This window comes from Verrucomicrobiia bacterium (genome assembly GCA_026414565.1).
Taxonomy (GTDB): Bacteria; Verrucomicrobiota; Verrucomicrobiia; order Limisphaerales; family Fontisphaeraceae; genus Fontisphaera.
The window spans coordinates 1-56,380 of the sequence record JAOAIT010000028.1; the positions used below are offsets into that span (position 1 = coordinate 1).

At 63.4% G+C, this 56,380-nt stretch carries 54 protein-coding genes (1 of these 54 cut by a window edge); 28 read left to right on the plus strand and 26 right to left on the minus strand.

Features of this window, described 5'->3' with window-relative positions; all coding sequences use genetic code 11:
• Positions 1-68 precede the first annotated feature (68 nt).
• The 14 genes from N3J91_06920 to N3J91_06985 form a co-directional block, all read right to left on the minus strand.
• A complete protein-coding gene (locus N3J91_06920) occupies positions 69-683 on the minus strand; it encodes a hypothetical protein (GenBank protein MCX8156160.1) in 615 nt (204 codons plus the stop codon).
• A gap of 103 nt (positions 684-786) precedes the next feature.
• Entirely contained in the window at positions 787-2,067 is a 1,281-nt protein-coding gene (locus N3J91_06925) for a phage major capsid protein (GenBank protein ID MCX8156161.1), read from the minus strand.
• Between the two features lie 42 nt (positions 2,068-2,109).
• Complete coding sequence (locus tag N3J91_06930; protein ID MCX8156162.1) at positions 2,110-2,826, minus strand: hypothetical protein; 717 nt, start codon at positions 2,824-2,826, stop codon at positions 2,110-2,112.
• Positions 2,823-5,051: a phage portal protein gene (locus N3J91_06935; GenBank protein ID MCX8156163.1), complete on the minus strand. Its 2,229-nt coding sequence runs from the start codon at positions 5,049-5,051 to the stop codon at positions 2,823-2,825. Before N3J91_06935 ends, N3J91_06930 begins: the two co-directional genes overlap by 4 nt.
• Before the next feature lie 137 nt (positions 5,052-5,188).
• On the minus strand, positions 5,189-6,550 hold the full coding sequence (locus tag N3J91_06940) for a terminase family protein (protein ID MCX8156164.1): 1,362 nt from the start codon (positions 6,548-6,550) through the stop codon (positions 5,189-5,191).
• An 11-nt stretch (positions 6,551-6,561) separates the two neighbouring features.
• Complete coding sequence (locus N3J91_06945) at positions 6,562-7,134, minus strand: DUF3486 family protein (protein ID MCX8156165.1); 573 nt, start codon at positions 7,132-7,134, stop codon at positions 6,562-6,564.
• Positions 7,131-7,364 carry a hypothetical protein gene (locus tag N3J91_06950; protein ID MCX8156166.1) on the minus strand — a complete coding sequence of 78 codons (234 nt, stop codon included), beginning with the start codon at positions 7,362-7,364 and terminating at the stop codon, positions 7,131-7,133. Before N3J91_06950 ends, N3J91_06945 begins: the two co-directional genes overlap by 4 nt.
• Before the next feature lie 11 nt (positions 7,365-7,375).
• Positions 7,376-7,726: a hypothetical protein gene (locus tag N3J91_06955; GenBank protein MCX8156167.1), complete on the minus strand. Its 351-nt coding sequence runs from the start codon at positions 7,724-7,726 to the stop codon at positions 7,376-7,378.
• 11 nt (positions 7,727-7,737) lie between these two features.
• Complete coding sequence (locus N3J91_06960) at positions 7,738-7,935, minus strand: hypothetical protein (GenBank protein ID MCX8156168.1); 198 nt, start codon at positions 7,933-7,935, stop codon at positions 7,738-7,740.
• A gap of 1 nt (position 7,936) precedes the next feature.
• A complete protein-coding gene (locus N3J91_06965; GenBank protein ID MCX8156169.1) occupies positions 7,937-8,098 on the minus strand; it encodes a hypothetical protein in 162 nt (53 codons plus the stop codon).
• A gap of 197 nt (positions 8,099-8,295) precedes the next feature.
• Positions 8,296-8,601 (minus strand): hypothetical protein, encoded by a 306-nt coding sequence (locus N3J91_06970; GenBank protein ID MCX8156170.1) that lies wholly within the window; start codon positions 8,599-8,601, stop codon positions 8,296-8,298.
• A gap of 106 nt (positions 8,602-8,707) precedes the next feature.
• The gene (locus N3J91_06975) at positions 8,708-9,220 is read right to left on the minus strand and encodes a hypothetical protein (GenBank protein ID MCX8156171.1); all 513 of its coding nucleotides are present in this window, start codon (positions 9,218-9,220) and stop codon (positions 8,708-8,710) included.
• Between the two features lie 78 nt (positions 9,221-9,298).
• Complete coding sequence (locus tag N3J91_06980) at positions 9,299-9,745, minus strand: hypothetical protein (protein ID MCX8156172.1); 447 nt, start codon at positions 9,743-9,745, stop codon at positions 9,299-9,301.
• 421 nt (positions 9,746-10,166) lie between these two features.
• A complete protein-coding gene (locus tag N3J91_06985; GenBank protein MCX8156173.1) occupies positions 10,167-10,376 on the minus strand; it encodes a hypothetical protein in 210 nt (69 codons plus the stop codon).
• A gap of 714 nt (positions 10,377-11,090) precedes the next feature.
• Between N3J91_06985 and N3J91_06990 the strand changes: the two genes are divergently transcribed.
• From N3J91_06990 to N3J91_07010, 5 genes are read left to right on the plus strand one after another with little or no spacing between them, the layout of a single operon-like run.
• The gene (locus N3J91_06990; protein ID MCX8156174.1) at positions 11,091-11,513 is read left to right on the plus strand and encodes a hypothetical protein; all 423 of its coding nucleotides are present in this window, start codon (positions 11,091-11,093) and stop codon (positions 11,511-11,513) included.
• Positions 11,510-12,220, plus strand: a complete 711-nt coding sequence (locus tag N3J91_06995; GenBank protein MCX8156175.1) for a hypothetical protein — start codon at positions 11,510-11,512, stop codon at positions 12,218-12,220. Before N3J91_06990 ends, N3J91_06995 begins: the two co-directional genes overlap by 4 nt.
• Positions 12,217-14,094 (plus strand): hypothetical protein, encoded by a 1,878-nt coding sequence (locus N3J91_07000; protein MCX8156176.1) that lies wholly within the window; start codon positions 12,217-12,219, stop codon positions 14,092-14,094. Before N3J91_06995 ends, N3J91_07000 begins: the two co-directional genes overlap by 4 nt.
• Before the next feature lies 1 nt (position 14,095).
• A complete protein-coding gene (locus tag N3J91_07005; GenBank protein MCX8156177.1) occupies positions 14,096-15,154 on the plus strand; it encodes an ATP-binding protein in 1,059 nt (352 codons plus the stop codon).
• Between the two features lie 6 nt (positions 15,155-15,160).
• Positions 15,161-15,334, plus strand: coding sequence for a hypothetical protein (locus N3J91_07010; GenBank protein MCX8156178.1), 174 nt, complete (start codon positions 15,161-15,163; stop codon positions 15,332-15,334).
• A 66-nt stretch (positions 15,335-15,400) separates the two neighbouring features.
• Here the strand turns inward: N3J91_07010 and N3J91_07015 are convergent, their stop codons facing one another.
• On the minus strand, positions 15,401-15,568 hold the full coding sequence (locus N3J91_07015; protein MCX8156179.1) for a hypothetical protein: 168 nt from the start codon (positions 15,566-15,568) through the stop codon (positions 15,401-15,403).
• Between N3J91_07015 and N3J91_07020 the strand changes: the two genes are divergently transcribed.
• The 9 genes from N3J91_07020 to N3J91_07060 all read left to right on the plus strand — a co-directional run bounded on the left by N3J91_07020 (position 15,567) and on the right by N3J91_07060 (position 23,089).
• Positions 15,567-16,070 carry a host-nuclease inhibitor Gam family protein gene (locus tag N3J91_07020; protein ID MCX8156180.1) on the plus strand — a complete coding sequence of 168 codons (504 nt, stop codon included), beginning with the start codon at positions 15,567-15,569 and terminating at the stop codon, positions 16,068-16,070. The two genes, N3J91_07015 and N3J91_07020, sit on opposite strands and share 2 nt — an antisense overlap.
• 23 nt (positions 16,071-16,093) lie before the next feature.
• Complete coding sequence (locus N3J91_07025; GenBank protein MCX8156181.1) at positions 16,094-16,513, plus strand: hypothetical protein; 420 nt, start codon at positions 16,094-16,096, stop codon at positions 16,511-16,513.
• 2 nt (positions 16,514-16,515) lie between these two features.
• The gene (locus tag N3J91_07030; GenBank protein ID MCX8156182.1) at positions 16,516-16,998 is read left to right on the plus strand and encodes a hypothetical protein; all 483 of its coding nucleotides are present in this window, start codon (positions 16,516-16,518) and stop codon (positions 16,996-16,998) included.
• A 2-nt stretch (positions 16,999-17,000) separates the two neighbouring features.
• Entirely contained in the window at positions 17,001-17,351 is a 351-nt protein-coding gene (locus tag N3J91_07035) for a hypothetical protein (protein MCX8156183.1), read from the plus strand.
• Between the two features lie 462 nt (positions 17,352-17,813).
• A complete protein-coding gene (locus N3J91_07040) occupies positions 17,814-18,314 on the plus strand; it encodes a hypothetical protein (GenBank protein MCX8156184.1) in 501 nt (166 codons plus the stop codon).
• Positions 18,311-19,810 (plus strand): tetratricopeptide repeat protein, encoded by a 1,500-nt coding sequence (locus tag N3J91_07045; protein ID MCX8156185.1) that lies wholly within the window; start codon positions 18,311-18,313, stop codon positions 19,808-19,810. Before N3J91_07040 ends, N3J91_07045 begins: the two co-directional genes overlap by 4 nt.
• The gene (locus tag N3J91_07050) at positions 19,810-20,223 is read left to right on the plus strand and encodes a hypothetical protein (GenBank protein ID MCX8156186.1); all 414 of its coding nucleotides are present in this window, start codon (positions 19,810-19,812) and stop codon (positions 20,221-20,223) included. The genes N3J91_07045 and N3J91_07050 overlap by 1 nt, the downstream gene beginning before the upstream one ends.
• A gap of 12 nt (positions 20,224-20,235) precedes the next feature.
• The gene (locus N3J91_07055; protein MCX8156187.1) at positions 20,236-21,690 is read left to right on the plus strand and encodes a sigma-54 dependent transcriptional regulator; all 1,455 of its coding nucleotides are present in this window, start codon (positions 20,236-20,238) and stop codon (positions 21,688-21,690) included.
• A gap of 142 nt (positions 21,691-21,832) precedes the next feature.
• Complete coding sequence (locus N3J91_07060; protein ID MCX8156188.1) at positions 21,833-23,089, plus strand: beta-lactamase family protein; 1,257 nt, start codon at positions 21,833-21,835, stop codon at positions 23,087-23,089.
• Between the two features lie 9 nt (positions 23,090-23,098).
• Here N3J91_07060 and N3J91_07065 read toward each other — a convergent pair whose 3' ends face one another.
• Positions 23,099-23,620, minus strand: coding sequence for an NUDIX domain-containing protein (locus N3J91_07065; GenBank protein MCX8156189.1), 522 nt, complete (start codon positions 23,618-23,620; stop codon positions 23,099-23,101).
• Between the two features lie 153 nt (positions 23,621-23,773).
• Here N3J91_07065 and N3J91_07070 point away from each other — a divergent pair, with 153 nt between their 5' ends.
• From N3J91_07070 to N3J91_07080, 3 genes are all read left to right on the plus strand, one after another.
• Complete coding sequence (locus N3J91_07070; GenBank protein MCX8156190.1) at positions 23,774-24,652, plus strand: ThuA domain-containing protein; 879 nt, start codon at positions 23,774-23,776, stop codon at positions 24,650-24,652.
• A 15-nt stretch (positions 24,653-24,667) separates the two neighbouring features.
• Positions 24,668-25,294, plus strand: coding sequence for a response regulator transcription factor (locus tag N3J91_07075; protein MCX8156191.1), 627 nt, complete (start codon positions 24,668-24,670; stop codon positions 25,292-25,294).
• A 280-nt stretch (positions 25,295-25,574) separates the two neighbouring features.
• Positions 25,575-26,378, plus strand: a complete 804-nt coding sequence (locus tag N3J91_07080) for a PIG-L family deacetylase (protein ID MCX8156192.1) — start codon at positions 25,575-25,577, stop codon at positions 26,376-26,378.
• A gap of 223 nt (positions 26,379-26,601) precedes the next feature.
• Here the strand turns inward: N3J91_07080 and N3J91_07085 are convergent, their stop codons facing one another.
• Complete coding sequence (locus N3J91_07085; GenBank protein ID MCX8156193.1) at positions 26,602-27,780, minus strand: hypothetical protein; 1,179 nt, start codon at positions 27,778-27,780, stop codon at positions 26,602-26,604.
• Between the two features lie 148 nt (positions 27,781-27,928).
• Here N3J91_07085 and N3J91_07090 point away from each other — a divergent pair, with 148 nt between their 5' ends.
• The 3 genes from N3J91_07090 (at position 27,929) to N3J91_07100 (ending at position 30,800) form a co-directional block, all read left to right on the plus strand.
• On the plus strand, positions 27,929-28,552 hold the full coding sequence (locus tag N3J91_07090) for a methyltransferase domain-containing protein (GenBank protein ID MCX8156194.1): 624 nt from the start codon (positions 27,929-27,931) through the stop codon (positions 28,550-28,552).
• Positions 28,553-28,761: 209 nt separating this feature from the next.
• Positions 28,762-29,451, plus strand: a complete 690-nt coding sequence (locus tag N3J91_07095) for a DUF1080 domain-containing protein (protein ID MCX8156195.1) — start codon at positions 28,762-28,764, stop codon at positions 29,449-29,451.
• Positions 29,452-29,534: 83 nt separating this feature from the next.
• Positions 29,535-30,800, plus strand: coding sequence for a DUF1343 domain-containing protein (locus tag N3J91_07100; protein ID MCX8156196.1), 1,266 nt, complete (start codon positions 29,535-29,537; stop codon positions 30,798-30,800).
• Between the two features lie 16 nt (positions 30,801-30,816).
• Here N3J91_07100 and N3J91_07105 read toward each other — a convergent pair whose 3' ends face one another.
• Both N3J91_07105 and N3J91_07110 read right to left on the minus strand, forming a co-directional pair.
• Entirely contained in the window at positions 30,817-31,212 is a 396-nt protein-coding gene (locus tag N3J91_07105) for a hypothetical protein (GenBank protein MCX8156197.1), read from the minus strand.
• Complete coding sequence (locus tag N3J91_07110) at positions 31,212-31,766, minus strand: gamma carbonic anhydrase family protein (protein MCX8156198.1); 555 nt, start codon at positions 31,764-31,766, stop codon at positions 31,212-31,214. The genes N3J91_07105 and N3J91_07110 overlap by 1 nt, the downstream gene beginning before the upstream one ends.
• Before the next feature lie 287 nt (positions 31,767-32,053).
• Here N3J91_07110 and N3J91_07115 point away from each other — a divergent pair, with 287 nt between their 5' ends.
• The 4 genes from N3J91_07115 (at position 32,054) to dnaA (ending at position 42,005) form a co-directional block, all read left to right on the plus strand.
• Positions 32,054-36,820: a S8 family serine peptidase gene (locus N3J91_07115; GenBank protein MCX8156199.1), complete on the plus strand. Its 4,767-nt coding sequence runs from the start codon at positions 32,054-32,056 to the stop codon at positions 36,818-36,820.
• A 342-nt stretch (positions 36,821-37,162) separates the two neighbouring features.
• Positions 37,163-38,998, plus strand: a complete 1,836-nt coding sequence (locus N3J91_07120) for a 2-oxoacid:acceptor oxidoreductase subunit alpha (protein ID MCX8156200.1) — start codon at positions 37,163-37,165, stop codon at positions 38,996-38,998.
• A 29-nt stretch (positions 38,999-39,027) separates the two neighbouring features.
• Entirely contained in the window at positions 39,028-39,966 is a 939-nt protein-coding gene (locus N3J91_07125; protein ID MCX8156201.1) for a thiamine pyrophosphate-dependent enzyme, read from the plus strand.
• 650 nt (positions 39,967-40,616) lie between these two features.
• Positions 40,617-42,005, plus strand: a complete 1,389-nt coding sequence (gene dnaA, locus N3J91_07130) for a chromosomal replication initiator protein DnaA (protein MCX8156202.1) — start codon at positions 40,617-40,619, stop codon at positions 42,003-42,005.
• 21 nt (positions 42,006-42,026) lie between these two features.
• On the opposite strand, the gene N3J91_07135 is transcribed toward dnaA, so the two are convergent.
• The 5 genes from N3J91_07135 to N3J91_07155 are packed head-to-tail and all read right to left on the minus strand — an operon-like array spanning position 42,027 to position 48,799.
• On the minus strand, positions 42,027-42,926 hold the full coding sequence (locus N3J91_07135) for a fused MFS/spermidine synthase (protein MCX8156203.1): 900 nt from the start codon (positions 42,924-42,926) through the stop codon (positions 42,027-42,029).
• Positions 42,910-43,536, minus strand: coding sequence for a fused MFS/spermidine synthase (locus N3J91_07140; protein ID MCX8156204.1), 627 nt, complete (start codon positions 43,534-43,536; stop codon positions 42,910-42,912). Before N3J91_07140 ends, N3J91_07135 begins: the two co-directional genes overlap by 17 nt.
• Positions 43,537-43,552: 16 nt before the next feature.
• Positions 43,553-44,491 carry a 1-phosphofructokinase family hexose kinase gene (locus tag N3J91_07145; protein ID MCX8156205.1) on the minus strand — a complete coding sequence of 313 codons (939 nt, stop codon included), beginning with the start codon at positions 44,489-44,491 and terminating at the stop codon, positions 43,553-43,555.
• Between the two features lie 16 nt (positions 44,492-44,507).
• The gene (locus N3J91_07150) at positions 44,508-46,052 is read right to left on the minus strand and encodes a PQQ-binding-like beta-propeller repeat protein (GenBank protein ID MCX8156206.1); all 1,545 of its coding nucleotides are present in this window, start codon (positions 46,050-46,052) and stop codon (positions 44,508-44,510) included.
• Positions 46,049-48,799, minus strand: a complete 2,751-nt coding sequence (locus N3J91_07155; GenBank protein ID MCX8156207.1) for an SUMF1/EgtB/PvdO family nonheme iron enzyme — start codon at positions 48,797-48,799, stop codon at positions 46,049-46,051. The genes N3J91_07150 and N3J91_07155 overlap by 4 nt, the downstream gene beginning before the upstream one ends.
• 269 nt (positions 48,800-49,068) lie before the next feature.
• On the opposite strand from N3J91_07155, the gene N3J91_07160 reads away from it, so the two are divergent.
• The 4 genes from N3J91_07160 (at position 49,069) to gatB (ending at position 54,765) form a co-directional block, all read left to right on the plus strand.
• A complete protein-coding gene (locus tag N3J91_07160; GenBank protein ID MCX8156208.1) occupies positions 49,069-50,061 on the plus strand; it encodes a transporter in 993 nt (330 codons plus the stop codon).
• Between the two features lie 46 nt (positions 50,062-50,107).
• Entirely contained in the window at positions 50,108-51,502 is a 1,395-nt protein-coding gene (locus tag N3J91_07165; GenBank protein ID MCX8156209.1) for a TrpB-like pyridoxal phosphate-dependent enzyme, read from the plus strand.
• Positions 51,503-51,653: 151 nt separating this feature from the next.
• Positions 51,654-53,165 carry an L-arabinose isomerase gene (gene araA / locus N3J91_07170; GenBank protein MCX8156210.1) on the plus strand — a complete coding sequence of 504 codons (1,512 nt, stop codon included), beginning with the start codon at positions 51,654-51,656 and terminating at the stop codon, positions 53,163-53,165.
• Positions 53,166-53,337: 172 nt separating this feature from the next.
• The gene (gene gatB / locus N3J91_07175; protein MCX8156211.1) at positions 53,338-54,765 is read left to right on the plus strand and encodes an Asp-tRNA(Asn)/Glu-tRNA(Gln) amidotransferase subunit GatB; all 1,428 of its coding nucleotides are present in this window, start codon (positions 53,338-53,340) and stop codon (positions 54,763-54,765) included.
• 22 nt (positions 54,766-54,787) lie between these two features.
• Here the strand turns inward: gatB and N3J91_07180 are convergent, their stop codons facing one another.
• The gene (locus tag N3J91_07180; GenBank protein ID MCX8156212.1) at positions 54,788-55,678 is read right to left on the minus strand and encodes a nucleotide excision repair endonuclease; all 891 of its coding nucleotides are present in this window, start codon (positions 55,676-55,678) and stop codon (positions 54,788-54,790) included.
• A 13-nt stretch (positions 55,679-55,691) separates the two neighbouring features.
• On the minus strand, positions 55,692-56,380 hold the 3' portion of the coding sequence (locus N3J91_07185; GenBank protein ID MCX8156213.1) for an ABC-2 family transporter protein. Its footprint extends 115 nt past the window's final position; 689 of the gene's 804 nt are visible here — the last part of the coding sequence; its start codon lies off the right edge, out of view; it ends in the stop codon at positions 55,692-55,694.

Here is a 56,380-nt window from a genome sequence, read left to right on the forward strand (position 1 = left end):
TGTACCGCGCCAGCACCTGCCGCGCCTGCTCCGTCAACTGAATCTTCAATCGCACCATCGTCTCATCCTCACTGCGCCGCCAGCCGCCGATACGGCCGCAGCGCCTCGCGCACCAGCGGCAGCAGCTCCACCTCGCCCAAAGCTTCCGCCTTCCCCGCCTGCTGCACCAGGCCTGTCCCCAGCTTGTCCCGCCGCGACCACACATGCTCGCACTGCATGGCCCACGCCCACACCAAATCCTGCGGCACCACCGCCGCCCCATCCGGCACCACCCCGCTCCCATTCTCCGTCTCGTCAAACCAATATCCTCCCGTGTAGATGATCCGCGCCTGATCCCCATCACTCCCCAGCGGCCTCGCAAACACCACCATCCCATTCATCTCATTCCGCTCCAGGATCACATCCTCCTGGGCCACCCACTCACTCCCGCGCGCCGCCCGCACCTCCACCGCGCTGATCTCCTCCACCGGATACCGCGCCAGCCACACCACCTCCCGCGCCGCCCCAAACTGCTCCACCGCATTCACCACCCGCGCAAATTTCCGCCCGCAATGCGCCTCCATCGCCCCCAACACCCCGCGCCCAATCAACACCAGCACATCATCCCATGTGCTCTGGGATTGCATGCTCTGCGGCAACAGCAGGCTTTTCAATGTCTTCAGGTTGCTCAGTCCGGCGTTCACTTCTTCAATTCAATTTTTTCTTCATTCATTTTTTTTGTGGGCCGGCCCAGCCCCAAGCCCCGTTGTCGAACCAGGCCGGCCCCGCGGCCTTCACCGCAATCCATTACGAAGCCGGCAGCGTCAGCACCGCAAACGGCTTCAACGTGGTCGAGCCCGTGGTCGTCTTGATCCGCGTCCCAGCCCGCATCGTCGCCCGGATGCTCACCTGATTCTCCGCGAACTTCAACGCAGTGGTCTGCTCCAGCTCCATGTCCTGAGCAACGCCCACCGCCAGCCCCTGCGGATCGCCGAACACCGCCACCTTCGCATTGACCGCATCCGTCGTCGGCGCGGCATCGCTCAGCACAACCGGGTAACCCAGGATCCGGCCAATCGCGCCAAAACTCGGCGCCTCGATCGCCGAAATGAAGATCGGCCGCCCCGTGGTGTCCTGCACCGTCATGGCCTTCGCCAGGATCGCAGGATTCATCCACCATTGGCCCCCACGCCGCAGCACCGCCGGGCTCACCGTGCTCAAGCACTTCGCCCAGTCATCCACCTTCGTCTGCGCCACCGTCACCCGGCCCGTCGCCGCCGTCGCCTTCAGGTTGGTGTTCAACGCAGCGGCTTCAAAAATCCCGGTGTACCCGCCATCCGTCTGATTCGTCGCACCGGCCGCCGAGATGCAGGCCCAATCCAGCCCGCCCGCCACCGACTGCGCGATCTGACGCAGCACAAAGCTCACCACGTCCACCCCCGCATCCTGGATCAACTCCCGGCTCACATGCAGCAGTGAACCAATCGTCTGCAGGCTCAGCGTCAGGCTGGCCCCGCTGAAGTCCCCCGCCGTGATCGCCGTGCCCTCCGCCGCGCCCGAGCCGGCCCCGATCCAGTACGCCGCCGGCCGCGCCGTCGCCACCGGAATGCTCACCGTCCGCGACGGCACCCGGATCACACCGAAACCCGCCCACACGCCATACTCCGCCAGAAGATGGTAGATGTCCTCCGCCACCGCCGTCGGGATCGTCGCCGCCCCCACCCCGGAATCACTGCCCGTCAGCGCGCGCTCCACATGCTCCGGCAGTTTCGCGTGCGGGAAGGCAATCTTTTTCAACAGCCCCAGCATGATCTCGCGCTTCTCCTCATTCCCCGTGATGCGATTCAGGATCGCATCCTCCCGGCTCTTGAACACACTCGACCGCTCCCGCTCCAGCGCCGCCAGCGTCCGCTTCAAACTCGCCAACAATTGCGCGTGATCCGCCTGCTGGTTTTTGAGTCGGGTCAACTCCTCAAAGGAGTTCTTCACGCTCTTGTCCAGCGAATCCAGATTTCGCACCAGCTCCGCCTGCTGACCGCGCAAGCTCTCCACACCCTCAATCACCGTATCTTCAAACGTTTTCATCATGTCACTCTTCCTTTCTTTTTTTAAGTTTGTTGCACTGCAATTTCACAGCCCTTTCAAGGCCGCCTCGAATCTCCGCAAAAACATCAGCCGCGCCCGCTCTTTTTCGGCCAGCAGCGCGCGAGCAGGTCCATCTGCGCTGTGCCCCATCACGTTGTGTTTCCGCGAAAGAAATTCAATGTCCTCATCACTCAGCGCGCCCGCCTTGTAGCTCCGCGCCACCGCATTCGGATTCGCCCCAATCACCACCGCGCTCAACTCAATCTGCTCCTGAGCCAGGTAGATCACCTCCACCTCCTGCGCCTCCAGCCCCAGCTCCGCCGCCACCGCCGCAAACTGCCCGGCTTGGCTCGGATTCCACCGGCTCACCCACTCCACAGGCTGAAACCCCACACTCACCGCCCGCAGGTATCCGGCCCGCGTCATCGCCCAGCCGATCTGCGCCAGCCGATTCTCCGGCACATCAATCGCCCACTTCACGATCTCGATCAGCTTCCGCCCACGCACCCCATAATCCACCACGCGCCCCAGCAGTGCATCCACCGTGTCGTAACGATGGCTGTCCACAAACGGCGCATTTTTCTCGAATCGCGAAAACCTCCATCCATCCGCCCGGATCACCTCGCGGTAACTGTCCACCGTCTCATCGCTCGCGATGTATTCCACCAGTCCCTCGCGCTCATCCAGCACCCGCACCGCCGGATGCAGCACCCGCCTCACCATCTCATTCTCCAACTCAATCTTCATCTCTTTCATTCTCATGCTTCCTCCTCTTCTTCTCCGCCCGCGCCCTCTTCGCTCGCCGCCACATGGGTGCAATGGCAGTTAATCACTTCCGCCGCCGGCCCGTCCGGATCTCCCGGAAATCTGCAACCATTCGGGAATACCTCATCCATCCCCACCACCATCCCATCCAGTTCACGATGACTCGGCCTCACATTGGAGGCTCCACTCGTCAGCCACTTTTTCCACTTCACCCCGGCCTGTTTCATCCCCAGCTCGCGCCCCTGGCCAAAGCACACATTCGTCTCCGTAATCGCGATCACCTCCGCCCGCCCGCGCCCCACCTCATTGAAAGCCGCCCGCACCCGATCACTCAGCTCGCTCAATGTCTCTCCAGCCTCCAGCCCCGCCTCCAATTGAGCTTTAATCTGCTCGAAAATGTTCTGCGCCGCCCCTGAAATCCGGTTTTCACGGCCCCGCAAAAACTCCAGCACCGGCTCCGGCGGCAGCGCAAAAGCCCCACCATCTTTCTGCAACTCCTCCCACCCCTCGCGCCCCGCCGTCCCCAGGCACGATTGCCACAGCGGCTTCAGTCCCACAACCAAACCCTCCCTGAAATTCTTCAGATCAAACATCAACTCCGCCGCCACCGCCCGCACCGCGCCCGCGCCTGCGCCCGCGCCCGGCCCGCGGCCCTCGGGCCCCAGCTCACGCTCCAGCTTCGCCAGCACCTCCGCCCGCGCCCGCATCAACTCCCGGCCAATCCTCCCCAGGAACTTTTTCTTCCAGGCCCGGCGCCGCACCATCTGCTCCCGCCATTGCGGGCGCGCCGCGCGCATGGCCTCAAGCGTGCACCCACAATCGCACCGCCGCGCCTCCGCCCGCTCCCGCAGCGCCCGCACCATCAACCCCGCTGCGCCCGCGCTGCCCGCGCCGCCCGCCGCCGCCGGACGATTCTCATCCAGCTCCGGCATCGTCTCCGGCGCCGCCACCTCCGACGCCGGCACCACTCCCATCGGCAGGTAGCCAACCTCCCAGCCCTCAAACTCCGGCAGGCCCAGCTCCAGGTACTCATTGATCAATTGCATCGGCATGCCCGCCGACCACAATTTCATCCCCACCTCAATCCGCTCCCGCCGCACCATCTGCATCGTGCTGTGCTCATCCCAGTCAAACTCCGCCCGCACCTCGGCCCCAACAATCCGCCGGCTCACTTCACTAATTGCCCGCGCCAGTTTCGCCGCCACCGGCTTGCAGGTTTCCTCGATCAGAAGATACCTGTCGCTCGCGCTGCCCACGGAGTAGCTGGCCTGGATGTCCGCCATGCTCGGCGGCACCCCAAACGCCAAAAATATCTCGTGCCGATTGCCCAGCCGCTGCTGCACAAAAGCCGCATCCGGCGCCTTGATCCGCGAATCTTCAATCTGAATCTCCCCCGCCATGAAAATCGGCCGAAAATCTCCCCGCTGATTGGCCAATCGCTTGGCCCGAAATTCCCGCACGATCATCTCCCGCTGCTCCTGCGTGGGCAGCCCGCCCTTCGCAATGATGATCGGCCCCGTGTCCCCATTCGCCGCCGCCAGGTGCCGCGCAAACCTCGACTGCAGCCAGTCTGTCTCCGCCGCCAGCCGCGCCGCCCCCATCTCACTCAGCCCACGAAAGTCACTGTACGGATTCCACTCACGCACATGCACCACCTGCTCCGGCACCAGCCGGTGCGTCCACCCTCTCCCATCCGTGAACACCCAGCCAATCAACGACTCCCCATCCGTCACCTCCCGCATCCTATCCGGCCGCGCCACAATCAGCGGCCCGCGCACCGCCCCCGGCACCAGCCAGGAATCATCCATGATCCAGAAAAATTCCCCAGTGAGTTTCAGCCAGCCCACGCTGGCCTCCACCAGCTCCTCAAACCCCATCCCCCGCGCCGGCGCCCGCCAAAAAGCCCGCAGCTCCTCACTGTCCGGCTCCAGCACCAGCGGCACCGACGCAATCGGCCCCGCCACCCGTTTGATCGCCCGCTGCACCCACACGCTCTCCGCAAAGGGCCGCGCCAGCACCTCCCCCGAAACCATGGGCTCCAACCCCATCAAAAATTCCGCCATCGAACCAGATCCGCCCCCCGACCCGGCCCCGCTCCGCCCCGTCAACCGGCCCCAGGCCCGCTGCACCACCCCCAAAACCCCATTTTTCTCTTTGGCGCTCATTTCACCTTGTGATCCACCCGCCAGACCCTTTTGCAAAACGCCGGAAACCGTTTGCATTTTGATTTTTTTTTGCGGCGAGACATCCGATAGCGGACCGCTCCATCCTGTCGCTTATAAACGATTTTAGCGCGGCCACCCACCCAGCCGCTCCGCCCGACCGCATTTTCCTGGCTTCATTCATCTTTTTTTCGCCCTCACACCAGCTCCGCGTGCAACCGGATCGCCCGCCCCACCTCCCGCGCCGCCCGCGCCGCCAGTGCCAGCGCCGTGCACCGATCCGCATGCCCATCCGCCGTGTGCGGCGCCCGGTACGTGATCCCGCCCCCCTGCAGCCCCACCCGCTGCACCGAATGCAAATCCTCACGCACCGCCCGGCTCACCGGCACCCGCACCCGCCGCTCCTCAAAAGCCATCCGCAACTTCCCAAAAATCTCATTTTTCAAGAGATTGCTGAAATTGCACAATTCCACCTTCCCCCACCTGTGGCCATCGGGCCGGTATTCGCCAAACCCATGCACCAGGTAATCCCCCAGCCCCACCCCCGGCCCGGTATAATCCACGCAGCACAGCTCCACCGCCGCCAAACGCGCCTCCAGCAACCGCACCTGCTCCGGCGTGCTCAGCCCCTGCATCACCAGCACCTCCCGCGTGATCCATTGCTCCCCCAGCAGCTCCAGCGTCCAGGCCACACTTAGATCTCGCTTCCGCGCGAAATCCAGCCCCATCACCAGCCGCCGCCCGCGCGCGCCCAGCTCCCAAAACTCCGCCGGCTGCGCCTCCGCAGCCTCCACGCTTTCGCATCCCGCAATCAATTCATAGCTGAGGAGCACCGCGCTCGAATCCAGAAACTCACACTCAAATTCCTGCGCCCAGCCCTCCGGATCATTCAGCCCGCGCCGCAATTCCTCCACATTCACCGGCAGCCCCGCCGCCGCCGCTTCATAAATATTGCAGCGATGCCGCCGCCAGCCCGATGCCTCCGCATTCTCCCACAAATCCGCGAATTTATTGCCCCGACCATTCGGCGTGCTCACCACTCGAATCTTGAACTCGCCCTTCAACGGATTGGCTATGCTCGGGAAAATCGCCCGCCAAATCGCATCCGGCGACTCGTGAAACGCGAATTCATCCAGCACCAAGTTCGCGCTGTACCCGCGCGCCGTGGCCGGATTCGCCGGGATCGCCACCAACCGGCTCCCATTGCCCCATTTGATCTCCGCCGCCTTCAGCAGCGCCTCCGCCGCGTCCCGAATCTCCGCGTAATCCGCCACCGCCAGCTTGAACGCCTCCGCCCACTCCCGCGCCTTCAGCATCCACTCCAGGGCCTGCCGCTCGCCCGCGCTCAGGCAAACCCAGGTCGTCTTTCGCGCCAGGCAATCCGCCACTGCCTCCGCCGCCGTCGCAAAGCTCTTTCCCGTCTGACGCGCCCAGCAGCCAATCTTGAATCGCGCCCCATCCTCCACCCAGGCGCGCTGGTACGGCAGCAGCAGCTCCAGCGGACTGGCCACCGCGCCACCCGCGCCTTTCTTCGATCGCACTTTTCCGCTGCTGCTCATTTTTTTTTCGCTCACTTCACGCTCAGCCCGAAAATCTCGCGCATCCGCTGCATCTTTTCCTCCGCGCTGAGCCCTGCATCCTGCACCACCCCCTGCGCCGCATCCGCCTGCGCCGCCCGCCGCTCCAGCACCGCCACCCGCCGCTCCTCCAAAATCAGCTCCTGCCGCTTCACCGCCAGCCGCTCCGCCTCCAGCACCTGCCCCATCATCGGCCCCGCCACCCGCAAAAATTCGGGATCCGCCGCGCCCGCGCTGGCCAACTGCATCACCAGCACCCTGAATAGCTTGATCAGCGCCTCCACGCTCGGTGCCGGGTTTTTCCCGTACTCTTTTTCGCACTGGCGCATCATCTCCGCGCCGCTCGCAATGCTCCGCAGGATCCGCTCCTGCAGCTCCCGCGCCCGCCGGCCCTCCAGCCAGTTCGCCAGCGCCGTGCGCGAAATCTTCACCCCCCGCTCCCGCAGCCACACCAAAGTTTCATCCAGCGTGTGCCCCTCGCCAAAACGCGCCAGCTCCACCTGCACCTCCGGCGCCAGCTTGTCCAGCACCGCATCCCCGCGCCGCTTTTTGATGTTCAAGCTCACAACAGCGCCGCCCTCATCTCCCCTTTCCGGGTCAGCCCATAATGGATCATCCCCGTCAGATCATCCGCCACCGCCACCAAATAACCCTCCCGCTCCATCCCCCGCAGCACCTCCCGCACCGTGCTCACCAGGCTCTCCGGGTACACCGCCTGCACCGCCGCCACCAGGGCCGCCTCCGTCAGCGGCTGCCCCTGCGCCTCACGCAGGGCCCGCAACAAAAAAAGTTTCATCTCCGCTTTCATCACATTTTCCTCGCTTCACTAATGAGTCTGACCACCGTCGCCGGCACCGCCCGCACCTCGGCACTGAGCTCATCCACCCGCGCATTCACCGCGCGGATCTCCTGACTCAATTCCATCCGAATCGAATCAATCTTCGCGTACATCGTCTTCCTGGAATCACTCGCCATCTGCTCGCGATGCTCAAATTGCTCTTGAGTTACGAAGTTTTTGGCCGCCTCGAGCCGCACCTCCTCCGTGCTCGGCCTTGGTTTGAACCGATCCACCAGCCCCAGTACCCCGTTCACCATCCAGATCAAAAATGCCGCGCAGGCCAGCCAGCCTGCGATGTTCACACTCGTGATTTCATTCATTCCCATTCAACTCATCCCATCCGTCGGCGCATCCGGCTGCCCTCACCCAGGACCAGCCATGACCCATCCATCTCCCACTCCAATCGCTCCCGCTCCGCACCCCGCCGGCGCTGCTTCAGCCGCTCCCTCTCCATCCGCGCCCGCGCCCGCGCCAGCCGCCGCTCCACCCGATCCTCCGCACCACCACGCTTTTCACCCCACCAGCTCATTTCATTTTTCCTTCAACTCCTCCGGCCCCACATACAAAATCGTGTACCCCGCCGGTATTACCACCTTGTTTGGTGATTTAATCCACTGCCCGCCATCAAACACGAATACCCGCGCCCGCACCGGCTCCGCCAATTTCATCACCTGCTCACTCGGATGCACCATCACCACCCGGCTCGCGCACCCGAGCCCCAGGGCGCAGACGAGCGCGCAACACACGCAGCACCCGCTCCCGCTCACCCGCCGGACCGCGACCCTCCACCATTCCCGTGTCCCGCCGCGCCAGCCGCTCCGCCCAAAAAAGAAGCGCCTGAGCAATCCCGCGTGCAATGGCCGCCAGCCAGCCCACATCACAACCTTCCTCACTCCGCCCTAACCGGCGCCGCCTTCTTCAACTGATCCACGATCTCGCGCAGCCCCACCCCCGCGCTCCCGGCCACAGCACCCCAGATCGTGCCCGCGTCAAAACTCCCCGACGCCACCAGCTCCGCCAGCGCGCCCAAGATCGGCGCCAGGATCGGCAGCCAGGCCTTTGGCAATTTTGGCAGGAAAAACTTGATGATGGCAATCACCACCGGCACCACCACCGGGATCAGAATCATTGTCAGGCTCGGCCCCTGCGCCCCCTCCGCACCTGCCGCACTCGCAAAAAGAAGCATCTCATTCATGCCCGAATTCTCGCACCACCTCCGCATCCTGGAAATGTCATGGAAACAAAAAAAAGAGAGCCGGATCCCTCCGGCTCTTTTCCCTTCCCGGCCAATGGCCCCGCGCTCACACCTTCGCCTTCTCCCGCGCCTTCTCCCACCGCCGGCGCGCCAAGGCCCGCATCATTTCACGACGCATATCAGGCGCCACCTTGGCCCATTTTTTCTTCGCAGCATCAGATTGATGAGAATTCGAATAAATTAAGCGGATAGGAACCAGCATGTGAATCGGATCATAAATGATATATCCCAAATAATGATGAAACCACTCGATGTGCCACTTTAGCTTGGATTTCCTTGCATGAAATCCCAATTTTGCCATATAGATTATGAATTCATCGAAATTAGATTTCGCATAACATGGATAGGCATCGCGATGCACGATCGCCAGGCCATGCGCTCCGGCTTCAAGAATGAATTCGATGGATTTTAATATGAGCAATTGTATTAAATCCTGGTTCGCCTCATATTTTATTTTTAGTCCATAACCATCAATACCATCCAGGGCCAACTTATAAAATTTATCAATCTCATTTTTTGTTGGAGGCGTGAGTCCGACTAAGCTAGCGTAAGTGCTCATCTTTTGTCCCCCCGTCCGCCGCACCGGTTCATCCGGCGCGCCCAGGCTGCCCCAGCTTGGAGGTGGGGGGCCGCAGCCCTACATTTTAGTTAAATTTTCGATTTGCTTTTCGATGGACATGATGTGCTCCTCGATCCGCTTTGCCTTTTCCAAATTCCCCTGCTGCACTCTTTTTTGGAAAGCCTCACGCAATGTTTTAAGGGTCATTTTAAGCCCCTCGATCCTGGCCCGCCGCTCCGCCGCGGCGGCGGCGCCAGAGACCTCATCCTTGGCCCAGTTTAAAAGGGCCCGGACAACCTTTTCTGTTCCGGCCTGTTTGGGGCGAATTCGGACGTCAACAATAGGATCTTCGTGATTTAATTTGGCTCCAAGGCCACGGTCATGATCGCTAACACGGGCGACGACGTGTCGCCCGTTGAACTCAAAATGGTAGTATCTGCTGCACGAGATAGAAGAGTACTCCCACCCCTTAAAAAGGAATCCAGCAGCAGCCAATCTTGCGATCTGTTTTTTATTAAGTTCCATACGCCCATTTTTTAAGCATAATGCGTGCCGGTACGCACAGAAAAATATTTATTTTTCGCAAATATCTTTCTTGCAAGACATTCCAACATTTTCGCCTCTTCTCACTTTTGATTTTGGCACGATTCTTGAATGGATTTTTTCCAAATTATGAGAAAAAAGCAGGCTGGTTTTCTCATAAATGATATATCACCACACCCCTCACCACCCATTTTTGCCCGCCGACAAGGCCCCGCTCCAAACCCCCAACAGCAATCAAGCCCTTATAACAGATAAAATTATTTCATCGTGAAATGATTTTTTTGTAAGTGCCTAATCTCCAAAGCCTTAGAGAAAAACTATTTCACGATGAAATAATTTCCGCCCCACCCGGCGCCGCCTCGGACCCGCCTTCACCATCCCCGGCCCTCACTATACTATATAATCAGAGGAGCCTTGATCCCCGCCGCCAGGCCCACAGCTCACCCCAAATCCCCCACACCCCAGCCAACCCCAAGCACCACGCCATCCCCTCAAACAGCCGATTATTATCGGCCAAAATGGCGCTGACCATAAATGGCACCGAAGACAAGGCAAACACCACGGACGCCCCCATCGCCCAGTTGAAACTCTTTTTCTCGTTTTGCGTTTTCATTTTTCTTTTCCATTCGAAGTTTGATACCTCGGCCCATCCTCCGCCGCCGCCGGCAATTCCTCCCATCGTGTCACCCGCCCATCCGTCTGCTTCAAAATGGCCCTCCAGTCCAGCGGCAGCATCACAAAGCCATCGCGCTCGAAAGCATGCAAAAAAGATTGGACACAGAGCTTAATAATCCCAGCTCTTGTCGTGCCCATCTTTTGTGCTGCGGCGTCCAACCTCGAAATCGTGATGGGATCGAGCCGGACAGGTATTGGCTTACCTTCCACACTAAAACGTATATCAGAAAAAAATTATCTAACAATGAAAAAAAGTGCTTGACATCGTATATTGATGATATACGTTATTGCCGGATGCAGGAAAAAGCACAGAGACCAAAAACAAGGCCAATTCCAATCCGGTTGGACGATGAGCTTTTGTCTCGAATTCTCCAGGCCGCAAAGCGTCTGGGCATCCCACGGTCATGCGTGATCCGCCTGGCCATCTTAAATCAATTGCCCGAAATCGAGTCCGGGAGAATCCAGCTAAGATCATGATCCCGATGTTTCTAACCATTTTGTGGTCCTGTTTCATCCTTCACGGCTGCCGCCAGGCAGCCGCCCGCACTTCAGCCAGCCATGGCGCCGGCTCCACCCTCCTGCGCCGCCATGCTCACGGCTCAAACCCATTCTCCTCTCCAGCGCTAAAGCCGGTGGAGGGGGCCATTTCACCATGTGCCCATTGACCACCAACATCGCCGCCGCCGCGGCCCTGCTCAAAAAGCCCACTCACCGGATCATGGAAATGATCGAGTCCGGTGAAATCTCATGGGCATTAAACGTTGCTGCGCCGGAAATTGGTCGGCGCGAAGTCCGCATTCCGACCTGCAGCATTCTGGCCTGCGCCGAAGGCCGAGAATTCAACCCACAGCCGCGCGACCTGGCCAAGTCCCTGTTTGGCGGCTCCATCGTGGAAAATGGCATTCCGGCTCCCAGATTCTACACTGCCCTGGGCATCACCCACGGGCACTTTTACAATCTCGTCCGGGCGGGCGCGATCGCCCTCTCCCGCGCCCCCCATCGCGGCGCCTCAGGCGCCGCCATCATCCCGTTTTCCGCCGCCGTTCAATTTTTGGAAAAGCGTCGCATCTCATGAACATCCAACCAGCCGAAGTCCAGCTCCCTGAAGTATCCAACTGCTCCGATCCTTGGGGTCAGGTCAGTCGCTACGCGCTGCTCGCTGCCAGATTCATGCATGCCAGCCTCGCCTGCCAGGCCATGGCCGGCTTCATCCTGATTGAACTTCGCAAAAATTTCGCCGTCCGCAAACCCGGCCGGCCTTCATCATCATCAATCTCAGCCGAGCTTGATTGGGAAGATGCCTGCTTCGATGCAGGCATCAGCGCCACCACCGCCTGGCGCTGGATGAAGCTGGCCCAGGCCATCAAGCCGCGGCTCCGCCGCCTCGGGGCCGAAGAACGGCTCAGAGAACTCATCAACTCAAGCCCGTCAACGTGGAACCAAGACGAGACCGATCTTGTATTCAAATCCCTGGAGAAAATCACCGACGGGAAAACCCAGCTCGACTTCCTCAGTGAGATCGGCCTCGCCAAGCGCGCCCCAGGCGGCCCCGGCGGCGCGCGCAAAAACGATGCCGGAGCGCCCGCGCCGACTCCAGCACTGGCACCAGCCACCGATTTCACCGCCATCGCCATCCGCGACTGGGGTGAGATCCAGCGGCTCCTGGAATCCTACGACGCCGCCGCCATGTTCTCCCACCTCAACCAAGCCCTCATTCAAGCTCAATGCGCTGTGCTTGAAACCGCCCTGCAGGCCCGCCGCAGACACTTGATTGAAAAATGAAAAACCTCACCTCATCCCGCGCCCTGGCCGCCATCCTACCCGCCCTCACCACCCGTGAGCGCATGGAATTGCTTGCCTGGATTTCCACCCTCGAAACGATTCAGCCTCCGTATCAATCCGCCTACCGCGAAATTGCATCACGTTTCGGGGTTTCCACCGCCACCGTCCGGCGGAAACACGACCTCCTCCGCCGCCTCGGACCCGCCGCCCTCGCCCCGGCCCGCGCCGATCGGGAACCGGCCCTCGCTCCAGAATTAATTGAATTCTGGAAATCCCTTTGCCAGCTCAACCAGCGAAAAAGCAAACCCGCCTACCGGCTCCTCCTTAAAAAATTCTTCGCCGGGGAACCCATCCCCGGCATCCCAAACGACCAGCCGCGCAACCAACTCCCCCGCGGCTGGTCGTACCGAAACTTCATGCGGTTCTCCCCGAACCGCTTCGAGCTCACTGCCGCACGCATCGGCCGCAGCGCTGCCGCCGCGTACCGCCCACTCGTCTTCACCACCCGCCGCCACCTCCAGGTCGGTCAGTTTTTTGTATTCGACGACCTGTGGCATGACCATTTCTGCAACATCCTGGACACCCGCCAATGCGGGCGTCCCCTTGAGTTTCACGCCCTCGATCTGGCCTCGGGATGCAAATTCGCCTGGGGCATGCAGCTCCGCGCCGAACGCCCGGACGGCACCGAAACCGGCCTCACGGAGTCTGCCATGCGCTTCCTCCTGGCCTATGTCCTGGCCGAATTTGGTTACAACCCAATCACCGGCACCACCCTCATCGTCGAACACGGAACCGCCGCGATCCGTGAAGACGTGGAGCGCTTGCTCCATTCACTGTCCAACGGCAAGATCACAGTCCATCGCGGCGGCATCCAGCGCACGCCAGCCTTCCCCGGCCAGTTCTCACCAGCTGGCCGGGGCAATCCCCGCGCCAAAGCCCACTTGGAGAGTTTAACCAACTTAATCCACAATGAAATGGGTTTCATCCCTGGCCAAACCGGCCCCACCCGCGATGCCCGGCCCGAGGGCCTGCACGGCCTGCTTCAGTACAACCAAAAGCTCCTCTCAGCCGCCGCCGCCCTCCCCGAGGATCTGGCCCGTGAACTTAAATTCCCTGTCCTCGAATTCCGCCGCTTCCAGGAACTCGCAGGCCAGATCTACGATGCGATCAATTCCCGCACCGATCATCAACTTGAAGGATGGGAAGATCGCCACACCATTGACCCATCCACCGGCCTCCTCCGCCGGCTCTCACCACGCGAGGTCTTCGACGCCGGACGCCCACATCTCACCCCGCTGCCACCCCATGCCACAGCCATGATCCTGGGGCCTGATCTCGGCGTGGAGCGAACCGTCGGCGCCAATCACATCATCGAATTCCAGGACCGAAGCGTCGCACACGCCCGCCTCCGTTTCCTCGCCACCGAGCTCCAACCAGGCTCGCAAGTCATCACCGTGCTCAACCCATTCCATCCCTCAGCGCTTTTCACCTTCGATCAGCATGGCCGTTTCATCGCGGCCCTTCCGCGACTCGATCCCGTGGATCGTGCCGACATCGAGGCCATCCACCGCGCCTGCGGCCGCGCCGCGGCCATCGAGGCCGAACTCCTCGCCCCCGTCGCCGCCCGCGGCGCCGCCCTCACCCGCGCCCGCGCCCACATGCACGCCCACAATGCCGCCGTCCTGGCCCGCGCCGGACGCCCCGCGCCGCCGCCCCCCGATCCTGCCCTCGCCGCCGCCGCCGCCGACGACATCCTCGATACCCAGCCCGAGCGCACCGCCGCCGCCGCCGCCGATGAACTGCCGCCCGCGGCCGAGCCGCCAGAAAATTTCTTAGAAACCATCCTCGACCAACCAACCAACCAACATTCCTAAGATGAACGACCAAGCCCCAACCAACCAACCTCCGGAGTCAACACCACTCACCATGATGCACACCAGGCGCTTTCGCGTGCCTGGAGACATCGTGAACCGTTCGACTTCAGATCTCCCGGATGAACAGCGATCACTCATCCGCTGGCTTCACGCCCATGCGGCAGAGAATGATCTCTCCATTGATGACCTAGCCAAACTGGTCCGCTACGATGCCTCAACCCTCCATCGCGTTTTCCACGGAAAATACGATGGCAACCTTTCCCGTGTCTGCGACGAGATCAAGGCCTTCAAGGCCTTGCACGAAGAGCGCAACAAGGGCCGGCGCCTCGGCTTCATCGAGACTGCTCTAGCCAGGAAGATCTGGCGCGTCTGCGATGCCGCACTCGAGTTTCAGCGCATCGCCGTCATCATCGGCGATTCGCAAACCGGAAAGACGGCCGCACTTGAAAGGTATCGTGAAGATCACAACCACGGCAGCACCATCTACGTCCGCTGTCCCACCAGCGGGACGCTCCGCCTTTTTCTCGATGAAATGGCCCGCGCCATGCGGATTTCACCGAACTTGGTAAAGCACGACCTCATGGAGCGCCTCCTCAGATCATTCGACGACCGAATGCTCCTAATCGTTGATGAAATTCATCAATGTTGTTACGGGAGGGCGGACTCTGCTCTACGCACAATAGAATTCATCCGCGAAATCCATGATCGAACAAAATGCGGTGTCGTTTTGTGCGGGACATCCGTTTTTGATGAGGAGATGGAATCAGGACGTTTCTCGCGCATCCTTGCACAAACCAAGCGGCGGAGGCTTTGCAAGCTCATGCTCCCCAATTCACCGTCCGCCGAAGATCTTAATGCCTTCGCCGCAGCCTACGGCCTGCCCCCGGCCACCGGGCAGCATGCGAAGCTTCAGGCCGACATCATTCGCACCGAGGCCCTCGGCATGTGGCTCTGCATCCTCCGCATGGCCGCCAAGATCGCGGCCAAACGCAAGGAGAAAATGAACTGGGACCACGTCTCCGCCGCCCACGCCGGCCTCCGCTCACTCGAAACCATTTAATCCACCATGAACACCATCATCCAACTCTTCCGCATCTTGCAATGGTATGCCTTCACCGAGACCAGGTGCGCCTGGTGCCGCCCATATCGCCGCATCCGCCGCGCCTGGCTCTGGCCAAAACGCATCTCTCATGGCATGTGCCATGATTGCTTCGTCAAACTCATTTCCAACCCCAATTAAAAAATGAAACACTCGCTCAGACTTCACTTGGAAAACCTCTCCGCAGAGGAATTGAACTTCATCACATCAATCCTCAAAAAGTTCACCGAGGATGACCCCAAAGTCCGCCGCATGATCATCCGCGGCGAAGTCTCCATTCTCGCCCGCGATGGTGGGCATCCCATGTTCATCCCAACTTTCATCCCCAAAGTTCAACACCACCTTCCCCACCACCACGACTAATCCTGATCCCATGAAAAAAACCACACAACCCACAACCCGCGACGAAGCCGTCGAGCTGCTCGGCCAAATCCGCGCCGCCACCATCAACCTCCGCCACCACCAACTTGATCGTGAATCCCGCATCAAGGCCATTGATGATGAATTCCGGCCACGAATCGAATCGTTGCAGGAGAAAATCGAATCCATGTCTGCTGCCCTTGAATCATGGGCTGAATCCAACCCCGCCGAATTCGGCGCCATCAAAAGCATCGAATGTGCTCATGGGCGCTTCGGATTCAGGATCTGCCCACCCGCAGCCAGGTGCATCCGGCCTTTCACCTGGGCCAAAGTGCTCGAAATGATGGAGCGCGATCAAAATTTCCACAAATTCATCAGGACAAAAAAGGAGGTTGATCGCGAAGCCCTCATTTCCGCACGTGAATCCATCGGCCAGGATCAGCTTAAAAAGATTGGTGTTCGCATCGAGCAGGACGAGATCTTTTTCATCGAACCAAGAATCGAAGAATCAACCTGATTCAACCAAAACCCAAGCCCCACATGAAAAATGCGCTCATACAAATTCCTCAACCGCCGACGGCTCCCAGGCGCTGCCTGGCTTGGACGCCAGATGAGATCATCGGCCTGCGAGTCGGTCTTTTCGCCGCCCAAACCACAGGAAAGTTCCGCGATGATCTCATTGAAAAAGCAATCATCGCAATCACCGAAATCTCAGGCTACTCCCGCGAAGAAATCCTCTCGCGAAAACGCGATGAACACCACGCTTTAGCTAGAATGATCATCATGTGGATCGCTGTCCGCGTTGCAAACGCCACGTTCAGCGAAGCCGCACGCATTTTTGGTCGTCACCACGGAGCGATCATGAATGCAGTCTATCGAATTGACGCCTTTCGTGATACCCGGCCCGGATTCGCTGAGTCGCTCGACCGACTTGTTCAAAAAATCACGGCCGAAACCTAATCATGCCAACACCGAAACAAAAAGCCTGGTATTGGCGGGAATGGGCCGCCGTCGTCGCCGAATGCAAGCGCGCCGGCATCCAGGTACCGGACCGCCACGAACTCCATCGCCGCGCACTGGGACACGATTCAAGCATGCTCGAACTCGATAACCACGAGCTCGATCTCGTCATCGCCGAATTTCGCTCGTGGAGCCAGCCCGATGACCTCCAGGCCCAACTCCTACCAGCAGCCCAGCAGCGGAAAAGAAAAATGTGGAAGTTAAACCAGCTTTTAGGCGAGCTTGCAGTCCTTTTGCAACAGGATGGAAATGAATCCGAAAAAACAAAATCAGCCCGCGCCAATCGCTACCTTTGGGCCATCCTGCGCGATAAGTATGGGAATCGTCCACCTGAAGATCTCCGCGACGCCGAACTAAGCCTGCTGCTGGTGGATCTGACTCGCGCCATTTCACGCCGTCGCGAATCAGTTGACGAACCTTTTTAGCCATGCTCGAACAACTCGATCTCCAATTCACCCGCCGTGGCCGGCGCATCCTGGCCCAACGCGGCGGCATGGATCGAGTCCTCCAAATCCTCGCCTCCGCCCCAGATTGGCTCAGCGCCGGCGCCCTCTGCCGAGAGCTCGGCCTCCCACCTACCGAGCACAACAAACGCTGGCTCCGCCTCCTGGCCGAAAACTCCGACGGACAAATCATCTCCGGCCAGCTCGGCTACCGCCTAACCACTAAGGCCTCACTCCAAGAGATCGAGGAATCCGCCACTTGGCTCGAGCACCAGGCCCGCCGCATGGCCGATCGCGCCCGCGCCATTCGCCGCCGCGCCCACCGCCTGATCTAGCCTCCTGTGATCTAGCCTCCTGGATCAAAATCATCCCACCGAAATTAGCAGAAAATGTTGCTCAAAAATTTGTCACTTTATCGTTATCGCAGCCTATTTTGCTAATTTCCCGCCCTCGCTAAAAAAATCCTCATAACTCCCTCATTTCCAGGCTCTTCCATCATTTTCCCGCCTTGTCCATCCCTCCCGTCATTTTCCAGAAGGGAAAATGCGGAAGGGGAAATGCAAAGTGCAAAGTGCAAAAAGGGAGGGGACGGGGGCGGTGGTTACGGTGCCGTTATGAAGTGAGGGTCTTCCGGGACTTGGGTTGGGGGGCGATTTTGGTCTAAAGATTCTTTTTTTCCTGCCGATAGGATAGCTGAGATATTGGGCGGCCTGCCCCGGGCGGGGTGAGGGTCGCCGCATGGAGTTTGCGAGCAGGGATTTTTTGTGTTGCGAGGCTGGGTCATAGTGGTTTTAGGCATGGCGGCCGCATGGCCGGCGGGGGCGGCGTATTTGCCGCTGCTGGGGCCGGGTCCGCTGCGCTATGAGCGGCCGGTGCGGGCTGCCCGGGCGCCGGTTGCGCCGGCAGTGGAGGCCCCGGCGGCTTCCGTGGCGGAAGCGCCCAGCTCCGGGGACGCTGCGCCGCCCACGCCCCCCCCTGCACCGGCAGCGGTGGTGGAGCCAGCGCCGGCAGTTTCCACCAATGTGGCGCCTGGGCCGGTGGAAGTGTTCCCTGGGCCTTCTTTGAACGTCACCAATGTGGCGGCGCCGCCAGCGCCATCGTCGGCGCAGGTTTCGGCCGAGCCGGAGATTACGCCGCAGATGCTGGTGCAGTATTTCAAGATGCCCGCGCCCGTGGGGGGCACGAATAGTGCCGGGGTCATGGTGACCGTGCCGTTGTTTCAACCGCCGCAGCCCGGCCGGATTCCGCCCAGCTCGGCACGCTACGAGACGCCTGAACCGCGGCGGCCAGCTCCATGAAAGTTCTAAAAATATTCTGTGGCGTGTGGTGCCGCGGCCTTCCCGGCGGGGGTTGGGGTGGGCTGGCGTTGGGAGGGGTGCTGGCCACGGCGCTGGCGGGGGCGCGGCTGGAGGGGGCGGCGCCGGCGGGCGTTGCATCCAACGGGCCGCCGGTGAGGCTTACCAATGCGCCGGCGGCGGCCCCGCAGGCGTCCCAGAATGTGGTGGAGGCGCCCACCAACAGTCCGGCGGCCGGTCTCATTAATGATTATGTGCAGCGGCTGGTTAAAGCCGGGGTTACAGGGTGGGGCGCGGGGACCTTGACCAATCCACCGGCGCCGGGCCAGATAACGAGCAGCAACCTGCTGACGCTGAGACTGCAGGCGTCCAATCAGGTGTTCCGGGTGAGGCAGTTTCAGGAGCAGTTGGAGGCGGCGCGGGAGCTGCGAAAGATGCGGGATCACCGGCAGGCGGCGGCATTGCTGATTGGCATTCTGGAATCGGACGCCCCGGAGGAGATCAAGCGGCCGGCGCTGTTTGAGCTGGCGCTGGTGGCGCAACAGGAGGGGCAGCTTGGGCGGGCACAGCAGATTTTCTCGCAGTACGTGAAGCGTTACCATGATGACCCGGCGGTGCCGGAGATTTTGTTGCGGCAGGGCATCCTGTACCGGGAGATGGGGGTGGGGGCGCTGGCGTTGAGCAAGTTTTACGCGGTGTTGTCCAGCGCGCTGTCCCTGCGGCTGGATCAGTTTGAATATTACCAGCGGCTGGTGTTGCTGGCGCAGACGGAGATTGCGGAGACGTATTATGGGCGGGGCCAGTATGCCGAGGCGGCGGAGTTTTATGCGCGGTTGCTGCGGCTGGATTCGCCGGAGCTGAACAAGGAGCGGATGCATTACCGGTATTTGAAGTCCCTGGCGCATCTGCATCAGCATGAGACCCTGGTGCCGCAGGCGCAGGAGTACCTGCAAAAGTATGCGGGGAGCGCGGACGAGGCGGAGGTGCGGTTTTTGCTGGCCAGCGCGCTCAAGCAACTGGGGCGGAATCGGGAGGCGCTGCAGCAGGTGCTGGCCCTGTTGGAGAAGCAGCGGCGGGACGCGGCGAGAAACCCGCAGAACTGGGCCTACTGGCAGCAGCGCACGGGCAATGAACTGGCCAACCAGTTGTATCAGGAGGGGGATTATCTCAACGCGCTGGAAATCTACCTGAGTTTATTGAATCTGGATGCTTCGCCGCGGTGGCAGGGCCCGGTGCTGTATCAGATTGGGCTGGTCTATGAGCATTTGAAACAGCCGGAGCGCGCGCGGGATTATTATCAGCAGGTGCTGGCGCTTTCCAGCAAGCTGAGTGACGCGCCCTCCCCCGGCCTCAAGGCCTTGATTGAGATGGCGCAATGGCGCATCCAGTTTTTGCAATGGCGGGCGCAGGCGGAAAACCTGCTGCCCACCCGCGCGCTGCCCAAGGGCAACGCGAGCCAGCCGCCGCCGGAGCCGGCGGCGCCCGGGCCGAAGTCGTGATGGAAAGCGCATTACAACCTTTGCAGGAGCATCGGCAGGTGTGCCAGGAGCTGCTGGCCGCCTTTGAACGGGAAGCCGCCGGGTTGCAAAGCGGTGAACTGACCGTGCTGGCGGAGGTGGACGCACTGCGCCGGCAGGTCCTGCCGCGATTGCAGGAGCTGACCCGGGAGCTTCGTGCGCGGCGCGAGGCGTGGGAGCGGCTGCCGGCGGCGCAGCGGCAGATGCCGGCCGGCTGGCGCGCCCTGCTGGAGGAGAATCAGGCCATGGTGCTGCGGCTGCTGGCCCTGGACCGGGAGAATCAGCAGGCCCGGCTGCGGTTGGGGCTGGTGCCTCCCGCACATTGGCCGGCCCCCCGCCCTGCCTCGGGGCAGGGGTACGTCACAGAATTATATCGCCGGCATACCGCCGCCTGATATAATTCCGCCATGCCGATCGAGAAAATCATTGTTCTCGAAGACGACCTGATTGTCCGCAAAAACCTCGAGCAACAGCTTCGTTCCCGGCGGTATGACGTGGCGGCCGTGGAAACCATTGCGGCGGCGGAGGATTATCTGGCGCGGGACAATTTTGACCTGCTGATCGCGGACATCCGGCTGCCGGACGGGGATGCCACGGATTTGCTCAAGCGGCTGAACAGCCGGCCGGTGCGGCCGCTGGTGGTGATGATCTCGGGTTTTGCGACGGTGGAGTCGGCGGTGGAGTGCATGAAGGCGGGGGCGTTTGATTATTTGATCAAACCGTTCAGCGCCGAGCAGTTGGAGGTGGTGATCCGCAAGGCGGCCGAGTTCACCCAACTGTTGCGGGTCAACCAGTTTTATGGGCGGCAGGCGGAGGACGAGGACGCCTTTCAACTGCTGGGGCAGAGCAAGGCGATGGAGGATTTGCGGCAGCTCATCCGGCGGGTGGCGCGCACGGAGGCCACCGTGCTGATCCAGGGGGAAAGCGGGACGGGCAAGGAGCTGGTGGCGCGGGCGCTGCATCAACAAAGCCCGCGGAATGGGGCGCCGTTTATCAAGGTGAACTGTGCGGCCATCCCGGAAAACCTGATTGAGAGCGAATTTTTCGGCCACGAGAAAGGGGCGTTTACGGGGGCGCTGGCCAAGCGGGAAGGCCGGTTTGAACTGGCGCATGGGGGGACGATTCTGCTGGACGAGATCAGCGAAATCTCGCCTGCGGTGCAGGCCAAGCTGCTGCGGGTGCTGCAGGAGCGGGAGTTTGAGCGGGTGGGCGGCAACCGCACGGTGAAGGTGGATGTGCGGGTGATTGCCACCACCAACCGGCATCTGGAGCAGAGCGTGGCGCGCAAGGAATTCCGGCAGGATTTGTTTTTCCGGTTGAATGTGGTGCCGGTGCTGGTGCCGCCGTTGCGGCAGCGGAAAGAGGACATTCTGTTGCTGGCGCGGCATTTCATGCAGCGGTTCATGCGCAAGCATGGGGTGAAGATCACCGGCCTCTCGCCCGCCAGCGAGGCGGCGCTGGTGGAGCATGACTGGCCGGGCAACGTGCGGGAGTTGCAGAATGTGATCGAGCGCGCCGTCATTCTGGGGGGCGAAAGCGGGGTGATCGAGCCGGAGCATCTGGGCTTGATGCGCACGGTGAGCCTGGCGGCGGCCACGCCGGCGGCCGAGGCCGCCCCCGCCACCCCGGCCGGGATGGCGCCGGCCGCCGGGATGGCGCCGGCCGCCCCACCGGCAGGGGCGGAGGTCATCCCGCTGGCGGAATTGGAGAAGCGGCACATCCTGGCGGCGCTGGAGAAGTGCGGCGGCAACCGCACGCATGCCGCCCGGTTGTTGGGCATCAGCGTACGCACCCTGCGCAACAAATTGCACGAATACAACGCCGGGGGCACGGGCGGGGAAGAGGAAGGAGAGGAGGCGTGAGCGAGTGCCGGATTGCTGAGCGGAGGAAGCCCATGCGTGCGGGGGGGGCGCGGCAGGGTTTTTGGACGTGCCGGGCGGGCAGGGCGGGGCCGGGGCAGGAGGGCGTAACTTTCAGCGGCGCTCAAGCATCTAAAGGAATGGCATGATGGCTCATCTTGAACGGCGGCGCGCCGGGGGCGCTCCGAGTTGGGTTTGGTCGCGGCGGCAGTGGTTGATGCTGGTTCTGGGGCTGGGTTGGCTGGTGTTGGCCCCGGCGGCCTGGAGCGCGGCGGCGCTGACCCAGGTTTTCCGGCCCGAGAAACTGGCCGAGCTGGATCAGGCCATAACGGCGGCCATCACCAACGGGGATGCTCCGGGGGCGGTGGTGTGGATTGAGCGCCACGGGACGGCCTACGTGAAAGCCTATGGTCAGCGGGCCGTCACCCCCGCGCCGGAGCCGATGACCACCAACACGATTTTTGATGCCGCGTCGCTCACCAAGGTGCTGGCCACCGCGCCGGCCATTTTGTGGTTGGTGGAGCAGGGGAAGATTGGGCTGGATGACCCGGTATCCAAGCATCTGCCCGAATTTGTGGGGGAGGACCGTGAGGCCATCACGGTGCGGCTGTTGCTGACGCATTATTCGGGGTTGCCGTCGGGCCTGACGCGGCGCGATTTCAATGGCTACGCGGGGGCCATTGCGCAGGCGGTCAGCGAGCGGCCCAATCCCGCGCCGGGGACGACCTTCCGCTACTCGGACGTGAATTTCATTCTGTTGGGGGAGATCGTGCGCCGGGTATCCGGGCAGTCGCTGGCGGATTTTGCGCGGGAAAAGTTTTATGAGCCGCTGGGCATGCGGCAGACGCGATTTCTGCCGCCGGACGATTGGCGGGCGAACATTGCGCCCACCGAACGGGTGGGTGGCACGGTATTGCGCGGGGTGGTGCACGATCCCACGGCCCGGCGGATGGGGGGGGTGGCCGGGCATGCCGGCCTGTTCACCACCGTGGCGGATACGGCCCGTTTTTGCCGCATGATGCTCAACGAAGGCGAGCTGGAGGGGCGGCGGGTGTTGAAGGCCGAGACGGTGAAACTCATGGTTTCCGTGCAATCGCCGCCCGGGGGCAGTGCGCGGCGGGGCCTGGGCTGGGATATTGACTCGCCCTATGCCGGGCCGCGCGGGAAGGTGCTGCCGCTGGGTTCTTACGGGCACACCGGCTGGACGGGGACGAGCCTGTGGATTGATCCCTTTTCCAAGACCTTCGTGCTGTTGTACACCAACCGCAATCATCCCAGCGGGGGCAATGTGGTGAAACTGCGGTCGGTGGTGGCCACGCTGGCGGCCGAGGCGGTGGTGGGCTTTGACTTTGCCAATGTGCCGGGCGCGCTGCCGCCGCTGCCGGCCAATTCGCGGCCGTGAGCCGCGGCGTCAGGCGGATGGGGGCGGGGATTGGCGGCGGCGCCATTCGCGCCAGATCAAGGGGAAGACCGGCGCAAATTTTCCGGGCTGGTGCTGCAGCCACCAATCCACTTCTTCCGGCGCGAGCCATCGGCCTTCGCTGATTTCCTCGGGGTTGAGGCGGAAGGGGCCCTCGGCTTCGCAGCGATACACCCAGACAAACTCCTGTTCGGTTGCATTGGAGGCGGGCAGCTTGAACAGGCGCACGGGGGGCGTGGTCACGGCCAGGCCGATTTCCTCCAGCAACTCCCGCTCGGCGGCGTGATCGTATTTTTCGCCGGCGTCCACGTGGCCGGAGGCGGAGGAGTCCCACAGGTTGGGGTGTTGGTCCTTGCGGCTGCTGCGTTTTTGGAGGAAGATTTCGCCGCGGCGGTTGAAGACCAGCACATGCACGGCCCGGTGCCGGAGGCATTGGAAATGCACTTCGTTGCGGAGGGCCTGGCCCACCACTTCATCGTTGGGATCCACCACGTCGAGCAATTCATTTGGCATGAGAGGGAAGATGCAAAGGAGGGGCAGCGGGCGCAAATGGTTTTTTCGGTGGTGAAGGGGGGCGTCGGGGGTGTTCTGCGGGGTGATTGACAGTTGCAAGGGGCGGCTGCATGCTCGACATTAGATAGACAAACACACAGAAAACATGAGCGTATGAAGACCAGATGGGCAGTATTGGCTGCTGGGGTGGCGCTGCTGGCATTACACGGGCAGGCGGCGGAGCGCACGTTGTTGCTGATTGCCGGGCGGCCGAGTCATCCGCCGGGGATGCATGAATTCCGGGCGGGGGCGTTGTTGTTGCAAAAATGCCTGGCGGAGGTGCCGGGGTTGAAGACGCTGGTGGCCTCCAACGGCTGGCCCACGGAGGCGGGATGGCTTGAGCGGGCGGATGCGATTGTGATTTATGCCGATGGCGGCGGGGGGCATCCGGCCATCCAACAGGATCGCCTGAAATTGCTGCAGGGGTTGCTGGACAAGGGGGTGGGCTTTGGCGTGATGCATTATGCCTGCGAGGTGCCCAAGGACCGCGGCGGGAAGGAATTTTTGGAGTGGGTGGGTGGGTACTATGAGGACCGGTACTCGTGCAATCCCATCTGGGAGCCGGAGTTCAAGCGGTTTGTGAATCATCCCACCACCCGCGGGGTGCAGCCGTTTTCCATCAAGGACGAGTGGTATTTCTGCTTGCGCTTCCGCGAGAACATGGAGGGGATCATTCCCATTCTGGCGGCGACGCCTTCGGACAAGGTGCGCAACGGCCCGTATGTCTGGCCGGCGGGGCCGTATCCGCATGTGCAGGCGGCTTCGGGCCGGGAGGAGGTGATGATGTGGGCGGTGGAGCGGCCGAATGGGGGGCGCAGCTTTGGGTTCACTGGCGGGCATTTTCACGCGAACTGGGGCGAGCCAAACTTCCGCAAGGTGGTGCTCAACGCGCTGCTGTGGGTCAGCAAGGTGGACGTGCCGCCGCAGGGGGTGGCGTCCACGGTGACGGCGGAGGAGCTGCAGCAAAACCTGGATCCGAAGGGCAAGAAATAAGCGGGGCGCGGCGTCATGGCCATTTCTGTTGCGATTGTGGAGGACAATGACCAGTTGCGCTCCACCCTGGCGCGGGTGCTGGAGCGGGCCGAGGGGTTTCGCTGTGTGGGACAATATCCCAATGCGGAGGAGGCGCTGGCGGCCCTGCCGGCAGTCAAGCCGGATGTGGTGTTGATGGACATCAACCTGCCCGGGCAGAACGGGGTGGAGTGCGTGCGCCGGCTCAAGCCGCAACTGCCGCAGACCCAGGTGGTCATGCTCACCGTATATGAGGACACGGACAACATCTTCAACGCGCTGGCGGCCGGGGCCAGCGGGTACCTGCTGAAGCGGACTTCCCGCGATGAGTTGTTGGCCGCCATCAAGGAGGTGCATGCCGGCGGCTCGCCCATGACGGCGCACATAGCGCGGAAAGTGGTGCAGTCTTTTCAGCGGACCGGGCCGTCGCCGCAGCCGGCGGAAAACCTCTCGCCCCGGGAGCAGGAGGTGCTGGATTTGTTGAGCCAGGGTTTTCTGTACAAGGAAATTGCCGATCGCCTGGGCGTCAGTTACGAGACGGTACACACCTACATCCGCCGCATTTATGAGAAGCTCCAGGTGCGCACGCGCACGGAGGCGGTGGCCAAATTCCTGCGGCGGTAGGGGGGACAAGGGTGTCCCCAGCGTGTCCCCAGAACTGGTGACTGGCACGAAAAGCCGCCGCGAGTACATTAGAGGCGTCATTGCGACGAAATATCGCGGACTGTGTGCAAAGGCGTAAAACCGCGGCGCCACGTCGGATGACAGGTGGTAAGGGCGAGTAAGCGGGTAAAAAGCTTTGTTCTCAACTGAGAAGCCGGGTCAAAAACCCGGCTTTTCGGTTTTTCAGGGGGGCGGCGCGGGAGCTTGCCTTGCGTTGGGGTGACGGAGCATGATGGCGGGCATGAAACCCGTGGTCATGGCCGTGGCGGCGCATCCGGATGATATTGAATTCATGATGGCCGGCACCCTGCTGTTGTTGCGCGAGGCCGGGTGGGAGGCGCATTACCTGAATCTGGCGAGCGGCAATTGCGGCAGCCTGGAGCATCCTTCGGCGGTGGTGCGGCGGGTGCGGGCGCGCGAGGCGCAGGCCGCCTGCCGCATCTTGGGGGCGACATGGCATGCGCCGGTGGTGGATGACCTCGAAATATTTTATGAGTTGGGCCTCATTCTGCGGGTGGCGGCGGTGATCCGGGAGGTAAATCCGCGGATTCTGCTGGTGCCTTCGCCGCAGGATTACATGGAGGATCACACCAATGCGTGCCGGGTGGCGGTGAGCGCAGCGTTTGTGCGGGGGATGCCCAATATCAAGACCCAACCGCCCCGCCCGCCGGTGGCGGGGCCGGTGACGGTGTATCATGCCCTGCCGCACGGGCTGCGTGATCCGCTGCGGCGGCGGGTACTGCCCGGGGCGTTTGTCAACACGACACGGGTGCAGGCGCGGAAGCGGGAGGCGTTGGCGGCGCATCAGAGCCAGAAGCGCTGGCTGGACGCCACGCAGGGGATGGACTCCTATTTGCAGGTGATGGAGCAGTTTGCGCGCGAAGTGGGGCGGATGTCGCGCAAGTTCAAGTATGCCGAGGGCTGGCGCAGGCATCTTCATTATGGTTTTTGCGAGGAGCAGGACGATCCGCTGCGGGCGGCGCTGGGGCGCGATTATCTGGTGAACGAGGCTTATGAGCGGGCATTGGAGCGGGGGGGCTGTTGAGGGGCCCATGGCTGGGGCTGATTACCCTCCGCTGCTTGAGTTTTTGACCACGAATAAACACGAATAAACACCAAAGCAGGGACACGAAGCCCGCGCCTGACGGCGAGGGGAAGGCGGAGCGAGGGCGCCGGGATGGCGGCCCGGTTGGTGGTGGGAATAAAAAAGCCGCCGGCAGCGCGCCTCGCCTCACGCCACCGGCGGCAGGAGCGTCGCAGCCAACCCGTTAGTTGGCGGGACGCAAGCGATAGAAGCGCTGGGCCGCAGTTGGCGCTTCCAATAAAATGTTCAATCCGTTGTACGACATGGGCGCGTTGGTAATCACCGTCCATGTTTGGGCGTCCACGGTGGGCGCCCATTCAAGCTGCCATTGTCCCTGCGATTGCGGCCATCCGATCCACACCGCCTGACCAATCGCCAGGCCCGGGGCGGTGTGCGGCTGGATTTCCTGGACGAACAGCTCATAGCCCATGGTGCCGTCCGTCCCTGAGCCTGATTCCTGAGTAAACACCCCAATGGCGTCAAAGCGTCCCTCCGGCATCGGCCCCACGCTGTAGCGCGGCAGGCGCAAGGTGAAGTAGCGGTTGGCGCCGTCCGTCACCGTGCACAGCCGCTGGCCCCACACCGCGTTGGGATTCCAGCCATTCGTGCCGTAGTATCGCGCGCCGAGGGAATTGGTCAAGGCTGGATTATTCACCAGTTGCAGGTTCACCAAACGGACGCGCATGCCCTGGTAATACTCGCCGCCGGACTGGCGGGTGACATCGAAAATATCCTCGTGCGTGGCGGGATTGCCGTCGTCCACGCGCCGCACCTGGGCCAGGGTCACCGTTTCGGGGGTGGGCAGGCCGTAGTTGGGCGTGATGAGGCGAATGTCAAAATTGGCGTTGGGCGAGATGTCATGCGCTTCGTTGATGTTGCGTTTGCCGCCGTAAAAGAGGGAGCGGCGCACGGTTACTTCAATCAAGTCGCCTTTGCGGAATTTGCGGCCGGTTTCCGGGTCGTGGCTGAGGCGGAGCACTTCGGCCACCCAGGCGGCGTTGGTGTAACTCAGCTCGCTGTCGCGGACCCAGGGCAGGTTGCCGTAGTTTTGGCCCATCCAGCAGGTCGTGCCGCCGCGGTCGCCCGCGTCCACGGCCTGAAAGACGATCTGCCATTCGCCGCCCATGCGTGTGGGGCCGCTGTAGCCCGGGTCGTAGGGGATATAATTGGGCGTGGGATTGAGCATTTCCTCGGGGTCGGTGAGGAGCACGCCGCGGATGGTGAAAGGAAATGACCCGGACCAGGCGCTGGTGCCGTTGGTGGTAACGGATTGCAGGTTGGCGTGGGTTTCGAGGTTGGCGGCCAGGGCCGTGGCGCCGGCGAGCAGGGCAGCGCCAGCGGTGGCCAGGAGGCCATGCATCATTTTCATTGAAGTGGACATGAGCTTGGTGTTCAGGCCCCGTATTATGGTTACCCCGGGCGGGGGTGGGGCTTGACCAACCCGTCCGAAGTTGTTACGATTTTTATAAATAGTATGACGACTGCATCGTATTACGCAATATAAAAATCGTATGAATTATACTGCGAGCAAGGTGGATCCCCGGATTGTTTATTTTGATCAACTGGCGCCGCGGTGGGACACCCACTGCAGCAACCCGGCGGCGGTGCTTGAGCGGCTGCGGGGCTTGAGGCCGCGGCTGCCCTTGCACGCGGGGCAGCGGCTGCTGGAGGTGGGCTGCGGGACCGGCCAGATTACGGGCTGGCTGGCGGAGCAAGTGGCGCCGGGCCGGGTGACGGCCGTGGATTTTTCTCCGGCGATGCTGGCGCTGGCGCGCGCGCGCGGGGTGTCGGCCGATTTCCTGGAAGCGGATGTCTGCCAGGGGCCGCCGCCAGGGGGGCCGTATGATGGGGTGTTGTGTTTCAATGCGTTTCCCCATTTCCGGGATCAGGATGCGGCGTTGCGGCATCTGGCGGCGGTGCTGAAGCCGGAGGGTGTATTGGTGGTGCTGCACCTGTGCGGGAGCGAGGCGCTCAACGAGTTTCATCACCAGCTTCAGGGGCCGGTGACGCATGATCATCTGCCGCCGCTGGACTGCTGGCCGCTGATGCTGCGCGATGCCGGGCTGGTGTATGAGGAGGGGGAGGATCAGGCGGACTTGTTTTTGGTGAAGGCCAGGCGGCCGGCGCGGGGCTGAAGACCGGCCGCAAAAGGCATCGCTTCCGAATCCTCCCTGCCCCAACTCCGAAATATGGAGATGCGTGGCCTGGGCAGGCCGGGGTTGCTCCCGGCGCGGGAGGATGATGGCAAACGCCAAGGGAGCCGCTGCCCTGCGGGGGTGCCTGCCTGCGGGGCGCCAGCTTGAAACTATTGCAGTGGCGGGCGGGGGATGGCATGCTGGGCGTTATGAGGATGAAACTTGGTTTGGGTTTGGTGATGGCGGTGTTGGTGTTGGGATGCGTCTCCTGCGCCACGGGGCCGCGGGGCGGCGTGGCGCCCAGCCTTACGGCGGCGGGCGCGCAGGGTGAATTTGCCGGGTGGCGTTCGTACAGCGAGCAGGCGGGCACGGCCACGGCGGCGGTGTGGCAGATGGAGACCAACGGGGTGTTGATTTGCCGGGGCGCGCCCAAGGGCTATTTGTACACTGAGAAGGATTATACGAATTTCAAAATTGAGTTTGAGTACCGCTTTCCGCCGGGGGCCACCCAGAGCCACGGAGGCGTGCTGGTGCGGTTGACGGGGGAGCACAGCATCTGGCCGCGGAGCCTGGAATTCCAATTGAATCAAGGGCAGGCGGGGGATTTTTGGGGCTTGCGGGGGTTTGTTTATACGGGGCCGGAGGATCGTTTTCGCGTGCTTACCAACACGCCCTACGGCACGCTGAGGCATCTGCGGCGATTTCGGGCCATGGAGAAACCGGCGGGCCAGTGGAATCGGTTTGAGGGTCTGGTGTACGGCGACATGGCCGTTCAGAAGATCAATGGGGTGACCGTCAACCGGGCGGTGGGATGTGACGTGGTGGCGGGCAAGATTGCCTTGACGGCGGAAGGCGAGGAGATCCACTTCCGCAATGTGCGGATAACGCCGTTGCCTTGAGGGCTGGAGTGAAGCATGGCCGGTCAAACGGGGGGGAACAGGGAGGAGGGCCGGGAGGCCCGGCAGGGGGACGAAGCGGACAGGTGTTGTTTTGGGTGTGGGCGCTGGTGGTGATGGCGGGCTGCCAGGGACCCCGGCCGCAATATGCCGGCAGGAGCAGCGAGCCGCCCAAGCCCACCCCGCCGCCGGTCGCTTTGCCCACCCGCGAGGCGCTTCCGCCGGCTCCGCGGCGGGTGCTCAATGGCATTGATGTGCTGCAACGGCAGGGTTATGCGCCGCTGCGGGGCTTGCGGGTGGGCTTGATCACCAATCACACCGGCACGGACCGGCAGCGCAATTCCACCATTGATTTGTTGCATCAGGCGCCGGGGGTGAAACTGATGGCGCTGTTCAGTCCCGAGCATGGATTGCGGGGGACGCTGGATGAGAAAGTGGCTGATGGCGTGGACAGCCGGACGGGGCTGCCGGTGTACAGCCTGTATGGAGTGCGCCAGCGTCCGGCGCCCGAGCAGTTGAAGAACCTGGATGCGCTGGTGTTTGACATTCAGGATATTGGCTGCCGTTTTTACACTTATATATCCACGTTGGGCTATTGCCTGGAGGCGGCGGCGGAGGCGCAGCTCAAGTTTTTTGTGTTGGACCGCGTCAATCCCCTTGGCGGCGTGGTGATGGAGGGGCCGGTTTACGAGGGCGAGCCGCAGTTTGTGGCATTTCACGCGCTGCCCCTCCGCCACGGGATGACGGTGGGGGAGCTGGCGCGGTTGTTCCAGCAGGAGCGGGGGTGGAAAGTGGATTTGACCGTGATTCCGGTGGCGGGGTGGCGGCGGGAGGATTGGTTTGATGCCACGGGGCTGCCGTGGATCAATCCCTCGCCCAACATGCGCTCGCTGACGCAGGCCACGCTGTATCCGGGCGTGGGGCTGCTGGAATTTGCGGTGTCGGTGGGACGGGGGACGGACACGCCGTTTGAGGTGGTGGGGGCGCCCTATGTGAATGACCTGGAGCTGGCGGAGGCGTTAAATGGGGCGGGGCTGCCGGGCATCCGGTTTGTGCCGGTGCAATTCACGCCCACGGCCAGCGTGTTCCACGGCCAGCAATGTGGGGGCGTGAATCTGATCATCACGGATCGCACGCGGCTGCGGGCGGTGGATGTGGGGGTGGTGCTGGTGCAAACCTTGTACCGGCTGTATCCCCGGGACTTCGCGATTGACAAAGTGCACAGGCTGTTGTTGGACAAGGAAGGGTTGGAGGCCATCAAGGCCGGGCGTCCGCTGGCGGAAATACGGCGGCGCTGGGAGCCGGGTTTGGAGGCATTTGCCCGGCGGCGCGCGAGCGTGCTGTTGTATTAGGCGGGCCGGGGGCGGTTCAGCGCACCACCTCAATCACATCGCCGGGTTCCAGCGTCACGTTTTCCTGGCCCTGCAGAAGGCGGCGGGGGTTGATTTGAAAAACCTGGCCTTTGCGGATGAGCATCAGGTTGCGCGGGGTGCTCAGGGTGGTGACTTCCGCCTGCAGCAGGGCCTCCGTCAGGGTCAGGCCTTCGGTCCAGGGCACCACCGGATTTTTGACCGGGCCGCGAAAGCTGATCACTGCTTGTTGGGCCTGCATTTGCTGCCGGGCCTGCTCCATGCCGGCGGCGAAGGCGCGATCCCGTTCCGCCTGGCGGCGGGCGCTGCCGCCGCAACCGGCGCCGGCGATGAGGGCGGCGGCCAACAGGCAGGCTGTGGCCTTGAATCCCGCGGTTGAGAGTGGACGCATCATCAGCTTTTAAGCGGTTTGCCCACGTTGATCTTGTGTTGCAGATGGTAGCCGGCGTTGTAGGCGTATTTTTCGGCCCAATACTTGAGGCCGGCGCGCTCTTCGTCGGTGAGGGGCCGCACCACTTTGGCGGGGGAGCCAAGCACCATTGAGCCGGGGGGGATGACCGTGCGCTGGGTGACCAGGGCGCCAGCTCCGACAATGGACTGGCGGCCGATGACCGCGCCGTCCAGGATGACGGCGCCCATGCCGATGAGCACTTCATCCTCGACGGTGCAGGCGTGGACAATGGCGCTGTGGCCCACGGTGACGTAATTGCCGATGAGGCAGGGGTAGTCATCGGCCAGATGGAGCACGGCGTTATCCTGCACGTTGCTGTGATGACCGACGACGATGCGGTTGATGTCCCCGCGCAAGACGGCGTTGTACCATACGCTGGCATGATCGCCGAGGGTCACATCGCCCACCACCACGGCGCCTTTGGCGATGTAAACCTTGCGGCCCAGGACGGGCTGTTTGCGCAGATATTTTTCCAATTGCTCGTGCAACTTGTCCATGGCCCCACCTTACCTTAAACGGGGCGGTTCGGCCATGCAAAAGCGCGGGGAGGGGGGCCAGGGTTGGGGTATCGGGCTTACTTCGGTGCAGTTCAAGGTCATGAGCTCTTGCCGCGAGGGGGAGATGCTCCGGCTCCAATGGCGAAGCGGAGAGACAGGGATGGGCCCCACATGCCGTGAAGTTTTTGACCTGTTGTGCTGCCGGGCGATGTGGTAAGGTTACGGTTGTTCATACAGCGTCTATGCAACTTCATTTACGGCCAGCCTGGGGTTTCTTGACCGCGGTAATGATCCTGTGTTTCAGCGTCGGCGTCATGGCCGCCGAGCCGGTGCTTTACAAGGGGCATCTGGTGCATCCGGAGCGGGTGCTGGTGAAGCTGAGGTCAGCGCCAGGGGGACAGTTGGCGGCGCCCACCGCGCAGGATTTGGCGGCGCTGGGTGAAGCGCCGCAGGCGTCCATCGCGCTGTTGCCTGGCTGGTGGATCCTCGAGGAAACGCCCCAGGCCAAAGCGGCCGCCGGTGAAGCGGTGGACGCGAAGGCCGCCGTCCGGCGGCTGGCGGCCCGGTTGGAGAAGTTGCAGCGCAGCGGTTTGTTTGCCTGGGTCGAGCCGGACTGGCTGTTGACGAAATGCGCCACGCCCACCGATGCGGCCTTCACGGATGGGCGGCTCTGGGGGTTGCGCAACACCGGGCAGAGCGGCGGCACCGTTGGGGTGGATGTGGGGGCGGTGGCGGCTTGGGACGTGACGGTGGGTTCCACCAATGTCATTGTGGCGGTGGTGGATACGGGGATTCGTTATACGCATCAAGATTTGCAGGCCAACATGTGGCGCAACCCCGGGGAGGTGCCGGGCAACGGGGTGGACGATGATCGGGATGGTTACGTGGACAATGTGTATGGGATCAACGCCATCACCGGCTCGGGCGATCCCATGGACGACGAAGGGCATGGCACGCATGTGGCGGGCACGATTGGGGCGGTGGCCAACAACGGCCAGCCGGTGGTGGGGGTGGCGTGGCGGGTGCGGTTGATGGCTTGCAAATTTCTGGACGCCAACGGCTCCGGCAAAACTTCCGATGCCATCAAGGGCCTGGATTTTGCCGTGGCCAAGGGGGCGCGGGTCATCAACGGCAGCTTTGGCGGGGGTCCTTACAGCCAGGCGTTTTATGAGGCCCTCGTCCGCGCGCGGGATCGGGGGGTGCTGTTCGTGGCCGCTGCGGGTAATGAAGCCAATAACAACGACACTTCCCCGGTCTATCCGGCCTCGTACGCGGTGGACAACGTGATTGCGGTGGCGGCCATTGACCGCACGGGCGCGCTGGCGGATTTTTCCAATTACGGCCGCACGTCGGTGGATTTGGCGGCGCCGGGGGTGGCGATTTTCTCGTGTTACAACGGCAGCGACACGGATACCAAAAGCCTAAATGGGACCAGCATGGCGGCGCCGCACGTGGCGGGGGTGGCAGCGCTGGTGTGGAGCGCGCAGCCGGCGATGACCGTGAGCGAAATGCGCCAGCGCCTGCTGGGCACGACGGTGGCCATGGGTTCGTTGTTGAATCGCACGGTGACGGGCGGGCGGGTCAACGCGGCGCAGGCGTTGCAGGGCATTGCCACCAATGCCGTGCAGTGGGTGGTCAGCCCGCCGGAGGGCAGCACGGTGGTGGCGGGCAGTTCGACGCGATTCACTGTCGCCCTGCTGGCCGCAAGCCCCGTGACCAACGCCACGGTGACGGCGCAGCCTGCCGGACAAAGCGCGGTGGTGCTGGCCTACAACGCGGCAGAGGATCGGTATGCCGGCCTGCTGGCGGTGCCCTCGTTTGCCACCACCTGGGAGGTGACTTTTTCGCTCAATCTTCCGGGGCGGTTGAGCACGAATTGGGTGGGCAGTTACACGGTCATTACGCCGCCTGCGAATGACAATTTTGCCAAGGGCACCGTGCTGGCCTCCGGCACGAATTTGTGGGTGAGCGGCAACAACCGCCAGGCCAGCCGGGAAAGCGGAGAGCCATTGCATGCCGGCAACGGGGGCGGGGCCTCGGTGTGGTGGCGCTGGACGGCGCCGCAGAGCGGGCGCTATGAGGTGCACACCACCGGGAGCAATTTTGACACGCTGCTGGCGGTGTACACGGGCAACGCGGTGAACGCCCTAACGAGCGTGGCCTCCAATGATGATGATCCTGCAGGCGGCGTCAGCAGCCGCGTGCAATTCCAGGCGACGGGGGGGACGGTTTATCAGATTGCGGTGGATGGCTACAACGGCGCCAGCGGGGACATTCAATTAAACCTGGCCGTCGTGCCGGTGACGCCACCGCCCGCCAACGATGCCTTTGCGCAGTCCATCACCCTCACCGGCGCTTTGGCCACGGTGACCGGCCACAACCGCCTGGCCACGAAGGAGGCCGGCGAGCCGAATCACGGCAGCAACAGGGGCGGGGCGTCGGTGTGGTGGCGCTGGGTGGCGCCCGCGTCGGGGACCGTAAGCCTGACCACGGCGGGGAGCGATTTTGATACGTTGCTGGCGGTGTACACCGGTGGGAGTGTCAGCAGTTTGAACCTGGTGGCCGGGAATGATGACGATCCCAACGGCGGCGTGCAAAGCCGGGTGAGCTTTACGGCCGCGGCGGGCACGGTCTATGCGATTGCGGTGGATGGTTACAACGGCGCGCAGGGGAACATTCAGTTGAATCTCAATCAGGCTCAGGGGCCGGCCCGGCCGTTGAACGATGATTTTGCCGCGGCGAGTGTGCTGAGCGGGACGAATGTGACGGTGTCCGGGGTCAACCGGGGGGCGACGCGCGAGAGCGGCGAGCCGCAGCATGCGGGCAATGCGGGCGGGCGTTCGGTATGGTGGCGGTGGGTGGCGCCCGCGCGCGGGGCCATTCAGGTGCACACCCGCGGCAGCAACTTTGACACGCTGCTGGCGGTGTACACGGGTTCGAGCCTGGGCAGCCTGACGGCGGTGGCGGCGAATGATGATGATCCCGAGGGCGGCACGCAAAGTTACGTGACGCTCAATGTGGTGACCGGCATTACGTATTACATCGCGGTGGATGGTTATCAGGGCTGGCTGGGGGATGTTGCCGCGGGCGACATTCAGTTGCAGTTGCAATATTTGGGGCAGCGCCCGCCGAATGATGATTTTGCGCAGCGGGTGCCGTTGACGGGGGCCGTGGTCACGGCCACGGGCACCAGTGTGGGCGCCACCACCGAGAGCGGCGAGCCGCAGCACAACGGCTTGCCGGCCAACCGCTCGGTGTGGTGGTCCTGGCGGCCGGGGCGGGATGGGTATGTGCGCATCACCACGGAGGGAAGCAGTTTTGACACGGTGCTGGCGGTGTACACCGGCAACACGCTCGGCACGTTGCGGCTGGTGCAGGGCAATGATGATGGGTTGACGGCCATGCCCCCCACGCCGTACTGGAGCGAGGTGTACTTCTGGGCGCGGGCGGACACGACCTACCAGATAGCGGTGGATGGTTTTGGAGCCAGCTCAGGGGCGATGGTGCTGAACATCGCGCAACAGTTGACCTCGAGCAACCTTTATTTCACGGACTTCAACGCCAGCAATGGTTACCGGGCGGGGATGCCCCTGAACGGTCAGAATGGCTGGACGATGCAGGGGGCCTCTCCGGCGTCGCAGATTCTGAGCGCGGGCAGCGGGGGCGAGCAAATGGCGTATATCGGTTATTCACCTACTTATTCGACAACATACAGCCGGCATTATGTGTGGCGGCCGGTGAGCTACCTGCCGGCCACCAATCAGGTGGTGCGTTTTTCCACGCGGATGCGGCTGGTGGATTCCACCAACGGACGCTATGACCATTTTGCCTGGGCGGTGTTCAACCGGTCGGGCGACTTTTTGTTCGAGGTGCGTTTTCACAATGATGAGTCGCCGGTGGGCATTTATTATCGGCTGAATGATGGCCTGCCGCCGGAATCTACCGATGTGACGATGGGCAATGATGTGGAGTACGAGTTTAGCCTGCTGATGGATTTCAACCGCAATGTGTGGGAGGCGTCGCTGGACGGCATGACGTTGGTGGAGGGGGTGCCCATAAACAACGGCAATAATCCGGTGCTGTTGAACCTGGGCGAAATTGATGCGGTGTGGTACTGGTCCAGCCCGCCCAACGGAGGCGACAACTATCTGTTGTTTGATGATTACCGGATCGAGATCCTCACGGTGGGCCGGCCGCCGGTGATCTTGAGTGCGCCGGCCAGTGTGGCGGTGACGGAGGGCGCCACGGTCAACCTGCAGGTGCAGGCGGGGGGCACGGCGCCGCTGTTTTATCGGTGGTTGCGCGATGGCGAAGCGGTGGCCGGCGCCACCAATGCGGTGCTGCTGCTGGCCAACATCAACGTCAACCAGGCGGGGAATTACCAGGTGTTGGTGAGCAATCAGTTTGGCACGGTGCTGAGCGCTCCGGCGGTGGTGCAGGTCAACCGCCCGCTGGTGCGGCCGTCCAATGACCAATTCAGCCAGCGGGCGCAGTTGACGGGGCTGTCCAATGTGGTGACGGCCTCGAATCTGGGGGCAACCCAGGAGTTTGGGGAGCCGCTGCACGCCGGCAATGCCGGCGGCGCCTCGGTTTGGTGGACCTGGCGGGCGCCGGTGACTGGAAGGTTTACGGTGTCCACGGTGGGCAGTGATTTTGACACCGTGCTGGCGGTGTACACCGGCACGGCGCTGGAGCAGTTAACGCTGGTGGCGGCCAATGACGACGCCCAGGCCCAGCAGCGGGGAAGCTGGCTGACCTTTACGGCGCAAAGCAACGCCATTTACCAAATCGCCGTGGACGGTTTTAATGGCGCCTACGGGAACATCCGCCTCAGCCTGAAGCCCGATGCCACGCCGCGCTGGCTGGCGCCTGCGCGGAGCGGCGGCCTGGTGTTTGAATTTACGGGCGAGCAGGGGTTGCGCTTCACGCTGCAAACCTCCACCAACCTCAGGGATTGGCTGACCGTTACCAATTATGTGAACTTGCAGGGCACGGTGCGCCACGTGGAGCCGCCGAGCCAGCCCAGGCGCTTTTATCGCGTGGTGCAGGAGTAAGGCCTGGACGCAGGGCCGCTTCCTGGACCCGCCCTCCCCCGGGCCGGAAAACCCAATCCCGGCAGCAGGAGCGGAGTCGTCATGTTGCCCGGCTGGTACGACGGGGAGAGCGCGACGAAAAACGGCCAGAGCTTCAGCTTGTGGAGGGCCGCAGCAGCGCAGTCCAGGCGGGGAATACGCGGTTTAGGAGGATTGATGTTGCCTTGAGTAGTATAAATCTATCTAATATATCCTATAAACGTTGACACCGGCGGCGGCAGTGGTAGCTTGACCGCAGCAAGAAATCGCAGCCAGCCGGTGGCGTCCGCCCCGGCTGTTTGTCATCCCAGAAGAGTAATTCGCATGAGTGCGGAGACAGTCAAAACGGCCCCCACGGCGCCCGGTGAAGGCCTGAAGCGGGTGGACATTGCGCAAGCGGTGATTCGTATTGCGGGCAATTCCCAGGACGGCATTCAGGCGCTGGGCGGTTTTTTGGCCCGCCTGGCGGGCCGCACGGAGAAGGAGGTCATGACGTTCATGACCATTCCTTCGACCATCTCGGGGGGGCCATCCATTTTCCAGGTGCGGATTGGGTCGGGGGAGGTGTTGAGCGCGGGGGATGAGGCGGATTTGCTGCTGGCGTTTTACCAGCACTCGTATGAGAACCACATCCACTTTTTGAAGGCGGATGGGATGGTGTTGTACGACAGCGACAATGTGGAGCCGAAGCCGGAGTGGACGGCGCGGTGGCGGCATGTGGGGGTGCCGATTTCCACGCTGACGGTGGAGGCGATTGGGGGGACCTCGAAGGACAAGGGAAAGAACCTTTACGCGCTGGGGCTGCTGGCGCGGTTGTATGATTTGGACGTGCCGCGGCTGGAGGAGCTGATTCGCGAGCGGTTCACGGGACGGGACGCCACGGTGCTGACGAACGCGCTGACGGCGTTTCATGCCGGTTATGGTTACTCGCTGGACAAGGCGCGGGAGCTGTACCGCTTTCAGCCAGGGCATCATCATCGGCCGCAGGTGGTGATGAATGGCAACGAGGCGCTGGCGTATGGTTTTCTGGCGGCGGGGGTGCGCTTTGGCGCGGCCTATCCGATTACGCCGTGGTCGGACACCATGGAATTGCTGCGGCGGGAGCTGCCCAAGTACGGGGGCATTTTTGTGCAGTGCGAGGATGAGATTGCCTCCATGTGCATGGCGCTGGGGGCGGGCTATGCGGGGCGGGTGGCGGTGACGGGCACCAGCGGGCCGGGGTTGTCCTTGAAATCGGAGGCGATTGGGTGGGGGGTGATGGCGGAGGTGCCGGTGGTGGTGGTGGACGTGCAGCGGGGCGGGCCTTCCACGGGGCTGCCCACGCAGGTGGAGCAGTCGGATTTGCACATTGCGTGCTTTGGGACGCACGGGGATGCGCCGCGGATTGTGCTGGCGCCGGCGGATGTGGAGGATTGTTTTTACACGGCCATCGAGGCGGTGAACATTGCGCGCAAGTACAACACGGTGGTGACGGTGCTCAGCGATCAGGCGATAGCCACGCGGATCGAGGCATTTGAGGAGCCGGACTTGGAGAAGATCTGCCAGGAGCTGCCGATTGATTTGACGCCGGTGGCGGAGCACAAGCCCTATGATTTGAGCGCGCCGGACGGCATCTCCCGGCACATCCCGCCGGGCACGCCGGTGCTCAACGGCAAGTATCCGGTGGCGGCCGGGCTGGAGCACGACGAGATGGGGCATCCCAGCGCCTCGCCCAAGTACCACATGGCGATGACGGCCAAACGGCGGAAGAAAATCCAGGCCTTTGCCGCCACGCTGCCCGTGCCGGAGGTGTACGGGCCGCCGGAGGGGGAGCTGCTGCTGGTGGGATGGGGTTCGACGCAGGGGCCGATTCGCGAGGCGGTGGACTTGGCGCGCAGCCAGGGCGAGATCATCTCGGCATTGCATTTGCGTTACTTGAATCCATTGCCGCCGAAGCTGGACGAGATTTTGCGGCGTTTCCGCCATGTGCTGGTGGTGGAGATGAATGATGAGGGGATTTACGGGTACGGGCAACTGGCCATGTTGCTGCGCGCCCGTTACTGCCTGAATCACATTGGGGGTCTCAACAAGACCGAGGGCTTGACCTTCAAAGTGCGCGAGATTTACGAGGGCGCGATGGCGCGGCTGGCGCAATGGCGCGCCGGGGCGGGAGCGCAATAACCTTTACGAACGAGCAACGGGTGACGCTTATGAGTGAGAGCACCACAGCAACGCAGGAAAAAACGATCGCGCTGGCGGTGATGCCCGCCGCGCCGGGCCGCAAGCCGTTGACGAAGAAGGATCTGGTGGCGGATCATCCCACCTGGTGCCCCGGCTGCGGGGATTTTTCCGTGCTGGCCATCTTTTTGAAGATGCTGGAGAAGCGGCAACTGGAGCACGAAAAGATCACCACCGTTTCGGGCATCGGCTGCTCGAGCCGATTCCCGTATTTTGTGCAGGCGCACGGGGCGCATTTCATTCACGGTCGGACGCTGCCCTTTGCGACGGGGGTGGCGCTGACGCGGCCGGATTTGCATGTGTTTGTGTTCAGCGGCGACGGGGATGCGCTGTCCATTGGGGGCAATCACTTCACGCACACGGCGCGCAAAAACGTCAAGATGACGGTGGTGGTGATGGACAACCAGGTGTATGGGCTGACCAAGAAACAGACCTCGCCCACCTCGCCGATCGGCTACCGCAGCAAGACGGATGTGACGGGCGCGGTGGACCGGCCCATCAACCCGCTGAAACAGGCGCTGGCCTCCGGGGCCACGTTTGTGGCGCGCACCACCCACACCAATCCGAATCACATGCTGCAAATGCTCGAAGCGGCGTTTGATCATCAGGGTTTCAGCTTCATCGAGTGCCTGAGCGAGTGCGTGGAGTTTTACGAGGGGGCGTTTGATGCGGCCAATCCGCGCAAAGGCGGCCAGTTCAAGACCGTGCCGGCGGAGCATGACGTCACCAATGAGGTGGCCGCCTATCAACTGGCGGATGAGCCATTTCCGGGCTATTTCGGCATTTTCTATCAGGTGCGGCGGCCCACGAAATATGAGGTCGAGCAGCGGCTGATTGAGCAGGCGCGCAAGCCGCTGGCCGGGCTGGCGCCGTGGCAGATTCTGCAAAAGAGTTTTGCCAACATGCGGTGAGCCGCGGGGCGGCGGGCGGCGGGCGGGCCACCGCAGGTGGCGCGCGGCGCCGCGGCATGTTTGTGGGCGTGGAAAAGCCGGTTAAATTTCTCAGGGAGGGTCCACTTCGGTTGCAGAAAAATTTTCTGTACAAGTGCCGTGATGGGGGTAGGTTGGCAGTGAATAAACCCAAAGCTCATGGTGACCCCATCAGGTTGTCAGGGCGTGAATTCTTTGAAAAATCGCGGTGAATGAGGCGGGATGAGGCGCGCGGGCGCGACAGCCGTGGCGGCGCGGGGCCGAAGGCTGCAAAACCCCTGTTTTTACAGGCCGAAAAGGGCTGTGAATAAGTTGTGGAAAAGTGTTGATATATTCTACTAGGCAGGGGGGGCGCTTTGGCGTAAAACTCAGCCCGCGTTTTCGACGCACCCAGTCAAACGCCGATAACACAAGTCAAGCGAGGCTGGGGAGAGGTTTTGTCGTAAGTACTTGTCAACAGGGCAGATATGTATTGGGCAGAAGGCAAGTGCGGCATTTTTATGCGAGCTTTGGCCTGCGTGGCCAAAGCCAGTGACCGGATTTCTTGCTGGCCGCACCGGCTTGTTTGCCAGGCATATCGGGGGGACGTGAATAAATCAGGCCGCAGGGCTGGTTAACGGGAGCAGGCAAACATGCAAGTGACTGCCGAAAAGGTGTGGGATTCGGCCCAGCAATCGTTGCGGGGCATGCTGAATCCAGACATTTACAAACTTTGGTTTGCGCCGGTGCGAGCCGTGAGTGTCACGCCCGAGGAGATTACGCTGGAGGTGCCCAATGATTTCTTCGAGGTGTGGCTCAAGGACAACTATCTGGGGCTGCTGCGGGACGCCGTGGCGCAGACCACCGGGCAGGCGCTAAACATCAAGTTCAAGACGGCGGCACCGGGCAGCACGCCGGTGCCGCCCGCGCCGGCCGAGCCGGCGCCGGGGCGGGCGGGCGGCAGCCGCGGGCGCAGCCGCAGCGCGGCGGAGGTGGACGCCATCAACGGGCACAATCGGGAGGCCCTGTTCAATCCGCGCAACACGTTTGACACGTTTGTGGTGGGGGACAACAACGTCATGGCGCACGGGGCGGCGATGGCGGTGGCGCAAAATCCGGGCAAGGCGTACAATCCGTTGTTCCTCTACGGCGGGGTGGGGCTGGGCAAGACGCACCTGCTGCACGCCATCGGCCAGTATGTGGTGGCGCACAAGAAGACGGCGCGCGTGGCCTATGTGTCCTGCGAGAAATTCACCAACGAATTCATTGACGCCATTCAGAGCGGCACGCTGGCGCGTTTTCGCAAGAAATACCGGCAGACGGATGTGCTGCTGATTGACGACATCCAGTTTTTGAGCGGCAAGGAGCGGATTCAGGAGGAGTTTTTCCACACCTTCAACGCCCTGCATGAGGCGCACATGCAGATCGTGCTGTCGTGCGACCGCCCGCCCAGCGAGATTGCGGGACTGGAGGACCGGCTGATCACGCGGTTTGAGTGGGGCATGGTGAGCGATCTGCAGCCGCCCGATGTGGAAACGCGCGTGGCCATCCTGCGGAAAAAGCAGGAGCTGATGGGCGTGAAGCTGCCGGATGAAATCATCAACTTCCTGGCCAGCCGCATCCGCACCAACATCCGGCGGCTGGAGGGGGCGCTGACGCGGGTGGCGGCGTATGCGTCGCTGACGCGCAAGCCCCTGACGCTGGATGCGGTGGAGAATTTGCTGCGCGAGGTGCTGCATGAGGAGGGACAGACGCATGTCACGGTGGAGGTGATCCTCAAGCGCGTGGCCGAGCATTTTGATCTGCGGCTGTCGGATTTGACCGGGCGGCGGCGGCCGGAGAACATCGCGTTTCCGCGGCAAATCGTCATGTATCTGGCGCGCGAGCTGACGGAAAGCTCGCTGAACACGATTGGCGAGGCGCTGGGCGGGCGGGATCATGGCACGGTGCTGCACGGCTGCCGGCTGGTGAAGGACCGGATGGAGGTGGATCCCCACGTGCGCAAGCTGGTGGAGCATCTGAAGCAATCCCTGCTGCGCTAGGCGCCGGGGGGCGCGGGGAGGTCAGCGCAGGGCGGTGGGGGGGACGTATTTATCCGTCAGCAAGGGGGCGCGGGCGGCGGCGGGGGGCACGTTGGTGCGGAAGGCGTTGATGCGCACCGCCAGGGAGGGCGGCATGAGCACCTGGCGCTTGCGCTGTTCCTCGTATTTCTGGCGGAGGGCGGGGAGGGTCAGGGGCTCGCGGCTTTTGGTGCCCAATAAAACCACGTTCAAGGAGTTTTCAGCCGCAAACCAATAGACGTGGGGAAACACCGTTTTCATGGTGCGATAGAGCGCGCCGACGCGGTCGGCCTTCCAGCCGCCCAGGGTGCCGATGACGTTGTACATGAGCACGCCGTTGGGGGTGAGGTTGGTGGCGGCAAGCTGGAAAAATTCCTGCGTGACCAGATGGTGGGGGGCGTCGGAGCCGTAACGGCCGGTCTGGTAGGCGTCCATGAGGAGGGCGTCGTAGCGGGTGGGGTTGCGGCGGAGGAAGACGCGGCCGTCGGCCACGTGGATGCGGTGCTGGGGGGATTCCAGGACGCCAAAGAAACGGCGGGCGATGACCACCACCTCCGGATCAATTTCGACGGTGTCCACGCGCACGCGGGGGTAGTAGTAGGCGTAGGCGCGCTGGGTGCTGCCGCCGCCCAGGCCGATCATCAGGACGTTGCTCAGGCCGGGGTTGAGGATGATGGGGAGATGAAAATACTCGGTATAGTCGAAGTGTCCCTCCAGATGGTTCAGGAGGGACATGCGGGTTTCCTGGGAGCCGTTGAAGCTGAGGATGCGCAGGCCGGCCTCGTCGCGCACCTGGATGTGGTGGTAGGCGGAGAACACCTCGTGCACCACGGCGGCCGGGGCGGGCAGCGCCAGCAGGCCCAGGCAAAGGCTCAGGCAAAGATATTCAAGGACGCGGCGCATAAAAACGGTTCATGTACCAACATAAACCGGCCAGGCCGATCGTCAAACCGCCCGCCAGGCAAAACACCGCCGGCAGACTGAGCCAGTCGAGCAGCACATAGCCGGTGGCAAACACGCCGGCGATGCTGCCCGCGGTGCTGGCGGCGTAGATGCGGCCGCTGGCCGCGCCGACGTGGTCCAGCGCCCGGGCGGTCAGGCGGATGGTGAAGGGGGAGAGCATGGCCAGCACGAAACAGGGCAGGAGAAACAACACCGCGCTGCCCAGGGCGGGGTCCACCTTCTGCCAGAAGGCGGGGATTTCGCGGTCGAGGGGATGGCGGTTGACGATGAGGTTGATGAGCGGGGGCGAGAAGGCCGGCAGGGCGGCAATGAACATGCCGGTGCCGGCGAGGAGGGGGGCCAGGCGGCCGGGGCGCGGCCAACGGTCGGCGAGCCAGCCGCCGCAAAAGTAGCCCAGGGCCAGCGCGGCCATGACCATGCCAATCTGGCTGATCCACACATAAAAAGAACCGCCAAAATCCTTGGTGAGAAAGCGCACGCCGGCAATCTCGAGCAGCATGATGATGAAGCCGCCGGTGCTGACGAGCAGGATTTCGCAAAAGGTGCGCATGGGGGAAAAGGGGGCTTCAGGGGGACGGAGTCAGCGGGAGGAGCCGTACCTGGTCCAGCAGGCGCTCGAGTTCGTGCTGCTCCAGTTCGCCGGGCATCCAGGAGAGGGCATTGGCTGCGCCGGCCGCCATGCCCCAGCGGCAGGCTTCGGGCCAGGGCTCGCCGTGCAGGCGGCGCGCGACGAGGGCGGCGGTGAGGGCATCGCCGGAGCCGATGGGGTTGAGGGCGTGGATGGCGGGGGGCTGCACCTGCCAGAAGCGGCCACCTTCCAGGAGCAGGGCGGGGCGTTCGCCGGCGGTGATCAAAACCACTTCGGCCCCCTGCTGGTGGAGGGTGAGCATGGCCCGCATCACAGCGGTGTCGTCCGGCAGGGGCTGCTCGAGGAGCGCTTCGAGTTCGTGGCGGTTGGGTTTGACAAGTGTGGGCCGGGCGGCCAACGCGGCCTGCAGAGCGGCGCGCTGGGTGTCCACCACCGTCAACACGCCCTGTGCCCGTGCCCGGGCGATGCAGCGGGCGTAGAAGTGCGGGGGTGCGCCGGGGGTCAAGGTGCCGGAAATAATCAGGGCGCGGCAGCGGGGCAGGTGTTGTTCCACCACGGAGGCCAGTTCATCATAGGCTTCCGGCGGCACGGGACGGCTTTCTTCCACCAATTCAGTAACGCCGCCGGCCTCCTCCACCAAGGTGATGCATTGGCGGGTGGGCGGGGGGACGCGCACCCAGGCCTGGCGCAGGCCGCGCTGGTGCAATTCCGCCTCGAGTCTCCGCCCGCTTTCGCCGCCGAGGAAGCCGGTAAGCAAAGGGGTTTCGCCCAGGGTGTGGAGGACTTTGGCGACGTTGACGGCCTTGCCGGCCACGCCGTCGAGGGTGGTGCGGGCACGGTTGACGCGGTGCCATTGCAGGCGGTCAAAGCGCATGACCCGCTGCAGCGCCGGGGTGGGGCCGAGACAAAGGATCATGGCGGCGGGAGGGCCATCAGGGTTGGGCGGGGCGGCCGCCGGCGGCGTAAAGGGTGCGCTGGGAGGCGACGTACAGGACGCCGTTGGCCGCCACGGGGGTGGCCACGATGGCGCTGTCCAATTGGATGGTGGCCAAGAGGCGCAGTTCCCTGCCGGCGGCCAGGACGGCGAGGTCCCCGCGGCGCGAGCCGATGTACACCTTGCCATCGGCCACGAGGGGGGAGGACCAGATTTCACCCGCCAGTTGATGCCGCCAATAGACGTGGCCGGTGGCGGCGTCGGCGCAGAGCACCTGGCCGGAGCAGTCGGCGGCATACACCAGGCCGTCGTGCACGGCGGGGGTGGAGCAGGTGTGCCGCTGGAGGGGCACAGACCAGAGCAGCGCGTGGGGGGTGAGGTCGCCTTCGCCGGTGAGGGTGTAGCATTTGAGCCAGGCCTGGTTTTTGCCCCACCAGATGTCGCCGCCGCCGGTGACGTAGAGCTTGTCGCCCACCACGACGGGGGTGCTTTTGATGTTGCTGGGGCTTTCCTTGCGGTTGCCGATGAAGCGGTGAACCTCCTCCTTGGGGCCTTCCGGGTCAAAGTCAATGAGCCAGCGTTTTTTCAAAGTGCCCGGGCCGCCGGCGGGGGGCGTGTCCGCCCACGGTTCAAAGCCGTAAATCACGCCGTCGCCGCCGCAGAAGATGATCTGCTCCACGCCGTTGAGGCGGGCCAGGGCGGGCGGGGACCAGGTGCAATGAAAGATGCGGGGGCCGATGTTCTCGCGGTCGCGGGCCAGGTAGCGGCCGGTGTGCTTGTCCAGCACGATGAGGCTGGGGCCGTCGGGGCGGCGGATACGGCGGTGGGTGTTGTCCACGCCGTTGCCGGAGTTGAGGTAGAGATGGTTGCCGCGGATGAGGATGGCGGCGTGGGCGCCGTCGTGCGGCCAGATGCCGGCCTGCTCGGGCACATCAAAACGCCAGAGGATGTCGGCGTCCAGGGGGCCGGGGGTCATGGTGGGGGTGTTGGTGGGCGTCATGTATGCGCCCTCGTCGGTGTAGGGGCCATCGTTGCCGTTGGCCAGGCCTTCGAGGTCCAGGCAAAGGACACTGCGGCGGTTGTCCAGGATGTAAGCGCGTTGGCCTTCGATGGTGGCGGAGGCGCAGATGCCCGCGTTGGGCCAGTCCTGGTAGATGTCGTCGTTGTATTTGGGGGTGACAAGCTGCCAGCGGAGCCGGCCGGTGGCTTCATCGAGGCAGAGGAGGACGCCGCGGTCGCCCTGATGCCGCGGGTCCCGGGGGCGGTTGTTGTTGGTGCCAATGAGGACGACGCGGCGGCCCACCACCGGCGTGGAGTAGGTTTCTGTGCCGAGGGGGGCGGTCCATTTAAGGTTGCGCCCGGTATCGGGGTCAAAAGATTCCGGCAGGCCGCGCTCGGCGGAGACCATGTTGCGGCTCCAGGGCTGGCCCCATTGGGGATGATCGGCCGCCTGGGCCAGGCCCAGGAGCAGGAGCAGGCCCCAGAGACTCCACCAGGCTGCTTTCCCTGCCGCCTGCCGTGCCGTGCGTGGGAGCGGCCTCATTTGGACAACACCACGCGGAAGCCGTAATCGGGCCGGCGTTCTTTGGGATCCACCAGCAGCCGATAGGAGGAGGAGAGGGTGCCGGGGATGTAACCAAAGTAGGAGCCGCCGCGGAGGACGCGTTGTTTTTGGGCGGAGTCAGCCCAGTCCTGGACCCATTCCCAGGCGTTGCCGCCGAGGTCAAAGAGGCCTTTGGCGTTGGGCATGAAACTGGCGACGGGGGCCGTGTTTTCGAAGCGGTCAAAGGTGAGGTAATCGGCGTAATTGCCCGCGCCGGCGGGGGGCGGCCATTCCTGGCCCCAGGGGTAGAGGCCGGGCAGCCGGCCGCTGCGCTCGGCGGGGGTGGCGCCGGATTCCTGGGGCAGGCCGACGGCGAGGCTCCATTCCTGATCGGTGGGGAGGCGGTAGAGTTCATCCGCGCCGATGATGCCCGCCTTGCGTTCCAACTGGGTGAGCCAGTTGCAGAACCGCAGCGCCTCCTCGTAGTTGACGTTGACCACCGGATGGGCGGGCGCCTGTTTGAAGCCCGGCTCCTTCCAGGCCAGCTCGGCGTAGCGCTCCTCCAGAGCGAAGCGGGAGAAGTCCTGCACGCGGGTTTCCCAGGCGCAGATGAAGACGTTGCCCAGCGGCACCATGCGCATGCCGAGGGAGTTGTGCCAGATTTTGCCGGGCACGGGCCGGTTTTCCACCAGGGTGATCTGGGACTGGAAGGCGGTTTTCTGCTCCTGGGCGGCCTTGGTTTCGGCGGCTTTGCGGGCCTCCTCGGCGCGGCGGGCTTCCTCGGCGCGACGAGCCTCTTCGCTCAACTTGGCCAGGCGGGCCTGGCGCTCGGCTTCGGCGCGGCGGGCGGCTTCTTCCAGCTTGCGGCGGGTTTCCTCTTCGGCCTTCAGGCGGGCCTTTTCGGCTTCGGCCAGTTTGCGCTCCAGCTCGGCCTTGCGGGCGGCCTCCTCCTCGCGGCGTTTGCGTTCGGCTTCGAGGGCGGCCTGGGCCTTGGCCTCCGACTCCTTGCGGGCGCGCTCCTCCTCCTCCAGCTTTTTGGCGGCGGCTTCCGCGGCCAGGCGGGTGGCTTCGGCTTCTTTGAGGGCGGCCTCGGCGGCGGCCTTGATGCGCTCGGCCTCGGCCCGCTGGGCGGCCAGTTGCGCTTCAATCTTGCGGCGCTCGGCTTCGGCGGCGGCATCGCCACCGGCTTTTTTGGCGGCTTCGGCGGCCAGGCGTTTCAGTTCGGCTTCCTTGGCGAGGATGGCCTGGCGTTCGGCTTCGAGGCGTTTGGCCTCTTCTTCGGCGGCGCGTTTTTTGGCGATGGCCTCGGCTTCGCGTTTGCGGGCTTCCTCCTCGGCCTGGCGCTTGCGGGCTTCGGCTTCCTCCTGGGCCTTTTTGGCCTGGGCGGCGGCGATTTCGAGGGCTTTGCGGCGTTGTTCGAGTTCCTCTTCGGCTTTTTTCTTTTCCTCTTCGAGGCGTTTGCGCTCCTCTTCGAGCTTGCGCTGCAGGGCCTCGCGCTCATAGGCGAGGCGGCGTTCAAGTTCCTCGGCGCTCAAGCCGGCATTGGTGGAGGTGTCGGAGGGGGTGGTGGTGGCGACGGGGGCTGGGGCGGGATGCATTTGGGTACTGAGATACCAGCCCACGATGCCCAGGATGACGCCCACCATCACCGCGATGATGGGGACCAGACTTTTCTTGGGCGGGGCGGCGGGCGCCGGCGCGGGGGTGGGAGCGCCGGGGATGTTCATGGTGGGCACCGGCGGCGTGGTGGCCACGGCGGCGGCAGCGGCGGTCGCAGCGGGGGCTGGTTGCGGGGCCGCCGTTTTGAAAGGTTCGGGGGGCGTGGGCAAGGGCGGGCGCTTGCATGGGCCATACAGCTCGAGGCGGTCGGCCACTTCTTCCATGTCGGCGGGGCGATAGGCCGGTTCCTTGGCCAGACAGCCGGCGACGGTCTCATCCCAGGCGCGGGGGATGGGTTCGCCGAGGATGCGCATGTCGCGGCGGCGGCGGGTCATGGTGGGGGGCACATCTTCCTTGACCTGGGAGACGATGTTGCCGGTGTTGAAGGGGGGCTTGCTGGTGATCAACTCATAGAGGCAGACGCCCAGGGAATAAACATCATCCGTAACGGTGGGCGGGGTGCCGTCCAGGCGTTGGGGGCTGGTGTAGCGGAAACTTTGGGCCACGTCCCGCGGGCTGCCCTCGAGTTTGTTGACCCAGAATCCGAGCAGGGCATCGAGGCGGGCATCGGTGATGACGATTTCGCCGGCGGAGGTGAGCAGCAGGTTGGTGGGTTTCAGGTTGCCGTGGGCCTGGCCGGCGGCGTGGAGGGCGCCTAGGTTTTTGGTGATGGGCTTGAGCCATTCTTTCAAATCCACCGCGTCGAAGACCTGGTTTTTGCGTTGCTGGCGCAAATCATGGAGGGAGGTGCCTTCAATCCATTCTTCCACCACGGCGGCCAGGGGGCCTTCCACCACCCAATCAAAGACGCGGGCCAGGCCGGGGATTTCGAGCGTTTTTAATTCCGCGACGAGGGCGGAGATTTGCGCCATGGCCTCGGGGGTGGCGGTCACGCGGGTGGGGAGGAATTTCAGGGTCACATCCCGGCTGCCCTGGTCATCCCACGCCTGCCAGACGGCGCTGTTGCGGCCCCGGCCAATCAGCCTTACCAAACAATACCGGTTAAATACAAACTGACCGGCGGCCAGACTGCGCACGGCCTCGCCCAGATCCATTTCCGGGGGGGTGGGGGTGTTGTTGGCTGACATAATGGTTCACGTTGGGATTGTTCCGTCAGTGACGGATTTTAGCTTAGCATCAGGAGATTGGACGGGCAATGACTTCTTTCGCTCCGGCGCGGGGCCGGGCGCGGGCCGGCGGAGCATGCCGCATTGCGGGGGCAGTCCCCGGCTGCGAGGCGCGCGGGCGGGCAGGCTTGCCTGTCCGCTTGACATTCCGGCGGGCATCGGCGACAAGCTAGCGGCTAAACCGGCCGGCCACACCTGTTTGGGTGGGCTGCCTTGAACCACGATCCATCATGCAAACAACGATGCGACACAAGCTGGCCACCGCGGCGCTGTACCTCGCGGTGGGGATGGTGACGGTAACAACCCCGGTGGCGCGGGCGTATGATTTGCCGGCGGTGAACCTGGGGTTCACCAGTTTTCTGGATGGAGGTCCGCCGGCCGGGCCGGGGTTTTACTACACCCATTATTTTCAATACTACCGCGCGGAATCATTGCGGGGGGTGGATGGGACGGAGATATTCCCCAACCCGGTGTTTCCCGACGCGAAGGTGGATGCGTGGATCAGCCTGTCGCAATTCATCGCGCAGTGTCCCAAGAAACTGGTGTTGGGCGCGCAACCGGGGCTGGACGTGATTGTGCCGGTGGTGGATTTGGGCATTTCCGGGACGCCGTTGCGGGCGAATCGGGCGGGGTTTGGGGATGTGCTGGTGGGCCCGTTTCTGCAATGGGAGCCGATCATGGGCAAGAACGGCCCCATCTTCATGCATCGGATCGAGTTTCAATGTCTGTTGCCGGTGGGGCGGTATGACTCCCGATACCAGCTTAATCCCGGGGCCAACCATTTCAGTTTCAATCCCTACTGGGCGGGGACGTTGTTTATCACGCCCAAGCTGACGCTCTCGACGCGGCTGCATTACCTGTGGAATGACGGCAACGAGGATCCGGATGTGACGTGGACGGCCCATCCGCTGTGGAAGGCCACCGGCGGCAATGAAGTGCAGCCGGGGCAGGCGTTGCACCTGAACTTTGCCACGGACTACGAGCTGATTGAGAAGCGCCTGCGGGTGGGCTTCAACGGGTATTATCTGACCCAGATTACGGACACGCGGCTCAACGGGCAGAACATCCCGCAACGGCGCGAGGAGGTCATTGGCCTGGGGCCGGGGGCGCTGTTCTCGTTCAGCCAAAACACCCACCTGTTTTTCAACGCTTATTTTGAAACCGCCGCGGAGAATCGGCCGGAAGGCATGCGGTTCCAGTTGCGGCTGGTGCATCATTTTTAATCCCGTGACGCCCGGCGGGCGGCCGGGGCGGAGCTGAGTTTTTTTTATGGCACAAATCAAATACTTGCTGGAAGAACACGAAATGCCGCGCCAGTGGTACAACCTGGCGGCGGATCTGCCCACCCCCATGCTGCCCCCGCTGGGGCCGGACGGCAAACCGGTCCCGCCGGAGAGGTTGCGCCCGGTGTTTCCGGACAACATCATCGAGCAGGAGGTCAGCACGCAGCGGTGGATTGACATTCCCGAGGAGGTGCTGGAGCTGCTGGCCATTTACCGGCCCACGCCGCTGTATCGCGCCGTGCGGCTGGAGCAGGCGTTGAAGACGCCGGCCCGCATCTACTACAAGCACGAGGGCGTGTCGCCGGCGGGCAGTCACAAGCCCAACACGGCCATTCCGCAGGCGTGGTACAACAAGCAGTTCGGCATCCGCCGCATGACCACCGAGACCGGCGCGGGCCAGTGGGGCAGCGCGCTGGCGTTTGCGTGCTCGCTGATCGGGCTGGAGTGCAAGGTGTGGATGGTGCGGATCAGTTTTGACCAGAAGCCGTTTCGCAAGTTGATGATGGCCACCTGGGGGGCCCAGTGCGTGGCCAGTCCCTCGCGGGAGACGGCCGCCGGGCGGGCCATTCTGGAAAAGGACCCAGACTGCCCCGGCTCGCTGGGCATCGCCATCAGCGAGGCGGTGGAGGCGGCGGTGACCGATCCCACGGGCAAGACGCGCTACAGCCTGGGCAGCGTGCTCAATCACGTCATGCTGCACCAGACCATCATTGGTCTGGAGGCCAAGAAACAACTGGCCAAGGCTGGCGAAAAGAAGCCGGATGTGGTCATCGGTTGCGCCGGCGGCGGCTCGAATTTTGCCGGCATCGCCTTCCCGTTTGTGTGCGACAAGATCCACGGGGAAAACATCGAGATTGTGCCGGTGGAGCCGGAGAGCTGCCCGACGATGACCCGGGGGCCGTTTGCGTATGACCACGGCGACACGGCGGGCATGACGCCGCTGCTGCCCATGCACTCGCTGGGGCATGAATTCATGCCGCCGCCCATTCACGCGGGCGGGCTGCGTTATCACGGCATTGCGCCGCTGATCAGCCAGGGCATCATTGAGGGCCTGATCAAGCCGCGGGCGGTGCATCAAACCAAATGCTACGAGGCCGCGGTGCTCTGGGCGCGGACCGAGGGGTACATTCCGGCGCCGGAGACCTCCCATGCCATTGCGGCCGTGGTGGAGGAGGCGCGCCGCGCCCGCGAGGAGGGCAAGGAGAAGGTGATCCTCTTCTGCTGGTCGGGGCATGGCCTGATGGATCTCGTGGGATACGACAAGTATTTCCAGGGACAACTGGCCGATTACAGCCTGCCGCAGGAAGACCTGGATCGGTGGGTGGCCAAGATCAACCACTTCCCCAAACCCGCCGTGCGCAAGACGGGCAAGTGGGGCTGAGCCGGCGGCGGGCCGGCCCAAACGAGCTGAAGCCACCGGGGGCATGCGCGGCATGCCCCTTTTTGCTGGCCGGGGGTGAGGTGGGCGGGCGGAAATTATTTGCTTGCGGGGGGCGGGGATTTTTGGGAATTACTTAACAAACTTAATTATTATGACCGACCTTAAATCGCTGGAAGTCTGGCTGGTGACGGGCAGTCAGCATTTGTATGGACCCGAGGCGTTGCGCCAGGTGGCCGCCAATGCGCAGGCCGTGGCGGGGGCGTTGGACAAGGCGCCGGCCATTCCGGTGCGGGTGGTGTTTCAGCCGGTGGTGAAGTCGCCGGCGGAGGTGTTGCGGCTGGCGGAGCAGGCGAATTTGGCGCCGCAGTGCGTGGGATTGATCACGTGGTGCCACACGTTTTCGCCGTCGAAGATGTGGATCAACGGGTTGAAGGCGCTGCGCAAGCCGATCCTGCACCTGCACACGCAGTTCAACCGGGACATTCCCTGGGCCACCATTGACATGGATTTCATGAATTTGAATCAGGCGGCGCACGGGGATCGCGAGCATGGTTTTATCATGAGCCGGATGCGCCGGCAGCGGAAGGTGGTGACCGGGCACTGGCAGGCGGCCGGGGTGCAGGCGCAGATTGGGGCATGGTGCCGGGCGGCGGCGGCGTGGCAGGACTGGCAGGGGGCGCGGTTCTGCCGGTTTGGGGACAACATGCGGGAGGTGGCGGTGACGGAGGGGGACAAGGTGGCGGCGGAGATCCAGTTTGGCTACTCGGTCAATGGCTACGGGGTGGGGGATTTGGTGGCGCGGGTGCGCGCGGCCGGGGAGGCCGAAGTGGACGCGCTGGTGGAGCAATATGAGGCGGCGTACACGGTGGCGCCGGCGTTGCGCAAGAATGGCGCCCGGCGCTCCTCGTTGCGGGAGGCGGCGCGGATTGAGGCGGGCTTGCGGGCTTTTCTGCAGGAGGGCGGCTTCAAGGGATTCACGACGACGTTTGAAGATTTGCACGGTTTGGAGCAGTTGCCCGGCATCGCGGTGCAACGGCTCATGGCCGAGGGGTATGGGTTTGGGGCGGAGGGCGACTGGAAGACGGCGGCGCTGGTGCGGGCGATGAAGGTGATGAGCGCCGGGCTGAAAGGGGGCACGTCGTTCATGGAGGATTACACCTATCATCTGGAGCCGCGCGCGATGCAGGTGCTGGGGGCGCACATGCTGGAGATCTGTCCGAGCATTGCCAAAGGCAAACCCTCGATGGAAATCCATCCGCTGGGGATTGGGGGGAAGGCGGATCCGGTGCGGCTGGTGTTTGACACGCCGGCCGGGCCGGCCGTGAACGCCTCGATCATTGATCTGGGCAACCGTTTCCGGCTGCTGGTCAACGAGGTGGACGTGGTGCCACCGAAAAAGCCGCTGCCCAAACTGCCGGTGGCGCGGGCGTTGTGGGTGCCCAAACCGGATCTGGCCACGGCGGCCACGGCGTGGATTTATGCGGGTGGGGCGCATCACACGGGCTTCAGCCAGGCGGTGACCACCGAGATGCTGGAGGACTTTGCCACGATGGCCGGGCTGGAAGTGGTGGTGATTGATGCCGAGACGCGGCTGCGCCGCTTCAAGCAGGAGTTGGAATGGAATGACGTGGCTTACGCGCTGCGTCAGGGGCTGGGGCGTTAATCGGAGTCCTGGACTGGGGGGGAAGGCCGGCCGGGGGGGGCGGCCTTTTCCGTTGTGGCTCCGGCCGGTGCCGCTGGGGGGCGCGGAGTTTTCTGCAAGCGGAGGCAGGGGGTCTGTGGGCCTGCATTAAACAGTGTTCAATCCGCCGCGTTTATGGCACAAGAGCAGCGGTATGGATTACGAAGCGGTGATCGGCCTGGAGACGCATGTCCAGCTCAAAACGCGCTCGAAGATGTGGTGCGGATGCGCCAATGAATTTGGCGCGCCGCCCAATACGCATGTCTGCCCCGTGTGCCTGGGGCTGCCGGGGGTGCTGCCGGTGGCCAACGAGGAGGCCCTGCGGCTGACGGTGCTCACCGGCCTGCTGCTGCATTGTGAGATTCCCGCGCGGGCCAAGTTTGACCGGAAGAATTATTTCTATCCGGACATGCCCAAGAATTATCAGATCACGCAGTATGATCTGCCCTCCACGCGCCACGGTTACCTGGACTTTGAATTCGAGGGCCGCGTTGAGCGGGTGCGGATTACGCGCGCCCATCTGGAGGAGGACGTGGGGAAGAGTTTTCATTTTGAGCGCTTCAGCGGGGTGGACTTCAACCGGGCCGGCGTGCCGCTGCTGGAGATCGTGAGCGAGCCGGACATTACCAGCGCGGACATGGCGTATGCCTACCTGAACGCCCTGAAGGAAACGCTGATGCAGGGCGGGGTGAGCGACTGCGACATGGAAAAAGGGATGGTGCGGTGCGATGTCAACGTCAGTCTCCGCCCCCGGGGCAGCGGGACGCTGGGGGCGAAGATTGAGATCAAGAACATGAATTCCTTCAGCGGGGTGCGGCGGGCGCTGGAGTATGAAATCCAGCGGCAGCGGGAGGTGCTGGCGGCGGGGGGGACTTTGCGCCAGGAAACGCGCCGCTGGGATGATGTGGCAGGGATCACCGAGCCGATGCGCACCAAGGAGGAGGCGCATGATTATCGTTATTTTCCGGATCCGGATCTCATGCCCCTGGTGCCCACGGAGGTGTGGCTGGCGGAGGTGCGGGCGCGGTTGGTGGAGCTGCCGCTGGCCCGCAAGCAACGGTTCATGCGGGATTATGCCCTGCCGGCCCCGGATGCGGAGACGTTCAAAAACGACAAACCGCTGGCCGACTACTACGAGCGGCTGGCGGGAAAAACCGCCCATAAAAAGGCCCTGGCCAACTGGGTCATCAACAACCTGCGCGCCCAGATGAGCGCCGCCGGGGTGGGGCTGGAGCAACTGCGGTTTGCGCCGGAGGCCCTGCTCAAGCTCATTGAGCTGGTGGAGACGGGCCGCCTGAGCAGCAAGGCGGCGCAGGAGGTGTTTGGGGAGATGTTCACCACCGGGCAGGATCCGGCGCAGATCATGGAGCAAAAGGGGCTGGCCCAGGTGAGTGATGCCGCCGCCCTGGAGCCGCTGTGTGACCAGGCCATTGCCGACAACCCGCGGGCCGTGGCCGATTATCGCGCGGGCAAGGCCGCCGCGCTGAATGCCTTGAAAGGGTACGTGATGAAGCTCAGCAAGGGGAAGGCCAACCCGGGTTTGGCGGGGGAGATTTTGGAGCGCAAGTTGAAGGGCCAGTAAGCCGGGGGCAACCGGCGAGGGGCTAGCTCGCCGGCTGGCGTTGGGCCAGCTCCAGGGCCAGGAGGTCGTCCAGCTCCTCGGGCGCAAGCCAGGAACCTTCCAGTCCGGCGCGGGCGCAGAGGAGCCGGTTGCGCCGGGGGCCGGCGGCGTGGAAGGCGCGCAACCGCTTCAAGTCGCCTTCCACCACGCGCTGCCAGGCGGGGCTTAAAGCCGCGGGCAGGGCCGCCGCGAGCTGATCCAGCAGGCGGGCATCGTGTCCGGCAAAAAAATCCTGCCACAGGGAAAGCTCCTGCAAAGGCGGCGGCAGGGGATGAGGGAGGGGGATTTGGGGCGGCAATTTTTCCCGGTACGCCAGCGGGGGCAGCTCGTGCAAGGAAGAGGGGCCGGCCGTGAGACAGACGGCCAGGCGGAAGCAGGCGCGCAGGCATTCGCGCACACGCACGAGGCCTTTGAACGCGCCGTACCACGGGCCGGGCTCGTGCGGCAGCGGCCGGCCGCATCCCCAGCGCAGGATGAGCTGGCCGTGCGGAGTGAGGTTGAGACTCACGCGGCCGTAGTGCTCGGGGCGGGTGTTGAGCAGGTTGAAGCGGGGTTTGAACAGCCGCAGCAGTTCGTTTTCGCGCAGCAGGGCGGCGGCGTGGTCGGGCAGCACTTCCCAGGAGATGGCGCGGGTTGCGCGGAGGAGGCGGGCGGTTTTGCGGGAGCAGCGCTCCAGGGGCAGGTGCAGGTAACTTTGGAGGCGGCGGCGGAGGTTGACCGCTTTGCCCACGTAGATCAGGCGGCCCTGGGCATCCCCCAGCAGATACACGCCGGGGCGGGGTGGGATGCGGCGGAAAAGGGCGGGGCCAAAGCGCGTTTGCCACACGTGGGGCGGGGGCAGCAGGGTCAACTGGCGGGCGGTGCGTGCGGGCATGGTGTGTGGCGGATCATCCTCCCACCGCGCCGTAGCGGCGGATGCCGCGGGCCCAGACGAGGCGGGCCAGGGCATAAGCCGCGATGACCCACAAGGCCTGCATGGCCAGGCCGCCCCAGAGGGCTTCCTGCTGGGTGCGCCCCAGATAGACACTGATGGGAAAATAGAGCATGTAGGGGAAGGGGGTGTACATGAGCGCCCCGGCCAGGCCGGCCGGCAGGATGTCCAGGGGGAAGAGATGGCCGCCGGCCAGGTATTCAAAGGCAAAGAGGATGAAGATGAAGGTGGCCACCTCCAGCACCCAGAAGGCCAGCAGGGCCATGGTGAAGGAGGTCAGGAAATTCAACAGGGCGGTCAGGACGAGCGAGACAAAGAAGCACAGAGCGGTGGTCCAGTCCGGCGGCAGCACGAAATACTGGCGATGCCAGAGGATGAAGAGCGTGACGGGCACGGCGGCGACGGCGGTGTACACGAGGCGTCCTGCGACAAACAGACTGAGGCGATAGCCGAGATAGTCCAGGGGCTTGAGGAGGAATTGACTGATGAGGCCGTCCTTGATGTCGGCGGCGATTTGCCAGTCGTCCTCGGTGACGGCGGTGAGGGCGTCGGTGACGGTGACCAGGAGGTAATAGGAGATCATCTGGGCCAGGTCATACGCGCCCACCCTGCCGCCGGTGGCGCCGGCGTAGATGGTCTTCCACA

Coding starts and splice junctions, on each gene's coding strand:
- N3J91_06925 (MCX8156161.1), bottom strand. CDS start 2,067: ATGATGAAAACGTTTGAAGATACGGTGATTGAGGGTGTGGAGAGCTTG.
- N3J91_06930 (MCX8156162.1), bottom strand. CDS start 2,826: ATGAGAATGAAAGAGATGAAGATTGAGTTGGAGAATGAGATGGTGAGG.
- N3J91_06935 (MCX8156163.1), bottom strand. CDS start 5,051: ATGCAAACGGTTTCCGGCGTTTTGCAAAAGGGTCTGGCGGGTGGATCA.
- N3J91_06940 (MCX8156164.1), bottom strand. CDS start 6,550: ATGAGCAGCAGCGGAAAAGTGCGATCGAAGAAAGGCGCGGGTGGCGCG.
- N3J91_06950 (MCX8156166.1), bottom strand. CDS start 7,364: ATGAAACTTTTTTTGTTGCGGGCCCTGCGTGAGGCGCAGGGGCAGCCG.
- N3J91_06955 (MCX8156167.1), bottom strand. CDS start 7,726: ATGAATGAAATCACGAGTGTGAACATCGCAGGCTGGCTGGCCTGCGCG.
- N3J91_06960 (MCX8156168.1), bottom strand. CDS start 7,935: ATGAGCTGGTGGGGTGAAAAGCGTGGTGGTGCGGAGGATCGGGTGGAG.
- N3J91_06965 (MCX8156169.1), bottom strand. CDS start 8,098: ATGGTGCATCCGAGTGAGCAGGTGATGAAATTGGCGGAGCCGGTGCGG.
- N3J91_06970 (MCX8156170.1), bottom strand. CDS start 8,601: ATGAATGAGATGCTTCTTTTTGCGAGTGCGGCAGGTGCGGAGGGGGCG.
- N3J91_06975 (MCX8156171.1), bottom strand. CDS start 9,220: ATGAGCACTTACGCTAGCTTAGTCGGACTCACGCCTCCAACAAAAAAT.
- N3J91_06980 (MCX8156172.1), bottom strand. CDS start 9,745: ATGGAACTTAATAAAAAACAGATCGCAAGATTGGCTGCTGCTGGATTC.
- N3J91_06985 (MCX8156173.1), bottom strand. CDS start 10,376: ATGAAAACGCAAAACGAGAAAAAGAGTTTCAACTGGGCGATGGGGGCG.
- N3J91_06990 (MCX8156174.1), top strand. CDS start 11,091: ATGTGCCCATTGACCACCAACATCGCCGCCGCCGCGGCCCTGCTCAAA.
- N3J91_06995 (MCX8156175.1), top strand. CDS start 11,510: ATGAACATCCAACCAGCCGAAGTCCAGCTCCCTGAAGTATCCAACTGC.
- N3J91_07000 (MCX8156176.1), top strand. CDS start 12,217: ATGAAAAACCTCACCTCATCCCGCGCCCTGGCCGCCATCCTACCCGCC.
- N3J91_07005 (MCX8156177.1), top strand. CDS start 14,096: ATGAACGACCAAGCCCCAACCAACCAACCTCCGGAGTCAACACCACTC.
- N3J91_07010 (MCX8156178.1), top strand. CDS start 15,161: ATGAACACCATCATCCAACTCTTCCGCATCTTGCAATGGTATGCCTTC.
- N3J91_07020 (MCX8156180.1), top strand. CDS start 15,567: ATGAAAAAAACCACACAACCCACAACCCGCGACGAAGCCGTCGAGCTG.
- N3J91_07015 (MCX8156179.1), bottom strand. CDS start 15,568: ATGGGATCAGGATTAGTCGTGGTGGTGGGGAAGGTGGTGTTGAACTTT.
- N3J91_07025 (MCX8156181.1), top strand. CDS start 16,094: ATGAAAAATGCGCTCATACAAATTCCTCAACCGCCGACGGCTCCCAGG.
- N3J91_07030 (MCX8156182.1), top strand. CDS start 16,516: ATGCCAACACCGAAACAAAAAGCCTGGTATTGGCGGGAATGGGCCGCC.
- N3J91_07035 (MCX8156183.1), top strand. CDS start 17,001: ATGCTCGAACAACTCGATCTCCAATTCACCCGCCGTGGCCGGCGCATC.
- N3J91_07040 (MCX8156184.1), top strand. CDS start 17,814: ATGGCGGCCGCATGGCCGGCGGGGGCGGCGTATTTGCCGCTGCTGGGG.
- N3J91_07045 (MCX8156185.1), top strand. CDS start 18,311: ATGAAAGTTCTAAAAATATTCTGTGGCGTGTGGTGCCGCGGCCTTCCC.
- N3J91_07050 (MCX8156186.1), top strand. CDS start 19,810: ATGGAAAGCGCATTACAACCTTTGCAGGAGCATCGGCAGGTGTGCCAG.
- N3J91_07055 (MCX8156187.1), top strand. CDS start 20,236: ATGCCGATCGAGAAAATCATTGTTCTCGAAGACGACCTGATTGTCCGC.
- N3J91_07060 (MCX8156188.1), top strand. CDS start 21,833: ATGATGGCTCATCTTGAACGGCGGCGCGCCGGGGGCGCTCCGAGTTGG.
- N3J91_07065 (MCX8156189.1), bottom strand. CDS start 23,620: ATGCCAAATGAATTGCTCGACGTGGTGGATCCCAACGATGAAGTGGTG.
- N3J91_07070 (MCX8156190.1), top strand. CDS start 23,774: ATGAAGACCAGATGGGCAGTATTGGCTGCTGGGGTGGCGCTGCTGGCA.
- N3J91_07075 (MCX8156191.1), top strand. CDS start 24,668: ATGGCCATTTCTGTTGCGATTGTGGAGGACAATGACCAGTTGCGCTCC.
- N3J91_07080 (MCX8156192.1), top strand. CDS start 25,575: ATGAAACCCGTGGTCATGGCCGTGGCGGCGCATCCGGATGATATTGAA.
- N3J91_07085 (MCX8156193.1), bottom strand. CDS start 27,780: ATGATGCATGGCCTCCTGGCCACCGCTGGCGCTGCCCTGCTCGCCGGC.
- N3J91_07090 (MCX8156194.1), top strand. CDS start 27,929: ATGAATTATACTGCGAGCAAGGTGGATCCCCGGATTGTTTATTTTGAT.
- N3J91_07095 (MCX8156195.1), top strand. CDS start 28,762: ATGAGGATGAAACTTGGTTTGGGTTTGGTGATGGCGGTGTTGGTGTTG.
- N3J91_07105 (MCX8156197.1), bottom strand. CDS start 31,212: ATGATGCGTCCACTCTCAACCGCGGGATTCAAGGCCACAGCCTGCCTG.
- N3J91_07110 (MCX8156198.1), bottom strand. CDS start 31,766: ATGGACAAGTTGCACGAGCAATTGGAAAAATATCTGCGCAAACAGCCC.
- N3J91_07115 (MCX8156199.1), top strand. CDS start 32,054: ATGATCCTGTGTTTCAGCGTCGGCGTCATGGCCGCCGAGCCGGTGCTT.
- N3J91_07120 (MCX8156200.1), top strand. CDS start 37,163: ATGAGTGCGGAGACAGTCAAAACGGCCCCCACGGCGCCCGGTGAAGGC.
- N3J91_07125 (MCX8156201.1), top strand. CDS start 39,028: ATGAGTGAGAGCACCACAGCAACGCAGGAAAAAACGATCGCGCTGGCG.
- dnaA (MCX8156202.1), top strand. CDS start 40,617: ATGCAAGTGACTGCCGAAAAGGTGTGGGATTCGGCCCAGCAATCGTTG.
- N3J91_07135 (MCX8156203.1), bottom strand. CDS start 42,926: ATGCGCCGCGTCCTTGAATATCTTTGCCTGAGCCTTTGCCTGGGCCTG.
- N3J91_07140 (MCX8156204.1), bottom strand. CDS start 43,536: ATGCGCACCTTTTGCGAAATCCTGCTCGTCAGCACCGGCGGCTTCATC.
- N3J91_07145 (MCX8156205.1), bottom strand. CDS start 44,491: ATGATCCTTTGTCTCGGCCCCACCCCGGCGCTGCAGCGGGTCATGCGC.
- N3J91_07150 (MCX8156206.1), bottom strand. CDS start 46,052: ATGAGGCCGCTCCCACGCACGGCACGGCAGGCGGCAGGGAAAGCAGCC.
- N3J91_07155 (MCX8156207.1), bottom strand. CDS start 48,799: ATGTCAGCCAACAACACCCCCACCCCCCCGGAAATGGATCTGGGCGAG.
- N3J91_07160 (MCX8156208.1), top strand. CDS start 49,069: ATGCAAACAACGATGCGACACAAGCTGGCCACCGCGGCGCTGTACCTC.
- N3J91_07165 (MCX8156209.1), top strand. CDS start 50,108: ATGGCACAAATCAAATACTTGCTGGAAGAACACGAAATGCCGCGCCAG.
- araA (MCX8156210.1), top strand. CDS start 51,654: ATGACCGACCTTAAATCGCTGGAAGTCTGGCTGGTGACGGGCAGTCAG.
- gatB (MCX8156211.1), top strand. CDS start 53,338: ATGGATTACGAAGCGGTGATCGGCCTGGAGACGCATGTCCAGCTCAAA.
- N3J91_07180 (MCX8156212.1), bottom strand. CDS start 55,678: ATGCCCGCACGCACCGCCCGCCAGTTGACCCTGCTGCCCCCGCCCCAC.